The 57,671-nt window shown below is 58.5% G+C and carries 44 protein-coding genes and 1 tRNA gene (2 of these 45 running past the window's edge); 22 read left to right on the top strand and 23 right to left on the bottom strand.

Translation table 11 applies throughout. The annotated features are described in order from the left end of the window. Both pth and mfd read left to right on the top strand, forming a co-directional pair. Window positions 1-23 carry the 3' portion of an aminoacyl-tRNA hydrolase gene (gene pth, locus H8274_RS02555; RefSeq protein WP_074661640.1) on the top strand. Its footprint begins 562 nt before the window's first position, so the window shows 23 of its 585 coding nt (coding positions 563-585); its start codon lies off the left edge, out of view; it ends in the stop codon at window positions 21-23. A 250-nt stretch (window positions 24-273) separates the two neighbouring features. Beyond that, window positions 274-3,903: a transcription-repair coupling factor gene (gene mfd / locus H8274_RS02560; RefSeq protein WP_185933757.1), complete on the top strand. Its 3,630-nt coding sequence runs from the start codon at window positions 274-276 to the stop codon at window positions 3,901-3,903. Between the two features lie 30 nt (window positions 3,904-3,933). On the opposite strand, the gene H8274_RS02565 is transcribed toward mfd, so the two are convergent. The 5 genes from H8274_RS02565 to H8274_RS02585 all read right to left on the bottom strand — a co-directional run bounded on the left by H8274_RS02565 (window position 3,934) and on the right by H8274_RS02585 (window position 8,348). Further along, window positions 3,934-4,665, bottom strand: a complete 732-nt coding sequence (locus tag H8274_RS02565) for an amino acid ABC transporter ATP-binding protein (RefSeq protein ID WP_049618984.1) — start codon at window positions 4,663-4,665, stop codon at window positions 3,934-3,936. Next, complete coding sequence (locus tag H8274_RS02570; RefSeq protein ID WP_049618983.1) at window positions 4,658-5,332, bottom strand: amino acid ABC transporter permease; 675 nt, start codon at window positions 5,330-5,332, stop codon at window positions 4,658-4,660. Before H8274_RS02570 ends, H8274_RS02565 begins: the two co-directional genes overlap by 8 nt. 193 nt (window positions 5,333-5,525) lie before the next feature. Beyond that, window positions 5,526-6,347, bottom strand: coding sequence for a transporter substrate-binding domain-containing protein (locus tag H8274_RS02575; protein WP_185933758.1), 822 nt, complete (start codon window positions 6,345-6,347; stop codon window positions 5,526-5,528). An 80-nt stretch (window positions 6,348-6,427) separates the two neighbouring features. Continuing rightward, window positions 6,428-6,880: a transporter substrate-binding domain-containing protein gene (locus H8274_RS02580; protein ID WP_053093582.1), complete on the bottom strand. Its 453-nt coding sequence runs from the start codon at window positions 6,878-6,880 to the stop codon at window positions 6,428-6,430. Window positions 6,881-7,070: 190 nt separating this feature from the next. Further along, entirely contained in the window at window positions 7,071-8,348 is a 1,278-nt protein-coding gene (locus H8274_RS02585; RefSeq protein WP_185933759.1) for a trans-sulfuration enzyme family protein, read from the bottom strand. Window positions 8,349-9,486: 1,138 nt separating this feature from the next. Between H8274_RS02585 and eno the strand changes: the two genes are divergently transcribed. The 5 genes from eno to H8274_RS02610 all read left to right on the top strand — a co-directional run bounded on the left by eno (window position 9,487) and on the right by H8274_RS02610 (window position 15,576). Then, a complete protein-coding gene (gene eno, locus H8274_RS02590) occupies window positions 9,487-10,767 on the top strand; it encodes a phosphopyruvate hydratase (protein ID WP_049618981.1) in 1,281 nt (426 codons plus the stop codon). Window positions 10,768-11,111: 344 nt separating this feature from the next. After that, entirely contained in the window at window positions 11,112-12,515 is a 1,404-nt protein-coding gene (locus H8274_RS02595; protein ID WP_185933760.1) for an MFS transporter, read from the top strand. A gap of 257 nt (window positions 12,516-12,772) precedes the next feature. Continuing rightward, window positions 12,773-13,885 (top strand): FtsB family cell division protein, encoded by a 1,113-nt coding sequence (locus H8274_RS02600; protein ID WP_185933761.1) that lies wholly within the window; start codon window positions 12,773-12,775, stop codon window positions 13,883-13,885. Window positions 13,886-14,042: 157 nt separating this feature from the next. After that, window positions 14,043-14,597 (top strand): DUF501 domain-containing protein, encoded by a 555-nt coding sequence (locus tag H8274_RS02605; RefSeq protein ID WP_082159936.1) that lies wholly within the window; start codon window positions 14,043-14,045, stop codon window positions 14,595-14,597. 7 nt (window positions 14,598-14,604) lie between these two features. Then, window positions 14,605-15,576: a Ppx/GppA phosphatase family protein gene (locus tag H8274_RS02610; protein WP_338067689.1), complete on the top strand. Its 972-nt coding sequence runs from the start codon at window positions 14,605-14,607 to the stop codon at window positions 15,574-15,576. 540 nt (window positions 15,577-16,116) lie between these two features. Here H8274_RS02610 and nhaA read toward each other — a convergent pair. Beyond that, window positions 16,117-17,457: a Na+/H+ antiporter NhaA gene (nhaA, locus tag H8274_RS02615; protein WP_082159934.1), complete on the bottom strand. Its 1,341-nt coding sequence runs from the start codon at window positions 17,455-17,457 to the stop codon at window positions 16,117-16,119. Between the two features lie 332 nt (window positions 17,458-17,789). Between nhaA and H8274_RS02620 the strand changes: the two genes are divergently transcribed. Next, window positions 17,790-17,866 (top strand) — tRNA-Leu (locus H8274_RS02620). Between the two features lie 132 nt (window positions 17,867-17,998). On the opposite strand, the gene H8274_RS02625 is transcribed toward H8274_RS02620, so the two are convergent. After that, window positions 17,999-18,916, bottom strand: a complete 918-nt coding sequence (locus H8274_RS02625; protein ID WP_185933763.1) for an ABC transporter permease — start codon at window positions 18,914-18,916, stop codon at window positions 17,999-18,001. Beyond that, complete coding sequence (locus H8274_RS02630; RefSeq protein ID WP_185933764.1) at window positions 18,913-19,959, bottom strand: ABC transporter ATP-binding protein; 1,047 nt, start codon at window positions 19,957-19,959, stop codon at window positions 18,913-18,915. The genes H8274_RS02625 and H8274_RS02630 overlap by 4 nt, the downstream gene beginning before the upstream one ends. Before the next feature lie 323 nt (window positions 19,960-20,282). Here H8274_RS02630 and H8274_RS02635 point away from each other — a divergent pair, with 323 nt between their 5' ends. Then, a complete protein-coding gene (locus H8274_RS02635) occupies window positions 20,283-21,170 on the top strand; it encodes a Bax inhibitor-1/YccA family protein (protein ID WP_065415553.1) in 888 nt (295 codons plus the stop codon). 325 nt (window positions 21,171-21,495) lie between these two features. Here H8274_RS02635 and H8274_RS02640 read toward each other — a convergent pair whose 3' ends face one another. From H8274_RS02640 to H8274_RS02650, 3 genes are all read right to left on the bottom strand, one after another. Next, entirely contained in the window at window positions 21,496-21,903 is a 408-nt protein-coding gene (locus H8274_RS02640) for an FKBP-type peptidyl-prolyl cis-trans isomerase (RefSeq protein WP_065415552.1), read from the bottom strand. A gap of 142 nt (window positions 21,904-22,045) precedes the next feature. Continuing rightward, on the bottom strand, window positions 22,046-22,732 hold the full coding sequence (gene msrA, locus H8274_RS02645; protein ID WP_244924505.1) for a peptide-methionine (S)-S-oxide reductase MsrA: 687 nt from the start codon (window positions 22,730-22,732) through the stop codon (window positions 22,046-22,048). Between the two features lie 2 nt (window positions 22,733-22,734). Next, the gene (locus H8274_RS02650) at window positions 22,735-23,223 is read right to left on the bottom strand and encodes a GreA/GreB family elongation factor (RefSeq protein ID WP_065415550.1); all 489 of its coding nucleotides are present in this window, start codon (window positions 23,221-23,223) and stop codon (window positions 22,735-22,737) included. 480 nt (window positions 23,224-23,703) lie between these two features. Here H8274_RS02650 and mca point away from each other — a divergent pair, with 480 nt between their 5' ends. Then, window positions 23,704-24,591, top strand: a complete 888-nt coding sequence (gene mca, locus H8274_RS02655) for a mycothiol conjugate amidase Mca (protein WP_049618973.1) — start codon at window positions 23,704-23,706, stop codon at window positions 24,589-24,591. A gap of 216 nt (window positions 24,592-24,807) precedes the next feature. Here mca and trhA read toward each other — a convergent pair whose 3' ends face one another. Further along, on the bottom strand, window positions 24,808-25,512 hold the full coding sequence (gene trhA, locus H8274_RS02660; RefSeq protein WP_049618972.1) for a PAQR family membrane homeostasis protein TrhA: 705 nt from the start codon (window positions 25,510-25,512) through the stop codon (window positions 24,808-24,810). Between the two features lie 323 nt (window positions 25,513-25,835). Between trhA and uppS the strand changes: the two genes are divergently transcribed. Further along, a complete protein-coding gene (gene uppS / locus H8274_RS02665) occupies window positions 25,836-26,597 on the top strand; it encodes a polyprenyl diphosphate synthase (RefSeq protein ID WP_065415548.1) in 762 nt (253 codons plus the stop codon). A 35-nt stretch (window positions 26,598-26,632) separates the two neighbouring features. On the opposite strand, the gene H8274_RS02670 is transcribed toward uppS, so the two are convergent. From H8274_RS02670 to H8274_RS02690, 5 genes are all read right to left on the bottom strand, one after another. Next, window positions 26,633-27,817, bottom strand: coding sequence for a carbohydrate kinase family protein (locus H8274_RS02670; RefSeq protein WP_185933765.1), 1,185 nt, complete (start codon window positions 27,815-27,817; stop codon window positions 26,633-26,635). After that, window positions 27,814-28,548 carry an exodeoxyribonuclease VII small subunit gene (locus H8274_RS09865; protein WP_338067690.1) on the bottom strand — a complete coding sequence of 245 codons (735 nt, stop codon included), beginning with the start codon at window positions 28,546-28,548 and terminating at the stop codon, window positions 27,814-27,816. Before H8274_RS09865 ends, H8274_RS02670 begins: the two co-directional genes overlap by 4 nt. After that, window positions 28,548-29,792, bottom strand: a complete 1,245-nt coding sequence (gene xseA / locus H8274_RS02680; RefSeq protein WP_049618969.1) for an exodeoxyribonuclease VII large subunit — start codon at window positions 29,790-29,792, stop codon at window positions 28,548-28,550. Before xseA ends, H8274_RS09865 begins: the two co-directional genes overlap by 1 nt. Window positions 29,793-29,893: 101 nt before the next feature. Beyond that, window positions 29,894-31,126 carry a DNA recombination protein RmuC gene (locus tag H8274_RS02685; RefSeq protein WP_185933766.1) on the bottom strand — a complete coding sequence of 411 codons (1,233 nt, stop codon included), beginning with the start codon at window positions 31,124-31,126 and terminating at the stop codon, window positions 29,894-29,896. 130 nt (window positions 31,127-31,256) lie between these two features. Further along, a complete protein-coding gene (locus tag H8274_RS02690; protein WP_185933767.1) occupies window positions 31,257-32,435 on the bottom strand; it encodes a patatin-like phospholipase family protein in 1,179 nt (392 codons plus the stop codon). Between the two features lie 119 nt (window positions 32,436-32,554). Between H8274_RS02690 and ychF the strand changes: the two genes are divergently transcribed. From ychF to H8274_RS02705, 3 genes are all read left to right on the top strand, one after another. Then, on the top strand, window positions 32,555-33,652 hold the full coding sequence (gene ychF / locus H8274_RS02695; protein ID WP_065415543.1) for a redox-regulated ATPase YchF: 1,098 nt from the start codon (window positions 32,555-32,557) through the stop codon (window positions 33,650-33,652). A gap of 674 nt (window positions 33,653-34,326) precedes the next feature. Beyond that, a complete protein-coding gene (locus tag H8274_RS02700) occupies window positions 34,327-35,790 on the top strand; it encodes an alpha/beta hydrolase (RefSeq protein ID WP_185933768.1) in 1,464 nt (487 codons plus the stop codon). A gap of 495 nt (window positions 35,791-36,285) precedes the next feature. Further along, window positions 36,286-39,174 carry a cation-translocating P-type ATPase gene (locus H8274_RS02705; RefSeq protein WP_185933769.1) on the top strand — a complete coding sequence of 963 codons (2,889 nt, stop codon included), beginning with the start codon at window positions 36,286-36,288 and terminating at the stop codon, window positions 39,172-39,174. Between the two features lie 286 nt (window positions 39,175-39,460). Here the strand turns inward: H8274_RS02705 and H8274_RS02710 are convergent, their stop codons facing one another. The 3 genes from H8274_RS02710 to H8274_RS02720 are packed head-to-tail and all read right to left on the bottom strand — an operon-like array spanning window position 39,461 to window position 42,128. Next, complete coding sequence (locus H8274_RS02710; RefSeq protein WP_185933770.1) at window positions 39,461-40,333, bottom strand: MetQ/NlpA family ABC transporter substrate-binding protein; 873 nt, start codon at window positions 40,331-40,333, stop codon at window positions 39,461-39,463. A 36-nt stretch (window positions 40,334-40,369) separates the two neighbouring features. Next, complete coding sequence (locus H8274_RS02715; RefSeq protein ID WP_065415539.1) at window positions 40,370-41,053, bottom strand: methionine ABC transporter permease; 684 nt, start codon at window positions 41,051-41,053, stop codon at window positions 40,370-40,372. Beyond that, window positions 41,034-42,128: a methionine ABC transporter ATP-binding protein gene (locus tag H8274_RS02720; RefSeq protein ID WP_185933771.1), complete on the bottom strand. Its 1,095-nt coding sequence runs from the start codon at window positions 42,126-42,128 to the stop codon at window positions 41,034-41,036. The genes H8274_RS02715 and H8274_RS02720 overlap by 20 nt, the downstream gene beginning before the upstream one ends. A gap of 829 nt (window positions 42,129-42,957) precedes the next feature. On the opposite strand from H8274_RS02720, the gene H8274_RS02725 reads away from it, so the two are divergent. The 6 genes from H8274_RS02725 to H8274_RS02750 all read left to right on the top strand — a co-directional run bounded on the left by H8274_RS02725 (window position 42,958) and on the right by H8274_RS02750 (window position 52,215). Beyond that, complete coding sequence (locus tag H8274_RS02725) at window positions 42,958-44,652, top strand: CTP synthase (RefSeq protein ID WP_185934437.1); 1,695 nt, start codon at window positions 42,958-42,960, stop codon at window positions 44,650-44,652. A 106-nt stretch (window positions 44,653-44,758) separates the two neighbouring features. Continuing rightward, window positions 44,759-45,352, top strand: a complete 594-nt coding sequence (locus tag H8274_RS02730) for a thymidine kinase (RefSeq protein WP_185933772.1) — start codon at window positions 44,759-44,761, stop codon at window positions 45,350-45,352. Window positions 45,353-45,880: 528 nt separating this feature from the next. After that, the gene (locus H8274_RS02735; RefSeq protein WP_221884761.1) at window positions 45,881-47,611 is read left to right on the top strand and encodes an ABC transporter permease; all 1,731 of its coding nucleotides are present in this window, start codon (window positions 45,881-45,883) and stop codon (window positions 47,609-47,611) included. Window positions 47,612-47,778: 167 nt separating this feature from the next. Continuing rightward, complete coding sequence (locus tag H8274_RS02740; RefSeq protein ID WP_185933773.1) at window positions 47,779-48,981, top strand: ABC transporter ATP-binding protein; 1,203 nt, start codon at window positions 47,779-47,781, stop codon at window positions 48,979-48,981. Between the two features lie 237 nt (window positions 48,982-49,218). After that, complete coding sequence (locus H8274_RS02745) at window positions 49,219-50,394, top strand: ABC transporter substrate-binding protein (RefSeq protein WP_185933774.1); 1,176 nt, start codon at window positions 49,219-49,221, stop codon at window positions 50,392-50,394. A 93-nt stretch (window positions 50,395-50,487) separates the two neighbouring features. Then, window positions 50,488-52,215: an inositol monophosphatase family protein gene (locus H8274_RS02750; RefSeq protein ID WP_185933775.1), complete on the top strand. Its 1,728-nt coding sequence runs from the start codon at window positions 50,488-50,490 to the stop codon at window positions 52,213-52,215. A gap of 131 nt (window positions 52,216-52,346) precedes the next feature. Here the strand turns inward: H8274_RS02750 and H8274_RS02755 are convergent, their stop codons facing one another. Next, window positions 52,347-52,961, bottom strand: a complete 615-nt coding sequence (locus H8274_RS02755) for an HAD family hydrolase (RefSeq protein WP_049618960.1) — start codon at window positions 52,959-52,961, stop codon at window positions 52,347-52,349. A 261-nt stretch (window positions 52,962-53,222) separates the two neighbouring features. Between H8274_RS02755 and H8274_RS02760 the strand changes: the two genes are divergently transcribed. Beyond that, entirely contained in the window at window positions 53,223-54,470 is a 1,248-nt protein-coding gene (locus H8274_RS02760; RefSeq protein ID WP_185933776.1) for an amidohydrolase, read from the top strand. On the opposite strand, the gene H8274_RS02765 is transcribed toward H8274_RS02760, so the two are convergent. After that, entirely contained in the window at window positions 54,414-55,319 is a 906-nt protein-coding gene (locus tag H8274_RS02765; protein WP_074663223.1) for a DNA-methyltransferase, read from the bottom strand. The genes H8274_RS02760 and H8274_RS02765 overlap by 57 nt on opposite strands. A gap of 262 nt (window positions 55,320-55,581) precedes the next feature. Next, window positions 55,582-56,835 carry an alpha/beta fold hydrolase gene (locus H8274_RS02770; RefSeq protein ID WP_185933777.1) on the bottom strand — a complete coding sequence of 418 codons (1,254 nt, stop codon included), beginning with the start codon at window positions 56,833-56,835 and terminating at the stop codon, window positions 55,582-55,584. 39 nt (window positions 56,836-56,874) lie between these two features. Between H8274_RS02770 and H8274_RS02775 the strand changes: the two genes are divergently transcribed. Beyond that, window positions 56,875-57,671, top strand: partial view of a M18 family aminopeptidase gene (locus H8274_RS02775; protein ID WP_185933778.1) — the 5' end (the start) only. The gene runs 835 nt beyond the window's last position; 797 of the gene's 1,632 nt are visible here — the first part of the coding sequence; its start codon is at window positions 56,875-56,877; its stop codon lies beyond the right edge, outside the window.

Here is a 57,671-nt window from a genome sequence, read left to right on the forward strand (position 1 = left end):
ACTTGCATACTAAACACCGGTAGCACTAACCCGCCGCTAACGCGCCGGCTTTAGTAAGACGCCGATCGTGCCCGGAACTCGCAAACCCGGTAAGCCTTTAGAAACTCAGTAATCACTGAGGAACCTGGTAAACCTCAGAAAATCTGCAAGCCCCCAGGAACCCGGCACGGCTCAAGAAACTTAGTAATTCCTAAGGAACCTGGCACGGCTCAAGAAACTCGGTAAGCACTAGCAAGAAAAACTTAGCAAGCACCTGCTCAGCGAAGGAGAAAAATGGATCTGCGCCCACTGCTCGCGATCCTGGCACAGGATCCGGTGGTCAGCGAGGCAATCAGCTCGCGCGCCAAACAGAAAAATGTGCCCATGCCCCGCGGGGTGATTGCACCGCTGGTGGCTTTGCTTACCGAAACGCCAGATACTACAAAGCTGGGCGCGCGCAAACGGCGCGACGAGCAAAACCAGCACGCCGAGCGAACTCAAGGTGGCGGCGCGCAAGGGCCAGAAAACTCGCAGCTACAGGTCGTAGTCACGCCCACCGGGCGGGGAGCGGAAGAATTGGCGGGCGCGTTACGGGCTTATTTGCCCGAAGATGCGGTCGAAGTTTTCCCTTCTTGGGAAACCCTCCCGCATGAACGGCTCTCTCCGCGCGCAGATACGGTAGCGCGCCGGATCCTCGTGCAACGCCGCCTCGCCCGCCCGGAAGAATTTGCACCTTTGCGGGTATTGCTTATGCCGGTGCGGGCGCTGTTGCAACCGCTCACGGCGGGATTGGGTGAACTTGCTCCCGTGCGGGTGCGCCTGGGCGAACAGGCTCGCATGGAAGACATTGAGGCCGGGTTGGCTGCCGCGGCCTACACGCGGGTGGACATGGTGGAGCGGCGCGGCGAGTTCGCGGTGCGGGGCGGCATCCTGGATGTTTTCCCGCCTACCGAAGCCCACCCGTTGCGGGTGGAGTTTTTTGGGGACGACGTCGAAGAGATCCGCAGCTTTTCGGTTGCCGATCAGCGATCCATCGCGGAAAAAGGGAGCCTGTATGCCCCGCCCTGCCGGGAAATTTTGCTCACGGATGCAGTGCGCGAACGCGCTAAGCAGCTCCAGGCGGAGCTACCGGGAGCCGTGGATATGCTCGAGAAGATTAGCGAGGGTATCCCTGTAGAAGGTATGGAATCTTTGGCGCCGGCACTGGTAGAAAAAATGGTGCCGGTGGTAGAAACTTTGCCGCCCGATGCCCGCATAATCGTGGCCGAACCGGAAACGGCGGCGCAACGGGCCGAATCGCTACTGCAAACTACCGAAGAATTTATGGAGGCGGCATGGTCGGCCGCAGCGGCCGGCGGCCCGGTACCGGTAGCCGCCCAAGCCGCTAATTTTGCAACCCTGGAAGAAACCGAAGCACAAGCCCGAAAACGCGGCCAGGCCTGGTGGACGATAGCTGGTTTTACGGCGCCCGAAAATGGGGGAGTGCAGGCCCGCCAGCCACGCAAATTCCTTGGCAAAGTAGATGAGGCCATCGCCGAAATTCGCCGGCTGAGCAAAGCCGGGTGGCGTACCGTGCTGGTGACGCAAGGAGCGGGCCTGGGCCGGCGACTCACCGAACAGCTCGGAGAGGCCGGCGCCCCGGCAAGCTTTAGCGAAGATTTGCCAGCGCGCCTGGAAACCGGGGTGACGCATGTGACCACGGCGCCCATTGGCGAAGGCTTCATACTTACCGAGCAGCATTTCGCGCTCTTGGCGGCCGCCGATATTACTTCCCGCGGGGGTTCTTCCACGCGGGCCGTGCGCAAGCTGCCCAAACGCCGCAAAACTACCGTGGACCCGCTTTCCTTGCGGCCCGGCGATTTTGTGGTCCATGAACGCCACGGCGTCGGCAAATTTGTGCGCATGGAAAAACGCGCTATCGGAGCCGGGCGTGGCAACCAACGCGAATATTTAGTACTCGAATACGCGCCTTCAAAACGCGGCCAACCCGGCGACCAACTGTGGGTACCCACCGACCAGCTGGACCAGATTAGCCGCTACGCGGGCGGAGAATCGCCAAAACTCAACAAAATGGGAGGTGCGGACTGGGCAAAAACCAAGCAAAAAGCGCGGGCCGCCACCCGGCAGATTGCTTCGGAACTTACCCGTTTGTACGCCCAACGTTTAGCCACCCCCGGGCATGCTTTTTCGCCGGATACACCGTGGCAACGCGAACTGGAAGACGCATTCGAATACGTAGAAACGCCCGACCAGTTGCACACCATCGAAGAAGTGAAACGGGATATGGAACGGCCCGCGCCGATGGACCGGCTAATTTCCGGGGATGTGGGATACGGAAAAACCGAAATTGCGGTGCGCGCGGCCTTCAAAGCCGTTATGGATAATAAACAGGTCGCGGTTTTGGTGCCAACCACTTTGCTGGTCGATCAGCATCGGGAAACATTCGAAGAACGCTACTCGGGTTTCCCGGTGAAAGTGGCCGCGCTTTCGCGTTTCCAATCGGAGAAGGAATCCGCGCAGGTAATTGCGGGGTTGCGGGACGGCACGATCGACGTCGTAATTGGTACCCACCGCCTGCTTACCGGGAACGTGCGTTTCAAAGATTTGGGTTTGGTGGTTATTGATGAAGAACAACGTTTCGGGGTGGAGCATAAGGAAACCCTGAAACAAATGTATCCGAATGTGGATGTGCTTTCGATGTCTGCCACCCCAATTCCGCGTACGCTGGAAATGGCAGTAACAGGCGTGCGGGAAATGTCTACTTTGGCTACTCCGCCCGAAGAACGCCACCCGATTTTGACGTACGTGGGCGTTTTTGAAAACAAGCAGGTGAGCGCCGCGATTCGCCGCGAGTTGCTACGCGATGGCCAGGTTTTCTTTGTGCATAACCGGGTGCAGGATTTGCCGCGGGTGGCGGCGAAAATCCGCGATTTGGTGCCCGAGGCACGCATTGCGATCGCCCACGGGCAAATGGGTGAACGCCAGCTTGAGGAAGTAATCCAGCAGTTCTGGGAACACGAAATCGACGTGCTTTTGTGTACGACGATTGTGGAAACCGGGCTGGATATTGCCAATGCGAACACCCTGATTGTAGATAACGCCGATAAAATGGGGCTTTCGCAGTTGCATCAGTTGCGCGGGCGGGTGGGCCGCGGCCGGGAACGTGCCTATGCGTATTTCTTGTACGACCCGGACCATACGCTCACCGAAACCGCTTTGGAACGTTTGCGCACCATTGCGTCCAACACCGATTTGGGTGCGGGGATGCAGGTGGCGATGAAAGATCTGGAGATTCGCGGGGCTGGCAATATGCTCGGCGGGCAACAGTCGGGGCATATTGAAGGGGTCGGTTTTGATTTGTACGTGCGCATGGTTTCGGAAGCCGTGGCACGTATTCGCGGGGAAGCCGCACCGGAAGACGACGCCGCTGCCGAAGTGCGCATCGAGCTCCCGGTGGAAGCCTATCTGGCGGAAGACTATGTGCCTTCGGAACGCTTGCGCTTGGAAATTTACGGCAAGATTGCCAATGCTCGCGATGATGCTCAGCGGGCGGAAGTTCGCGAAGAAATGATCGACCGGTACGGGGAACTACCCGAAGCAGCCGAAAGACTATTTACCTTGGCACGTTTGCGCGAGTTGGCACGGCGGGCCGGGCTTACCGAAATTACGGTAGCGGGGCGAAACCTGCGGTTCGCTCCCGTGCAGTTACCGGATTCGAAGCAGGCGCGTTTGCGCCGGCTCCATCCGCGGGCCCTGCTCAAACCCGCAATTCGCACCCTCTTAGTGCCAATTCCGGATGCGGGTGGAAAGAAGCTCGGGCAAAGCCACCTTCTAGAAGGCGATGCTCTTATCGAATGGGTGGCAGATTTTATCCACAGCATCTTCCTCGCCAGCATCGGCAGTGCACCCGGGGTCAACGACTAGGCGCACTGCCAAGGCCTAGGGCGCTGGGTTTTAGCCGCCGTAGACGGCGAGGAATTGTTTGATCCGCGGATCGGCGGAATCGAAGAACCCGGCAGGATCGCCGTCGTAATAGATTTTCCCGTTGAGCAAGAACACGGCACGGTCTGCCACGCGGCGCGCGAAGTTCATATCGTGGGTGACGATAACCATGGACTGGTTTTGCTCCGCGATTTCGCGTAGCACCCGGGAAACTTCTGCCGCCAGTTCCGGATCGAGGGCAGAGGTAGGCTCATCGCACAGCAAATAATCCGGGTTGAGCGCTAAGGCCCGGGCAATAGCCACTCGTTGCTGCTGGCCACCCGAAAGTTGGGCCGGGTAGCGTTCCCCATAGCCGGCTAGCCCCACCCGGCCCAGGAGATCTTCCGCCACTTGGTTTGCTTCCGCTTCGGGAGTGCCATGCAAACGCGGGGAAATCGTCACGTTTTCCAAAACGGTTTTATGCGGGAACAGGTTGAACTGCTGGAACACCATCGTGGTTTTCGCCCGAATAGCCGCGATTTGCGCGCGACTCGCCTTTACCGGGAAGGTGAGCGCGGCGCCGTCGATATCGAGTTTTCCCGCATCCGGCCACTCTAAGAGGTTCACGCACCGCAACAGCGTGGATTTTCCGGAACCGGAAGGCCCCATAATCACCGTGGTTTCTCCGCTCCGGATCTCCAGGCTTACTCCGGCTAGAGCAGTGGTCTTCCCAAAAGTTTTCTGAATGTCTTGGAGATTAATCATTGGTCCTCACTACATAGCGCGATGTGGCCTTTTCAAGCCGGCCTTGGATCCACGTCAAAACCGTGGAAATGACGAGGTAAATGAAGGCTACCTCGACGTACATAATGAGCGGCTCATAGGTACGGGCAGTGATCTGCTGGGCTACCTGGGTTAGATCCGCCAAGGTGATAACCGAAACTAGGGAAGTGCCCTTTACCAGGTCAATGAACTGGTTCATCAAAGTGGGTAGAGCCACCCGCCATAGTTGCGGATAGATGATGTGCCGCAAAGTCTGCCACCGGCTCAGCCGCAAAGAACGAGCCGCTTCCCACTGGCCTTCCGGTACCGAAAGCTGGGCACCGCGAATTGCCTCACCCACATAAGCCCCGGTATTGAGGGACAAAGTAGCCACCCCGGCCGTCCACGGAGAAAGGTAGAGGCCGATGGAAGGCAAACCGAAGAACACGATGAACAGTTGCACCAAAAGCGGGGTGCCGCGGAATATCCACACATAAAACCAGCCGATGGCACGGAAGATCCGCAGCTTAGAGAGCCGCAGTTGGGCGGTGATAATACCGAGTACCAAAGCTATCGCGATTGAAATAAGCGAGAGCGGAATGGTGACGGTAACGGTTGCCGAGATGAGTGCGGGGAAAGATTCCACCCACAGCTCGATTGCGCGTTCCATTTTCTACCTTTCGCCGGGAACAAGTTTTGCGGGGCCGCAGTGCCGGGCCGCGGCGAGTACCGCAGTGCCAAACCGTTGGCCGGCACCACTAGTGCCAGGCCGTGGCCAGTACGGCAGTATCGCGCCACGGCCAGTACGGCAGTACCGCGCGCCACGGCCGCAGGTGCGGCCCGGGCCCAGCCGCCGTCGCTACTTAGTTGTTGGCCGCCGGAATATTTTGCGGCGTGTACTTGGCAATGATCTCGTCAAGCGTGCCGTCGTTCTTGATCTGGGTGAGCGCCTCGTTGATTTGGCCGAGCAGCTCTTCGTTACCCTTATTGAGCATGATGGCAGTATCATCTCCAGGTGCACTGGTGATTTCTATCAGACGCAGTTTCGAATCCGGGTGCTTTTCCAAATAGTAAGCCAGCGTGATATCTCCATTGGCAGTGCAATCTGCCCGTCCCTGCTCCACCAGCTGAATCGAATCTGCGAAACCGGAGGTCGGCGTAATCTCTGCCCCTACCGCTCGCACGTTATCGGCATAGTTTGAAGAAGCACTTTGCGCGCATTTCTTCCCAGCTAGGTCAGATTCGGTGTGAATATCAGAATCTTCGCGAACGGCTGCGAAGGCATGCGTAGTGTAATACGGCTGCGTGAAATCGTATTTCAGCTTACGTTCCTCGGTGGGGGCCAAATTATTGATCACGATCTCGTAGTTTTTATTATCCAGCCCCGCGATTAGTGACTCCCACGGTGACTCCACATATACCGGGGTACGGCCCAAGTGCGCGGCCACTGCGTCGGCAATCTCCTTTTCAAAACCAACGAGGTCCCCGCTCTCATCGTGATAGCCGTAAGGCGCGAAAGTACCTTCCAAACCAATACGCAAAGTATCACTACTGGCATCGCCGTTTTGATCACCGGAAGCTCCGGTGCCGGCCGTGCCCTGGCCTGAGTTGCCCGAGCAGGCCGTCAAAGCGAGGAGGGCGGTGCCGGCCGCGGCCAAAATCTGCGTTATCTTCCTAGTTTTCATGATGTTTCCTTTACTGATTCTTGTTTCCGGGCGCGAAGCTGCTGGCGAAGCTGAAGCCGTTGGCGAAGCTGAAGCCGCTACTAGCTTTCCGCGCCAATTTTCGTTTGCGGCAACGAGCCGGTTTTAGTTTGCGCTAGCAGCCGCGTTTTGTTCCTTTCCGCGGTGGGAACCAGGTTGTTTATAACGACGTCGTAATTATTGGTATCCAGGCCGGCAATGAGAGAATCCCACGGCGATTCGATAAATACGGCTTGCAACCCCAAATCTTGCGCAATTACATCGCCTATTTCTTTCTCGAAGCCCACCAATTCTCCATTTTCATCATGGAAACCGAAGGGCGCGAAGTTACCATCCAACCCGATTCGCAATTCTCCTTCCCGTACCGTCAAACCGGCCGGGGAGGCTTCGCTGCTGGTGGCATTAGTGCCACTATCACTGGCCCCTGCTCCGCTGCCCGCCTGCTGCGAACAGCCGGTTAAGGGGAAGAACGCGGCGGCGAGTGCGAGGCCGCCAGCCAAAAAATGTTTCCGCATGTTGTTTTACTCCTTTACGTGTGGAACCCGCGCTACGTGTGGAACCTGCGCTGCGTGTGGAACCTGCGCTACGTGTGGAACCTGCGCTACGTGTGGAACCTGCGCTGCGTGTGGAACCTGCGCTACGTGTGGAACCTGCGCTACGTGTGGAACCTGCGCTACGCCTGTTTCCGGCGGAGCCGCAGCCTGGCTATGCCTGCTTCCGGGCGGCTAGCGCGGTATCGAGGGCGTTGCGCAAGTCCGCCTGCAAATCTGCGATATCTTCAATGCCCACGGAAACCCGGATTAGCTGGTCGGAAATTCCGGCGGCTTCCCGTTCGGCAGGCGTGAGGTCTTCGTGGATTTGCGTGGCGGGATGAGCGATGAGGGTTTCCACCGAGCCGAGGGAAACCGCGTAAGCGATCAGTTCTAACCCGCGCGCAAAATCTTTGTGGCGCAGGCCGGGAGCCAATTCGAAACCGAATACCGAACCAGCACCGGCCGCTTGTGCAGCTTGGATTTCGGCTTCCTGCTTCGAATACCAGCCGGGCACCAATACTCGGCTCACGGCCGGGTGGGAGCTGAGTAGCTCCCGCAAAACCGCCGCATTTTCCTGTTGCTTATCCAGCCGCACGGCAAGAGTTTTCAGGCCGCGCAAAATCGAATAAGAATCGAAGGGGGAGAGCACATTCCCGAGCGCCTTGGTGGCCCGCTTGTACTTTTCGTAAGCGGCGGCGTCGTTGAGCACAATAAACCCGGCGAGTACATCGGAATGCCCACCGAGGAACTTGGTGGCCGAATAAACCACTACGTCTGCGCCCAGTTCGAGGGGCCGCTGCCACAGCGCGGTGCTAAACGTGTTATCTACTACTAGCTGCGCGCCGACCGCGTGCGCGAGTTTCGCGGCGTGGGCAATATCGGTGACGCGGAAAGTGGGATTGGTTGGTGTTTCAATAAAGACGAGCGTGGTGTTTTCCGGAAGCGCCTCGAGGTTATTGAGATCGCTTTCAAAACTGGCGGTAATGCCGCGGGCGGCGAAGAACTCTTGCACATACAAGAAAGTGCCGCCGTAAACCGCGGAGGTCAAAACCACGTGGTCGCCGGGTTTGAGCTGGGAGAACACTGTGGAAATTGCGCCCATACCGGTGGCCGTGCCGATCGCGTAGGCCGCCCCTTCCAGGCTTGCCACGGCTCGTTCCGCGCTTTCCCGGGTGGGATTATTGGATCGCTGGTAGGCATAGGGGGCCTCGCTGCCATCGGCCGGGAGCCGGTAGCTGGAGCTGAGGTAAATCGGTTCGGCGATTGCCCCGAACTCGTCTTTGTGTGCGGTATGTACCAGCCGGGTGGCGACGCCGCGGCGGGTAGCTGCACTGTTGTGGGTGGCGGCGCTGTTGTGGGTGGCGACGCCGTCGCTTGCTGGCCCGGATGCGGAGTTGCCGTTCGCGGTAACTCCGGTGGCAGCAGCAGAAGCAGCAGAATTGGCAGACATAGAGGTACTCCTTGTAGTTGTTCGTAGGATTTTGATCTAAAAGGAAATTACAGTGGGCCGAAAAATATGCTCAGAAATAGAAATTGACACCCAGAAATAATGAAACCAACCAAAATGACACCGAAATTAGTATCGCGAGGTTGCTCCAGAATGGGTTACGCAGAAAGTGGCGTGGCCCGGGCAAAATGCGGAGAGAAAATACCGGGGAAACTGCGTGGCCAGGAAAACCCAACTGTGGGTAACTGTGGGTGTCTGCTAAGCAGCGCCAGGTTTTTGTGCGCGGCCGGTTTGTTTCCGCTGCCGGTTTCGTGCCGCGGGCGTTCCCTCGGCAGAAAATGCGAACCGGTGCCTAAAAGTTTCTAGGTAAATCGTGCGCTAGGGAAACAGTGCGCGCGGAGAAAACTGAACCAGGCCGGTGTACCGGGTAGCACGCCGGGCTAGACCGCACGGGATCTCAAACGAAAATGCCAATGCAAATTGGTGTAGCGGGAACCGAAAATGCGTACACGGACTATCGGTCACGGACTTATCGGTCACGCACTACCAATCATCTGGTAACTCTGGATGCGGAGATCTGAGGCGTAAAAACTAGCCACGCATCATACACATACACATCGCGCAGAGGCGCATGGCGAACATGCGCGCGGAGCCAGAAGCAGGCTGGGCGGACATGATAAAGCGCGACGTGTTAAACATGAAAGAAACCATATAGTCTCAACGCGGCTTTCTGCAAATCTCTCAGAATGTGAGAAACACCGGGTAGCTATGTTTGCAAAAATACGCAAGCTGCGGAATGTGCCCGATTTGGCCCAAGTGCCTGATTTAGCTGGCGTAATAGGGTGAAGGCGCGTACCGGCAGTGTTTGTAGGTGGTGATGCAGGAAGGTGATGCAGGAAGGTGTTGCAGGAAGCCGTGCGGCTTTAAATGTGCCCAGCGTCTCGTGGGGGAATGTGCGCAGTTCCTCATAGGGGAGGGCACAGAAGTCCCGAAATATGGCTAGCTCTGGCCGAAATCACTAGTAGGAAACGATTTCAAAGGCAATAAACGGCCCGGTTGGGGCGCGAATGGGAGATAATAGCCAAAGCGGAATGATCCGCTAGCCCGAAGATATGGGCTCGCCAACACGTAAGGAGTACCTGTGGCATTCATTGAGGCGGTTAACGCTCGTGAAATTCTCGATTCGCGCGGCAACCCGACGGTTGAAGTTGAAGTAGTTCTGGACGATGGCACCTATAAGCGTGCCTCGGTTCCGTCGGGCGCATCCACCGGTGCCTTCGAGGCCGTAGAAAAGCGCGACGGCGATGATTCGCGCTACGGTGGGAAGGGCGTTGAGCAGGCGGTTGAGGCCGTGAATGAAACGCTCGCGCCGGAAGTTATTGGTATGGACGCTTCTGATCAGCGGGAGCTGGACGCTCTTATGCTCGATCTGGACGGCACGGAAAACAAGGGCAAGCTGGGCGCTAACGCGATCCTGGGTGTTTCCCTGGCTGCTGCACATGCGGCCGCGGAATCCGCAGGGCTGGCTCTCTACCAGTACCTGGGTGGCCCGAACGCTCACATCCTGCCGGTTCCCTGCATGAACATCCTCAACGGTGGTTCGCACGCCGATTCGAATGTGGATATTCAGGAATTCATGATCATGGCTATCGGTGCGCCCACCTTCAAGGAATCGGTGCGCTGGAGCGCCGAGGTTTACCACGCGCTCAAGTCCGTGCTCAAGGGGCGCGGTTTGGCCACCGGCCTGGGCGATGAAGGTGGCTTTGCGCCGAACCTGGATTCGAATGCGGAAGCTTTGGATCTGATTATTGAAGCCATCGAAAAGGCCGGTTACAAGCCGGGCGAAGATATTGCTCTGGGCCTGGATGTGGCCGCTACCGAGTTCTTCAAGGATGGCAAGTACCACTTCGAAGGTGAACAGCTCACCGGTGCGGAAATGGTTTCCTACTACGAAGACCTCATCCAGAAGTACCCGCTCGTTTCTATCGAAGATCCGCTCTCCGAAGACGAATGGGCCGACTGGACCCGGATGGAATCCGAAGTGGGGGACAAGGTGCAGATCGTGGGCGACGACCTCTTCGTCACCAACCCGAAGCGCCTGGCCCGCGGCATCGAGGAGAAGGCAGCTAATGCCCTGCTCGTGAAGGTAAACCAGATCGGTACTCTGACCGAAACCTTCGACGCCGTTGACCTTGCCCACCGCAATGGTTTCCGGACCATGGTTTCGCACCGCTCGGGTGAAACCGAAGACACCACGATTGCCGATCTTTCGGTGGCTGTCGGCTCTGGCCAGATCAAGTCTGGGGCGCCGGCTCGCGGTGAACGCGTCAACAAGTACAACCAGCTGATGCGCATTGAAGACGAACTGGGCGATGCCGCGGTTTACGCGGGCCGCTCCGCCTTCCCGCGCTTCCAGGCATAGGTAGTAGCAATATACGGGCACGGTAGTCCGAAAGGAGGGGCGGGTCGCCAGATAGGCGACCCGCCCCTCCTGCCTGCCCGAACATTTGTGTTGCGCATACCGAATATTTTGTTGCGTTACAAGGTCCAGCTGTACTGTTTGGCAGAGGCCACTAACTTAGCGTAGCTAAGTTGTGCTTAATGGCGATTAAGGGGTTTGGCCGCGTGATACACTCCCGGCCAACCCTGGCAATGTGCTAACCGGCAGGTTTTGGATATTGAGGTAGCGGCCGGGTGTGCTTTCTTAAGTTTGGGTGTGCTTTCTTAAGTTTGAAATGAAAATCTGGGGGAAACGGAGCGGTACGCATGGCCGGATACTCGGAATTATTTAGACGCGCCGATTATGCGTGGTGGGTTTTCGGTGATTCCACGCTCGCGCTGAGCTCCAGCTTGGCGATTGCCAACTCGATGCTTCTCGTTGACGTCTCGGGCGAGCCCGCGCTCGCCGGGTTGCTCGTGGGAGTTATTAACTCGTGCGGCCTGCTCGCGGCATTTTTGGGCGGTGGCCTGGCGGATCGGCGGAGCCGGCGCAAAATAATCGGCTGGTGCATGAGCTTTGCGGCCGTGGCCGAGTTGGTGCTGGCAGGGGTGCTCATCGGCATGGAGTTCCTGCACTTTGGTGCTAACGAAGGGCCGGCCCCGGTTGGGGCGCTCGTGGCGTTCGTAGTGCTACTGCTGTGCACCACCTTCGCGGTTGATTTTTCTAGCCCGGCGGAAGATGCCGCGCTGAAAAACATCGTGACTCCCGCGGAATTTCCCCGCGCCATGAGCCTGGCAACCGGGCGTTCGAATGTGCTAAGCATCGCGGGATCGCCGCTGGCCGGGGCGCTCTACGCGTTACATCCGGCCGCTGTGTATTTTGTGCGGTCCGGCGGATTCGCCGGCATGGTGCTAGCACTCCGGAATATCAAACGAAATCTGGGGCCGCGCGAAGTGCCACCCGCACGCGAAGATTTGCCCACACCACAAGAGCCATCCGCACGCGAAGATTCGACCGAGTTTGGCCCCGACGTTGCCGATGATCTGCCACCGGATTCGAAGAATGCGCGGGAATCGGCTCCGGGGCGCGGCACAAATCCGCGCGCGCCCCGGAGCCGGCACGGATTTGGCGGATTTGTGTTTTTAAGTTCAAACCCGGTGCTCCGCCGAATCGCGATTGCGGCGCCACTGATTAATCTGGCACTCTTCTTGGCCATGCAAACCACGGTTTTCGCAGGCCGGAGCGGCGGGCAATCCACGCTTACCATCGGCATAATTTATGCAGGTTTTGCCATCGGGGGATTAGCAGGCAGTTTCGTAGCGCCCAAGATTACGGATACGTTCCCGATAGGCCGGGTGGTGCTCTGGGGTTTGAGCGGCATGGCCCTGGCGCTCTTGGCATTTTCCTTTGCGGTTGGTGATCCGTGGGCAATGTTCGCCTTGGGCGCGGTATCGATGCTTCCTTCCGCCGCGGTGAATGGCGGGCTTTTCGGGTACGTTTTTGCGGTTACCCCGGAATCCTTGCAGGGCCGGGTACAGGCCGCTTTCCTAGTGATAGCTGGCCTGGGCAACGTGCTCGCAGCCCCGCTCGCGGGCGGGATCGTGGCCGTAGGATCTGCGTGGTTGCTCAGCGTGGCGGTGCTCCTTACCTCGCTTGCCGCCATAGCCCTCCTCGCTTCTTCCCCGGATTTGCGCGGCCTGGCACGCCTAGAAGACGTATACGAAAGCTGACCACACACTGAAGCTCGCCGCCCGTCCCGGTGCAGATCTTTTTCGCGTACGGCGCGAGCTGCGTTGATTCTTTTTCGCGCACGGCGCCAGCTGCGTAGATTCTCTTAGCGCACGGCGCCAGCTGCGCAGAGCCTTGTCGCGCATAGCGCCAGCTGCGTAGAACCTTGTCGCGCATAGCGCCAGCCGCGCACTTTCTCACGTGTGGCGCGCGGCGAGCACGGTGGGTAAGTATCGCGGCAGTGCTTAGACTGGAGTGTATGAGTTCACGGCGTCCTCCCATACCCCCAGCGCGGCGCGGCCGGCCCCGGGGTGAAAGCGGCGACGCCGAAAACCGGCGGAGCTTACGGGGGTTTTTCCGCGGCGGTAACAAGCGGACTGAAAAAACTTCGAATAGTCGTGAGCAGCGCCCCTTGGCCGCCCCGGTCGCACCTTCGCCTTTGGCAAGTGGCACCCCAAACCGGCTGGGTACTTCCCAAACCGCGCCTTCACCCACGGGTTCTTCACCGGCCGCTTCCGCACCGCCAGGCGCGGCACCACAGCGAGCCGGGCAGGGCCGGCGTCGGCGGACTGTGGCACGGCAAGTCCGCAACCGGAAAGCAGAAGCGCAAGCTACCCTGGGCGGAAGAACCCAAACCGGCAAGCGCGCAGAAAGGCGCTCCGAAACGCGTGGCGCACGCCCGGGTAAGGCACGGCGCGGGCAAAGTACCGCACGCACCGGCCGCGGTAGCCCCAAGAAACCGCAGGGGAAACGCGGGCTTACTTTCGAAAGTGGAAACGGGCCGCGCACAATCTCCCTCCGCCTGATCGCGGTATTCCTATTCGCCGTCCTAGCCCTCATTATTATTACGCCTACTTTTACGCGGTATTTGGGGCAACAGGAGCAATTACGCCAGGTTCGGGCTGAATATGAGGATCTGCAGCAGCGTTCTGCCGATTTGGAAGCACAGCTCGCGCAATGGCAAGATGACGATTACGTGCGCCAGCAAGCCCGGCTCCGGCTCGGCTATGTGGTTCCCGGCGAACGCCTTTACGTCACGCCCGGTTTTTCGGAAGCTACGGCTCAGGAACGGCAGGAAGAAAAGGTGGCGGAAGCTAATCGCACCCGGCGTTCCAAGACCCCATGGTATATCACCTGGTGGGAGTCCACGCAGATTGCTGGGTATGCGAGCGATGGCGAGGTAGATAACCCGAATGACACCCCGCTCCTCGAACCCGCCCCGGCCGCGGAAACTTCCGCTCCCGAAGGAGAAGGCGAAGCCGGAGCAGAGAACGGGGCCGAACCTGCCGGAGCGGGCGAAGCCGGAGCAGAAGGCGAGCCCGCACCCGCGGGTGAAGACGCGGCCGCGGAACCTCCCGCCCCGGAAGGATAAGACAATCAGGCGCCCAAACAACCCGGTACCGGGTTAGGCGCCCAAGCGATCCGGTACCGAGCTTGGCACTGAAACGACCCGGTACCGAGTTTGGCGCCAAAACTATCGGCACCGAGTTAGGTACCAAAACTACCTGCACCGAATAAGGAAAGAGAGAATGCAGTACACGCAAGACGGCGCGGAAATAACTCCGGCCCTGTTGACTTCCATTGCCGCTAATGCGAGCCCCGTGCGCGCGGGTGACCTGGAGGCGATCGCCACGCAACTGGGAAGGGAGCCGCGCGGCGTCGTCGGTATTGGGGCGCGGTGCGCCTGCGGAAAACCGGCGGTGACGATCACTTTGCCGCGCCTGGCTGACGGTTCGCCTTTCCCCACCCTGTTCTATTTGAGCTTGCCGTATGTGGTGCGGGAAATGTCCCGTCTGGAAGCCGATGGCCGGATGGCCGAAATGACCGCCGAACTTACCGAAGATACGGAGCTTGCTACCGCTTACCAGCGCGCCCACGAATCGTATATTGCGCGGCGCGAGGTTTTGGGGCAGGTTCCCGAAATTTCTAATGTTTCTGCCGGGGGAATGCCCACGCGCGTCAAATGTTTGCACGCGCTCGCGGGCTATGCCCTGGCGGTTGGGGAGGGAGTGTGCCCGATTGGGGATCGCGCCCTGGAAATGAGCGGGTGGCAGCCCGATGTGTGCCACTGTGAGGAGGACTAGCGTGCGGGTGGCGGGCATAGATTGCGGCACTAATTCGATTCGGCTCCTGATTGCGGAGGTTCCGGGTTCAGGTGGGGAAGCGTTGCACGACGTCGTCCGTACCATGGAAATCGTGTACCTGGGCCAAGGTGTTGATAAAAACGGGGTGTTTGCGGAGCCGGCATTGGAACGCACGTTGGCGGCCGTGGCAGACTATGCCCGGCAATGCGAAAAGCACGAGGTGGAATCGATTCGGTTTGCGGCAACTTCGGCTACCCGGGATGCGGCGAACCGCGATATTTTCTTGGACGGAGTGGAAAACCTACTCGGGGTACGCCCGCAGGTGCTTACCGGCGAACAGGAAGCCGAAACCTCTTTTAGCGGGGCGCTTTCCGCCCTGGAAACCACTGGGTCTTCCCCGATTTTGGCGATTGATCTTGGGGGTGGTTCCACGGAATTAGTGCTGGGCACCCGCGCCGGGAAAGTGCTGGCCGAATACTCCATGAACGTGGGTTCGGTGCGTATGCGCGAACGGCATTTGCATGAGGATCCGCCTACCCCCGCACAAGTAGCCGCCGCGCGGGCAGACGTGGAATGCGCCTTAGACGAAGCCGAAAAACATGTGGACCTGGGCGCAGCAGCCGAAGTAATCGGCCTGGCCGGCACGGTTACCTCGGTGGCAGCCAAATGGTTGGACTTGGAAACCTATGATTCGGAAAAGATTCACGGTTTGCGGATGCCAATAAGCGCCGTGCGGGACGTATGCGAATGGTATATTTATTCGCCCCGCGCCGAGCGGGAAGCTCTCGGTTTTATGGCGCCCGGGCGGGTGCCGATGATTCCGTCTGGTGCGCTGGTGTGGCAAACCGTGGTGAACCGGATTGCTCAGCGCGTAGCCGCACAGGGCCGCGAACTAGCCGCGGTGCGTATCTCCGAACACGATATTTTAGACGGCCTGGCCTTGTGGGCGGCACGCGAACCCCGAGCCCCGCACTACTAAGTGTGCTGTGGGTGCGGCACAGAATATGCCGGTGGCCCGGAATGCTTCCTGGAAGCTCCGGGCCACCGGCACTTTGCTAGCAAACCTTGCCAGCAATAACTAGATTGTGTCTATTTGTATCGGATTATTTTGTAACGCTACAGGAAGAAGGGAACAAAGCCGGTAACGCTACCGAGGCTTTCATCCGAGCCGCCTGCCAAGCAATCCGGATTATCTGCCTCGCGTATGTATGATTCTCCACGCACCTTCTTGGAAGGGCGTTGAAACTTCCTGGACTTTTCTTGGGATTTGAAAAATCCGGAAACTCGCCATTTCCCTCTGCGCAGCCGGCTACTCGGAGTGACCACGGCTTGAAACCCGCAGCCGGCTACCCGGCGTGATTCGCAGCTTGCGGCCCGCGGCTGGGAACCCGTGGCTTGGATCCCGCGGTTTGGATTCCGCAACTTGGAATCAGGCTTGTGGGCCGCGGCTTGTGGCCGCGGCTTGTGGCCGCGGGCTAGGCCCCGTTCCGCGTGGTATCGGGGCAGCGCGCCGCCGGTCCTAGCCGCGCTCCTGCGGGTGTACTTCGTGAGTATCGTCCACAATTCCCGGATCCGGATCTGCCAGGTGCAACATATCGTGCTTGCGCCGGTAGTTGACCCGGAGCCGCGTGAGAATCGCGCCGATAATCGCGGAAATGAGGCTGCCCATAAGCACGCCTACGCGAGCATGCGCTTCGTGCGGATCTGTGGCCGGGAAGGAAAGCGTGGCAATAAGGAGCGATACCGTGAACCCGATACCAGCGATCACTGAAATCGGGATGATATCCCCAAAGTGCAGGTCTTTATCGAGCTGGAGGCGGAAGAGTTTTACGAACAGCCAGGTGCCACCGGCAATCCCAATGAACTTGCCGAGCGGCAGGCCGAGGTAAATACCAATGGCTACCGGGTCGGTTACTAGAGCGCCCAGACCGCCCGAATCAACCACGCTCACGCCGGCCGCGAAGAAGGCGAAGACCGGTACGGCCACCCCGGAGGACCAAAAGTCCATTTTTTCGATGAAGCGGTGGGTGAGCGGCGTCGTCTCCCCCTTCTTCAAACTCGTGGGCACCAGCAAACCGAGCGCCACTGCCGCGATCGTGGCATGCACTCCGGATTGGAAAGTGCAATACCAGGCGAGGATGCCCAGGGGCCACAAATTCCACCAGCGGTTCCAACGTTTGGCGCAAAGGAAGCCGAAGGCGAGCACGGCAAGCACCGCGCCGCCGAGCCACAAGAAATTGATGCCGGAAGAGAAGAAGACGGCGATAACGATAATTCCGCCCAGGTCGTCTGCAACCGCGAGGGTCATGAGGAAGATCTTCGCGGCGGAAGGCATCCCCGTGCCACACAGGGAAAGAATGCCGAGCGCAAAGGCAATATCGGTGGCCACCGGAATTGCCCAACCTTGATAGATATGGGCGCCCGAAATGGCTTGTACCGCGCAGTAGACCAGGATCGGACCGGCCATACCGGTGATTGCGGCCAGCACCGGCAAACTCGCTTTGCGTAGCGAGTTTAGAGAACCGATAGTGAACTCTTCTTTAAGTTCGATGCCCACGGTGAAGAAGAAAATGGCGAGCACGGCGTCTGCCGCCCAGGTGGCGAGGCTGAGGTGAAGACCGAGTGCCTCCGGTCCTACCTCGGTGTTTGCGAGCGCAAAATAAGCTCCGCGCCACGGTGAGTTAGCCCAAATTAGTGCGATGAGTGCGGCAATTACCAATACCAGGCCAGCAAATGCATCATTTTCGAGAGCCTGCCGGTACCGCTTAAAAGGGTTGCGGGAGAGATGCGTGGGCTTAGTACCCGACGCGGGGGCCGCAACCTCGGCCGCGTTTTCTGACGCGTCACGATGTGAACTCATAATTCCCCTATTCGTGCGGCAAAGAGCCGCATAATCGTGCGATAAATCTGCATCCAGCCTAGCCGGAAGAAAACATTCGTGCTGCGGACAAACATCATGAGAAACACAGATAAGCGGTGAAGCATTTCGCTGCGCGCGGTGTGGCATGGCGCGCAGCGGTGTGCAGCGGGGTGTGGCGGGACATGCGGCTTGGTGTGGTGCGGCGCGGCGTACGACGCTGTGTAGCGTGGGCGTGGCGCGCGGCATATAGAATAAATGCGTGCTGAAAATCAAAGACACCCGCTCGGTATTCCTCGCGGTGAGTGGCGATTTGCGCATACAATGAGGTCTGCGCCCCCGTAGCCCAATCGGCAGAGGCACCCGACTTAAAATCGGCTCAGTGTGGGTTCGAGTCCCACCGGGGGTACCACGAGGAAGCAAAACTGTGGGGCCAGGAAATCTCCCGGCCCCACAGCTGTTATTTGTAATATTCGCCGCAGCCTGTGCGGCTTGCCAGCAGCCCTATGCTGGCAGCCAGCAACTCTGGTTTCTTACCGGCAAGCTACACATCCGACTTGCGGTACTTGGCAAAACCGATCGCACAGGCGCCGATGGTCCAGGCGAGGAACACCAGGAAGCCCGCCCACTGCGGCAGATACTGGTCGGTTACATCCATGACGATGTGCCGGGTCTCCTCCGGTGTGAGCGCCGCCGGGAAAGCGGCGTGCGGCAGGAACTGCACCAGCTGTTCTTGCACAAATTTGATCGGAATGAGCCGCACCAAATCACCCAGCAATATTACGGCAACCGTCAGTACGATCGCCCCGGCCGAAGAACGTAAGGCATAACCCACGCCCATGGCCAGCAACGAACTACAAGCCAGTACCGGCGCATACAGCAAATACACGGAAAGCATGGGGCCGGAGGTGCTAAAGCCTACGCCAAACAAGGCCAAGCAAAGCAGCGTAGCCAGCAGCACCACGATTCCGACGACCAGTGCATAAAGCCAAATCGCTAAACCGCGGCCCAAAAACTCACGAATCCGCGAAGCGTCCGCCAGTGCCGTGATACGCATCGTGCCCACCGAATATTCATTCGTCACGCTCAAAGCCCCGAAAGCCAGGAAGAAGAGCATCGCTAGGACCATCATGCCCACGAGGGCAACGTAATTAGCGGTGATCTGCAGTTTCGAAGGGGAAAGTATCGCCCCCATCTCGTCGAGCGTCGCAAAGCTAAAGGTAATAATGGCTGCGAACAGTACAGTTACGACGACGCCGCACACCGTGACCCAGCGAATCGAACCGGTATGTGTGATCTTGTACCAGGAAGAAAGGAAACTTCGCCAGAAAGTAACCCGATAGGCCGGATCGGCGAACCGGGAAAGCCGGTGCGATACGGGCGCCGGTTGTGATGCGGGCGCCGGTTGCGAAGCTGAAGAACTGAATGGTTGCGGCGCAGCTGCCGCGGAAGGCGTGTTCATCGGATACCTCCGGTGCCGGGGAACGAATCTGGATGCGGATAATTAGGGCCGGCCGGGCCGCCTTGTGCGGCCGGGTCGGCCGGTGTTGCCGGGCCCGGTTGCCACGGACCGTACGCGCCGGGCTTCACACCGGCCTGGTAATCTACGGCCTCGCCCGTGATCTCCATGAAGATGTCTTCCAAGGAACGATGCGTGGTGTTTAGCTCGTGTACTTCCACCCCGGCCGAACCAAGAAGATGACCCAATTGTTGGGCGTTCCCACCTCGAACTGCCACGCGGCCCGCACCAGAAACATCGCTCGCCACGCGTTCGTAGCTGATATCGGCGTCGTGCAAGGTTTTCTCAATCGCGGAAAGTACTGGCCCGCCAATAAACACAATGGTGTTGGCAGCGCTTTCCGTGAAGCTTTCGATAGAACCGGAAGCGATGAGGCGGCCGCGCCCGATAATAATAAGGTCGTCTGCGGTGAGAGCCATTTCGCTCATGAGGTGCGAGGAAACCAGAATTGTGCGGCCTTCACTCGCGAGTTGTTTCATCAGCTGGCGCACCCAGCGCACACCCTCCGGATCTAGCCCGTTAACCGGTTCGTCAAAAAGTAATACTTCCGGATCTCCCAGGAGCGCCGCCGCGATTCCCACGCGTTGGCCCATACCCAAAGAAAAACCGCGCAGCTTTCGCTTTGCCACCGCCGTAAGGCCGGTTAGTGCGAGCACTTCATCCACACGAGCCGCAGGAATACCGTGCGTGATGGCGATCGAACGCAGATGCTGCTGCGCGGTTCTTCCCGGATGGAAAGCCCGTCCGTCCAACAAAGCACCCACGGTGGTGAGCGGGGAAGTAAGTTGCCAATAGGGCACACCCCCGATGGTGGCACGGCCCGAAGTAGGCCGATCCAGGCCTAAGATGCAACGCATTGTGGTGGACTTGCCGGATCCGTTCGGCCCTAAAAAGCCCGTTACCCGGCCGGGTGTAAGAGTGAAACTGAGATTATCCACCGCGAGCGTTGGGCCATAACGCTTCGTCAACGATTCAACCTGAATCATCGCGCTCCTTTCTTGGCGCAGTGTGTGGTAAAGTGCGATGCCGCACCTCACGCTCATAGAGTACATAATTACGGGTGACCGAAAAAGTGCGATTTAGCATTCGGTGCTATTCGGCGTTTCATGGGTGTTTCTGGATATGGTGGTCACCCTGAACATCGTCATGCATCTCATCATGCGTCTCACAGTGAAATCCCAGACTTCCTCGTGAAAATGTGTGGGTGTAAATACCGGGGCTGGTGTGCCCGGGGGTGACAATCCCGCGGTGACCTGGCCGAGCTGAGGTAGTAGTCCTCATCCCGGGAGGTATCGATCAAGGAGTTCGAGTGTCTAATCCGGTTATGAGCAATAACCCGTATTTCAAGCCGGGTGCGTCAACGCCTAACCAGACGTATTACGGCGGGGGAACACGCACCGCTCAACAAAATCCCTATGTAGCAGCGGATCAATATCCGTACGCTGAAGCAAAACCGCAGGATTCGGCGCAGGCCACGGCCCAAGCTTGGGCTATGCCGGCCACCAGCCGTCCAGTTGCGGAAGCCATGACCTACGACGACGCTATGGTGAAGACCGCCATTCTCCTCGGTGTGGCAATCGTCTCCGGGGTGTCGACGGCGCTCTTCATTCCGCCGAATGTTGTTATCGGCGTAGCCGTGGTGGCGTCCATTGCCGCCTTTGTGGTGGGCATGATTACGGCTTTCCGGCCCATGGTTGGTCCGGCTATGGCAATCGCTTATTCCGCTTTGGAAGGTGTGGCCCTGGGCGGTATTACCGGTCTGATCGATCGGATCTACCCGGGCGTGGCATTCCAAGCGATCTTGGGCACGGCGATTGTTGTGGGAGTGGCCGTGTTCTTGCATATGTCCGGAAGGGTACGCACGTCTTCCAAGGGACGGCGCGTAGTTCTTACCGTGCTCGTTGCCTACATTATTTTTGGTCTGATCAACCTAGTTTTGATGCTCACGGGCCTTACCGGCTCTTTGCGGATGCTTTCCTTTGGCGGATTGAAGCTGGGACTGATCTTGGGCGTGGTAATGATCGCCATCGGCGGTTACATGCTCATTGGAGATCTGGAAACCGCGAAGTATGCGGTAGCTAATCGTGCGCCGAAGCAGTTTGCGTGGACGGTTGGCTTGGGCATCGTAATGACGATCCTGTGGATCTACCTGGAGGTTCTCCGCCTAGCCGCGATTTTTGCTTCAGATGAGAGCTAGCAGTAAGAGAACTAACAGTAATTGGTGGCGATAGGAGCCACCAGCGCAAGTAGCTACCCGCAGTAGCTACTTGCCTGCAATAGCGAAGTTTCCACACGGAGCTTCCATGCGGAGCAATGCGAATAGCACAGCCTCCATAGCTAGGCAATACGATAAGGGTGGGTGCGAACCACGAGGAAATCCTCGGTTCGCACCCACCCTTTAGCTTTGTGCATAACTACGCGAGCAAGCGTTGTTTATAGCGCGAGCAGGAGCCCTGTTTGTAATGCCAGTAAGCACTGTTTGTAACGCGGGCAAGCGCTGGCTAGATTGGCGCGCGCTCGCGCTAGAACTGCTTGCGAATATCGACCACGAAGACGAGCACGTCATCTCCACCAATCCCGGCCTGCGGGATGCCACGGCGGCCATAGCCGAGCGCGGGCGGGATGGCGAGCAGGAGCCGCGATCCTACGTTTTTCCCCACGATGCCCCGGTCCCAGCCGGCAATAACTTGGCCCACGCCAATCCCAAAGGTGGCGGGAGTGCCGCGATCATAAGAAGAATCGAAAAGCTTGCCGCCCCAGATCACACCGTGGTAGTCACATTCGATTTGCGAGCCGGCGCGAACCATCGGGCCGTCTCCTTCCACCAGGGTTTTCACTACCAAACCCTGCGGGGCTTCGCCTTCCGGCCATTCGAAATCCGGTCGGTCTCCGAAACCTCCAGAAACCTGCGGCATTGCGGATTCTGCCATGTTTTGTCCTTTCGTATATAGCGCGCCTAGCAAGAAAACTAGCCGGCCTGTGTTTAACACCCAGCAGGAGACTAGCCGGCGTGCGTATCGCGTGCAGAGCAAACGGCCGGCCTGCACAGATACTACCGCGCGCGGCCAGCAGCTAGTTACCGGCCGCCAGCGGGCCAGCTCCCGGGAGCGGGCAGGGTAGGCCCGTCCGGGCATGGCAACGGTACCCGTGCGGGACCTTAAAAAGATAGGCCTGGTGTTCTTCTTCAGCCAGATAGAACGGCCCGGCCTCGCTGGCTGACCGCAATTCGGTGGTGATTTCACCTTTGCCCGCGGCGGTGAGCACCTCTTGATACGCGTGCAACATAGAACTAGCCAGGGTGGCCTGCTCCGGCGTCGTCGTAAAAATTGCGGAACGGTACTGGGTTCCCACATCATTGCCCTGCCGGTTCGCGGTGGTCGGATCATGCGACTCGAAGAAAAGCTGCAACAGTTCGGCGAGCGGCAAAGAATCCTCGCTATAAACCACTCGCACGGTTTCCGCATGCCCGGTACGGCCGGTGCATACCTCCGCATAAGTGGGATTGGGCGTAAAACCGCCCATGAACCCCACCGCGGTGCTCACCGCGCCCGCTTTCCAATACAGTTCCTCAGCACCCCAGTAGCAACCCGAGGCCAAATAGATGAGGCCCTGCCCGGGCGCCGGCGCCGTGAGCGGGAGAGTGCCCAAAACCGGATGGGGCGCCGGATGCGGGTTCACCGGTTCTGCCCGGCCCGGTAAAGCCTCGGCGGCATTACCGGGCATAGCGGAGAGGGCATCGAGGCTCGGAAAGTCGAACATGTTTAGCCTTCGTAGGGTTGGATTTTCAGGATTTCTACCGTGACCGCACGCCCGCGCCGGTTGCGGAACGTGGCGCTTTGCCCTTCTTTGAGACCCAAAATCGCTTGTCCCAAGGGCGCGGTTTCCGGGTACACCTCAATATCTACCAGGTCGGAAGCTTCCCGCGAACCGAGGAGGAAGGTTTCTTCCACCCCACCAATCTTCGCGGTTACCACACACCCGGAGGCGACGACGTCGCCCGTGGGCGGTTCAGATACTTGGGCGGTATCCAGCAGCTGTTGGAGCTCTTGGATCCGGCCTTCCAGTTTGCCCTGCTCTTCGCGGGCTGCCTGGTAGGCGCCGTTTTCAGACAGATCACCCTCGGCGCGGGCCACTTCGATCTTCTTGGTAATATCCGCGCGCCGGGTAGTCATCATCTCTTCCAGTTCGGCCTTGAGATGATCGTATGTGGCAGGCGAAAGCCAAGTGCCATTTTGTTGTTCTTGTGCCATATTTTTCCTCTCGCGGCTCGCGCCGCAGTTTTCTGCCGCGGCTGAGGCCGCGGCAACGTCAGATTATATTGTGGGCGGAGCTGGTTACGCGCTTACGTTAGGCACGCCAGAAACGCACGGAATGTGCACGGTTTTGCAACCGGAGGGCGAACTAAGAGAGGGCCGCGGCGGTAGCTCGAAAGTGCAGATTCACAGTGCAGATTCACAGTGTAAGCCTGTGCGAAGTGGCAAGCCTGTGCGAAGTGCGAAAAAGGCGTCCCGGGAAACCCGCTGACGCCACAGAGCTCTTTCATGCGAAAGCCGGCAAACGACCCTCACATATAAAAATTCATGCCCGAACCGCGGGCATGAGCTCCCGTGCATTCTAACAGCGCCAGGAATCTTTAGCCAGGATTTGCAAAAATGTTGAGGTGCGGGAAGGGTAGTTGTCCTAGCAAGGAAAAGCCCTAAGATAGTCAACAGTTCAAATAGGGGAGGGGCATGGCGGAAGAAAAACGGCTCATGTGTGTACATGCACACCCGGATGATGAATCGTCGAAGGGTGCGGCAACGATGGCGAAATACGCGCAAACAGGGCGTGTACGAGTTGTAACCATGACCGGTGGCGAGCGGGGAAGCGTCCTCAATCCGCACTTTGACCGGTCGATTCTTTCCCGGAAAACTATGGCGGAGTTGCGCCGCGAAGAAATGGCGCAGGCCGCCCGAGCACTGGGCATCGAGCAGGTTTTCCTCGGATTCGTGGATTCGGGTTTGCCGGCCGGATACCCGCACGGGGATGTAGAACTGCCGGAAGGGTGTTTTGCAAATGCTAACGAGCGGGAAGTGCTGCGGGCTTTAGTAGCCCAGATTCGGGCTTTCCGCCCGCACGTGCTCACTACTTATGACGAAAACGGCGGGTACCCGCATCCCGATCACGAACGCACCCATGAGGCTTCGGTGAAAGCAGTGCGCGTAGCGGCCAGCCAAACCTGGCCGGATTTAGGAGAGCCGTGGGCGGTACAAAAGGTTTATTATGACGTCAGTTTTTCCGCGGAACGTATCCGGCGGATCCATAACGCTATGCTCGCGGCCGGTATGGAATCGCCTTTCGCGGAACGGCTTGCCGCGCTATCGCAACGCCAACCTTTGCATGAGCCCACTACGCGGATCAATGTGGCCGCTTACTTCCCGCAGCGCGACGCCGCTTTGCGTGCCCATGCTTCGCAAATCGATCCGGAAGGTTTCTTCTTCGCCGCGCCGCGCGATATCGAAGCCCGCGTGTGGCCCTATGAGGAGTTCTACCTGGCGTTTTCTCGGGTGGGGCAGCCAGCCGAAGGAAGCATCGAAACGGATCTATTTGCCAGAATCCCCGGATTAGCCGCCGAATAGGCGCCCCGCCGCCAGCGCCCTAGGTGGCTTCCGGGGTGCCGGGCGCGGGCCAGCCGCGGAAACCGGGCCGCGGTGGGCCGCGTTGAAAACCGGGCGCTGCTTGCCGGCGTCGGAAACCGGGCCGCGGTGGGTCGCGTTGAGAACCGGGCGTTGCTTGCCGGCGTCGGAAACCGGGCCGCACGCTGGCGCGCAGCCCTTACAGGACTACGAAAGCCCTTATAGGATTACGAAGAAGACGGCGATGGTGTGCAAGGTGTAACCGATAACGGTACCCAGGTGGAAGAACTCGTGGAATCCCCAATACCGGGGGCACGGGTTGGGCCAGCGGAAAGCGTAGGCCATAGCGCCAATGGTGTAGGCGATTCCGCCCAATAAAATGAGCCAAATTGTGGCCGTGCTCCCATTGCGCACCATTTCTGGGAAGAACCAGACGGCCACCCAGCCCAGTGCAATGTAAAGCGGTACATACACCCACCGCGGGGCGCTCGGCCAAAAGTGGGAGATGAGGATACCCAGAATTGCGCCAGCCCACACGATTGTCAAACAGAGGCGGGCATGGGCCGGGCTCATAAGCCCGATCGTTAGTGGCGTGTAGGTGCCGGCGATGAGCAAGAAAATATTGGAGTGGTCCATGCGGCGCAGTACGCGATGCACGCGAGGCGACCAATTCCCCAAATGATATAGGGCTGAATGCCCGAAGAGGATCACGGCGCAGGCCATAAAAATCGCGCAGGCTACTTTTTGGCCTGCTCCATCGGCGAGGCAGATCTGCACAATACCGACGGCAATCGCCGCCGGGGCCATAATCGCGTGTTGCCACCCGCGCAGCTTCGGTTTCGGGAGGTTAGCGAGCTGTTTCTTGCGTTCGCGATAACGGGTGAGCGGTGCGGTGTGTTGCGATGGCCGGGTGTTGGTGTTCATACCTTTCAGTCTAGAGCGCTCCGGCCTCCGGGCGGAAGAAAGGTGGGCATAGTTTCAAATCCAGCTCTTCGCCGTGTGCTTTGGGCGAGAGGCTGCTGCGCACTTGGGCGGGTGGGCCGCCGCGTGTTTCGTGGGTAGCCGCCGCGCACTTGGGCGGGTAAGCCGCCGCGCGGCAAAGTGTGGTGTTGGTGCACACGCCTGGTCCGTGGCCCCACCGGGTGGAAACCTGGCCGATAATAGGGGAGTACCGGGCGGTTGGAAAAAGAAGACTGGGTGGCCGGAACGAAAAGACCGGTGGTCGGAAAGAGAAGCGGGAGCTTAGCGTGGGGCTAAAAAATTTTGCATATCGCCTCTATGACTGGAATTTGCGCCGGGAGCTTGCTGGTAAGGAGCTGCCGCGGCACGTGGCGATCATGTTGGATGGCAACCGCCGGTGGGCGAAGCAGATTGGTAAAGGCCCGACCTTTGGGCATGCGCGCGGGGCATCGAAGATCGGGGATTTTCTGGGTTGGTGCGATGCGGTCAATATTGAAGTGGTGACCTTGTGGTTACTTTCCACCGACAATGTGCAACGCGACCCGGCCGAACTGGGCCCTTTGTTGAATATTATTGCGCGCACGGTAGAGGATTTGGCGGCGCAGCATCGCTGGTCTTTACAGATCGTGGGATCGGATAGTTTTATCCCGCAAGATATTGCTCAGCGTCTGCGCCGGGCGGAGGAGGCCAGTGAGAATAGCGGGCGTATGCGCGTGAATATCGCGGTTGGTTACGGTGGGCGGCAAGAAATTGTGGACGCCGTGCGCGCATATTTGCGGGGAGCGGCCCGTGCCGGGCACACGATTGAGCAGGCTGCCGCCGATTTCGAACTGTCCGATATTACGAATCACCTGTACACGGCCGGCCAGCCTGACCCGGATCTTGTTATCCGCACTTCCGGGGAGCAACGTATGAGCGGTTTCCTACTGTGGCAGTCTGTGCACACGGAACTGTATTTTTGCGAAGCCTACTGGCCAGATTTTCGCCGCACCGATTTTTTGCGGGCCTTGCGTGACTACACGGAACGAGATCGGCGCCGCGGTAAATAACTACGCCGTACGCCGCGCTAAGCCGTACATTCGTGTTAAATGTAGGCGTCGGTTACCGATTGGCTTACTTCTTCACGCGTGGGAAATACTCCGCGCGGTTTTTCGGTAGCCAGCTGGGCTGCCGTGGCCGCAAAAACTCCGACCGCATGAATATTCGAAAGAGAAACTTCGTCTAGGCGCTCGCGGACGCTTGCTCCCAGCAAAGACACTCGATCTAAAGCATCAATTAGGGCAGCTGTAAACTCCGCGTTGCCGCGAGTGCGGGAATCTTCCCAGTGAGAATCATCGGACTGCATCACTGTGGTAGGTGCGGGACCTGTAGAAGTGGCCGGGGCAGGCGCCGCCGTTGCGGTAGCTGCGGTGCCGTTGGCCACGGTGCCGTTGGCCACGGTGCGGTTGGCCACGGTGCGGTTGGCCATGGTGCGGTTGGCCACGGTGCCGTTGGTCAAGATTCCGTTAGTCGCGGTGTTATTGGTTGTGTTGTTGTTGGAGCGAGTTTTGTTTTGGGTGCGGGGTAGGGGCCGGATGATTACGCCGCCTTGCGCGCGCGAGTAAATAATGCATTCGCCGTTATCAAGGGGGATGGCGACGATTGCCGGGCCGAAGCTGAACCAGTATTGGGCGAGTTTGTTGTACGTACGGGTGGAGGCGGAGATTCCGTACAATTGGCGCAGGTCCGCGGCAGAAACGCACACTACGTCTGCGGCGCGGATGAGTTTTTCGGCTTGCCTGCGCGCTTTGTCAAAGTTTGTGCGTACGCCTTTACTGATTGCGGGTGAGTAGACGATTGTGGCAGATGAGCGGGCTATGTCTACCCATTCCAGGGCGCGAGTAGCGGTCTCTTCGGTGTGCATGGCAGAGCCGCCGAGCACGAGTACTTGTGGGTCAAAGAGGGAAAGGTCGAGCCGCCGGGCTCCTTCTTTTGGAGCTTCGGGCAAGGTGAGAGCGGGTAGGCCGGATTCGCGCGCTATTTCCGGGGTGAAGCGCGGCGTGGGCGCAGTGCGTTCCCGTTTGGGCCGCAAATACAGTTCCAGCCCGGCCGCATCTGCTTGGGCGCGTAGGAGTTTACCGGCCTCGTCATTGCCGAGGTCGGTTACGAAACGCACGCTCCGGCCAAAAGTGGCGAGCCCGAGGGATACCCCGAACATGGCGCCATGTGCTTGGGGCTGCTCGTTAGGAAGGCCGTCCACGTAGACGGCGCCGAGTACAAGACAACTCATTCGAAATCCTCGGGGTGGCGAACTAATGGCTGGGAATCAAATTCCGCCGGGTCATCACTAAACTCGTCGGGATCGAAATCGTCATCTTCGGTATCAGCCGTGTCCGAAGCAGAAAGCGTATCTGGCGCGGTTTGCGCAGCAAGCGTGGCCGAGGCTGCCGCGGTGGCCTGGCTGGCCCGAGCGGCTGCTAATTCTTCCGGGGTGAGCTGGACGGCAGGTACATCGGCGGCGCTAATACCATCCACCGCAGCCTGAATAGCGCTCACCCGCTCGGTACGAGAACCCGTAGTGGCACCAGGGATGGGCGTAACATCAGGATTTGCGGACTGCGCGGCACCGCCCGGCGCAACAGGAGCGTTGCCGGGTACAGGAGCGGCCGGCGTAGCCGGCCGGTTCGGCGCGGCAGAACTGCTACTTTGTGCAGGTGTAGCAGAACTGTTCGGCGCAGAAGCATTTCCGGGCACTGCATCGTTTGGCTTTGCGGTTTCGGTTTGTGGGGGCAGGCCTTGTTCGGCGCGGCGAATACGTTCGGTAGCGCCGTCGAGCCACTGCTGGCACCGTTCGGCCAGGGCTTCGCCCACTTCCCACAGGCGTAAGGATTCTTCCAAAGGAATGGATCCTTGTTCGAGCCGGGAAACGATCTCTACTAGTTTGCCGCGTGCTTCTTCGTAGCTCATACGCGAAATATCAGTAGCACTGATTCCGCGCGCGGGCATTTCGGAAGTAGCCACTACGCACCGCCTTTCACATTCAGGTTGAGGCGGCCGTGGGCAAGGACCGCCGAAAGCATATCGCCCGTACTCACCTGTTCAGTGGACTTCACAACCTCTCCTGAATCGCGCAAGAGAATTGCGTATCCCCGATCGAGTGTAGCCCGCGGAGAAAGCGCGCGCAGTTGAACTAGCAGATTAGAGACGTCGCTCGCGCCAGCAGCCAGATAGCGCTTGGTGTGAGAACGCAACCAGTCTCGCAAACCCGTAAGGTCAGTTTGCCGCATTTCCACCATGGTTTGCGGGCGGGCCAGTACCGGCCGTCCGCGCACCGCGTCAAGTTCTTGTTGGGCCCGGGAAAGCCGGTGCTGTACAGCGCGGCGGATCCGCGCCCGTGCCTCCGTGATTCCTGCTTGTTCTTCCCGCACATCCGGCACGATATGTTTGGCCGCATCGGTGGGGGTAGAAGCCCGGAAATCGGCCGCTAAATCAGAGAGCGGATTATCGCCCTCATGCCCGATTGCGGAAACGGTAGGGGTGTGCGTGGCCGCGATTTCGCGGACTAGGCGTTCATCGGAAAACGGTAGTAGGTCTTCTACCGAACCGCCCCCGCGGGCCAACACGATTACTTCCACTTGGGGTAGTGCATCTAGTTCTCGCAAGGCCGGGATCATGGCTTCTACCGCACCTTGGCCTTGCACTTGCACTTCCCGCACTTCGAAAGTCACGCCCGGCCACCGAATCGAAGCGTTGACCATCACGTCTTCTTTAGCTTTGGTATTGCGGCCCACAATCAGGCCGATAGCGCGCGGGAGGAAGGGGAGTGGTTTTTTGCGACGCGAATCGAAAAGTCCTTCCGCTGCTAAACGGTTTTTGAGTGCTTCAATGCGGGCGAGAATATCTCCCACCCCTACGGGACGGATTTCTTTAGCCCACAGGGCCAAAGAACCATTGACGGCGTAATAGTCCGGTTTTGCCCACACTACTACGCGCGATCCTGGCTGTACCCCGAGGGGAAGTAGATGGGTCATAATTTTGACCGTCATCGAATAGTTTTCTTCCAGATCGCGCAAAGTGAGGAATTGTACGCGGGCACCGGGGCGCCTTTGCAAGGTGATGACTTCGCCTTCTACCCACAACCCGGACATAGCGGCCACGTATTCGCGGATTTTGACCGCCAAGAGCCGCACTGGCCAAGGGTGTTCCGGGCTGGTCTGAGCCGCGCGTTGCGGTAAATGTGCCGGAACCGGGATTTTCGACGCCATTAACCTTCCTTCCGTACTGCTTCAGCATTCTAGCAACCGGCTTTTTGCATGCACAGGACGAGTATCCGGGTCTGTACCTCTAGTCAGCTGTTCCTGAGCCGCTACCAGTCCTTTTCGTCGTCATTATTGTGCTCAAAATGTGCCCGTAGTTCCGGGTTTGTGATGCGGCGGACTTGGGCGGCGTCGTCATTTATTGGAGAAGGTTGGGGAAGATCCGGATCTAGAGAAGCAAAGCGGCGGGCAGTTACCAGCACGCGCGATTCCAAAGAACCAATTGCCGAATTATAGGAATCCACCGAACGGCCCAAAGCGTTACCTAAACGATTTAGATGCTGTACCACGGTGGAAAGCCGGGTAGTTAGCTCCCGGCCGAGCGCGGCAATACTCTGCGCTTCTTCGGTCACCTGCGCCGAAGCCCAAACGGCTGCCACCGCCCGCAAAAGCGCGAGCAAAGAAGAAGGAGAAACCGGTGCCACCCCGCCCGCGTAAGCATCTTCTAAAAGCGTGGGGTCGCGTTGCACCGCTTCTGCTAGCAAAGATTCTGCCGGCAAAAACATTACGGTCAATTGGGGAGAGGAAGGGTATTGGGCGTGATAGCAGCGTTTGCTCAAAGCTCGCACATGGGAACGCACCGCCCGGGCATGGTCTTGCAAAAGTTCTTCCTGGCGGGCCGCTTCCTCCTGGGTTACCGGGTCAATCGCCTGGGCGCGCAAAAGGGAACTGAGCGGAACTTTGGCGTCTACCGCAATATGGGCACCACCGGGCAGATGGATCACCATATCGGGGCGTTGCAAAGTATCCGCCCCGGAAGACGAATTATGGAGCGTTACCTGTTCCTCAAAATGCACGTGTGGCAACATGCCCGCCGCTTCTACAATGCGCCGCAGTTCCGCCTCACCCCACATGCCGCGCGCCGAGGTAGAGCTCAATGCCGCCCGCAAAGATGAAGTTTCCCGCGCTAAATCATTTTGGGTGCGGGCTGCCTGCACCAATTGTTGGGAGAGTTTCGCCTGCTGCGCAGACTGATTAGTTTCCAGATTGCGCACCCCCTTATCCATGCGTTCCAGCTGTTCGGCGATCGGGGTGAGGGTACGTAACAGGGTGGAATCAGTTTGGGCGCGCTCAATGAGCCCATTGTTTTCCTGTTCGAGCCGTTCCGCGCGCGCCTCGGCGGCCGCCTGCATCGCCTGCACCTGCGCGAGCTCCTTGCGGGCCTGTTCCACCGCTTGGCGTTCCCCGGCCGGTTTGGAGAGCCGCCCGAGCACAATCCCCAAACCTAAACCGATAGCCAAGGCCACCAAAAGCGCGACCAATACCTGTGCTGAAATCTCCATGTGCCTATTCCAGCACGCCCCTCCGACACAATTAGTTCGCGCGCGGAAAATCCCTAGCTCGCGCGCGGAAAACCCTGCACTTCGCGCGCGGAAAACCCCTAGTTAGCACCCGAGTTAGGGCGCGGAAACCCTAGTTCGCGCGCGGAAAATCGTCGAGAGCGCGGGCAGCCTTTTCCCGCCCGTACGCAATCATTTCTTTCCCCATATGAAAATCGAGAGTATCCACAATGTCCGCCGGGATTTCAATTCGCACCGAGACGGGCATCGCCGCCGCCCGGTAGCGCCCAATCGCATTTTGCATCGCCGCGATCGCGAGCTCACCCACCTGGAATAAACTCATGCCTTTCGGCAAATCCGGCAAAATCTCCTCCGGCGCTTCCACGTGGCTTTCAATTGCCCGATTGTGCCCAAAAGTTGGCGCGTCAATATCCAGTTCCCGGGCCGCCGCGCTCGCGGTACTTTCGGTTTCCGGAGTGGGGTGCGCTTGCGGGTCCCTATGGTGTATCGCCTCGGAAATCGCCGCCCGGGTAGCCGCCGTGAATCCTTTACTGTGCTGGGCCATATTTTCCCGCAGACCTTCGAGGGCCGCGCCGGCGCGATGAAAAATGTGCGAATCTGCCACGGCTCGCAAGGGCGCGGTAAGGCCGGAAGTAGCGTTGCTGGAAGCACCATTGCCGGAAGTATCGTTGCCGGAAGTCGCTGCGGCGTCGTCATTTTTCTCCCCGGAAACTTTTGCTTCCAGGTACTGTTCGTGCGGATCGTGCAGTACCGGGCCGCGCAAATTAACCGCTACCACCGCATCAAAATCCGTGGGCAAAACCGGTTCCACGGGAAGCGGGTTGAGAACGCCGCCGTCTACGAGAATGCGGTCTCCCACACGCACCGGCCAAAAAATGCCGGGCAGGGAGAAAGAAGCGCGGATAGCCGGCTGGAGCGGACCTTTTTGGAACCAGACCTCGCGCCCGGTGAGCAGGTCTACGCATACCACGGTGAAGGGTGCGCGTAGGTCTTCGATGCGCGGGTTACCAACGACGCCGGCGATCGCGGCCGTGATTTTCTCGCCGCGCAAGAGCCCGGGCCCGCCCAGTGACCAGTCGTAATATTTACGCACTTCGCGTTTGGTCAGACCGGTGATCCATTCTTTGAGTTCGGGAAGTTTTCCTGCCGCCCAGGCCCCGCCGACGACGGCGCCGATGGAAGAGCCACTTACCGCCACGATTTCATGCCCGCGCGCTTCGAGCTCCTCAATCACCCCGATATGAGCCCAGCCGCGAGCTCCGCCCGAACCTAAAACCAAAGCTACTTTCATAATTCAGCACCTAACTCGTCCAAGTGATCCGTGTTTTACCAGCTGGTTCGCGTCTACTTGTGGCTTCCCTCAAAACTATAGCGAGCACGGGGCAGGGCGGGAACAGCTAGGATGGGCCTGTGGCTTTGACAATTGGTATTGCTGGACTGCCCAATGTGGGCAAATCGACTCTATTTAATGCTTTGACGCGGGCGGGCGTGCTCGCCGCGAACTATCCCTTCGCCACCATTGAACCGAATATTGGTGTGGTGCCGCTCCCCGATAACCGCCTGCAAGTGCTGGCGGATATGTTCGGGGCTAAGAAGATCATTCCCGCCACGGTTTCTTTCGTGGATATTGCGGGGATTGTGCGCGGGGCCTCGGAAGGGGAGGGCCTGGGCAACCAGTTCTTGGCTAATATCCGGGAAGCTGATGCGATTTGTTTGGTGACCCGCGTGTTCGCAGACCCAGACGTCACGCACGTGGAAGGCCGCGTGGATCCCAAGGACGATATTGAGATCATTACCACGGAGCTGATTCTCGCGGACTTGCAGACCCTGGAGCGCACTATTCCCCGGTTGCGGAAAGAAGTGACGGGGAAGAAGACGCCGCCGGAAACCCTGGCCGCGGCAGAAAAAGCTGAAGATTTGTTGCAGCGCGGTGAACTGCTTTCTAATCATGCTGCTGAATTTGATCCGGATGTGCTCAAGAGTTTCCAGCTCATGACGTCCAAGAAATTCATTTACGTGTTCAATGCGGATGATGCCAGTTTGGCTGATACCGAGTTGCGGGCAGAATTGGAAGAGTTTGTGGCACCCGCGCAAGCAATTTTCTTGGATGCTGAATTCGAATCCGAACTTATTGAGCTGGACGACGCCGAAGCAAAGGAAATGTTGGAAGCTACCGGGCAAACGGAATCAGGCTTGGACCAACTCGCCCGCGTGGGCTTTGACACGCTCGGCCTGCAAACTTTCCTCACCGTCGGGGAGAAAGAAGCCCGGGCGTGGACGATTCACAAGGGTGATACGGCTCCGCAAGCCGCCGGGGTAATCCACTCCGATTTCGAGAAGGGGTTCATTAAGGCCGATGTGATCAGCTTCGATGAGCTCGTGGCTGAAGGTTCGATCGCGCAGGCACGAGAACACGGCAAGCTTCGCCAAGAAGGCAAGGAGTACGTGATGCAAGACGGCGACGTCGTCGAATTCCGCACTGGTATTGCGGCGGGAAGCAAGCGGTAAAAGCGCGGGCAAGGTGGAAGAAGAAGCGCAAAACAAAACCTGCGGCCGCGCGGCCGGACCATTGGAAAGGCGCGCGGCCGTGCCGCTAAAACGCGGCGGGGCCATAGGAAAGTAGCGCGGCGGTACCGCTAAAGCAGTGCGGCGGTATTTCAGAAAGCCGCACGGTGAGACCGTGGAAATACGTCTGGGGTCGTAGTACTCGGGAATGAGAAAAACGTGCGCGGCGGGCCAGCGGGGCCAGATAAAGTAACGCCCGGTAGAAATGCCGGGTGGGATGGAAGCTCGGTAGAGGGAGTTCCTCGTCTACCCTCACCACTCATCTCAAAAATTTGCCCGCGGGAACACCAAGCCCGGGCGCGTGCCGCACGAGTGGTGGGGATAGTGCGGCTCGACTACAAGGAGATCCCTTCGTGACACACACATCGATCCCCTCCCGCGCGCATACATCGCGCGCGCGTACTTCCCGCATCCGTACCTTCCCCGGGCGTCACTTTCGGTTGGCAATGGGTGCGGCGCTGGCATTAGCTTGCGCTTTGGCCGGATGTAACGGCCCTGGTAAAACGCCGGACACAAGCGCTGCGGGTGCCAGTCAGAGTAGTGCAGCGGCTGCCGCGGCCGGGCAGCACCCGGCGAACAATAGCGGGACTGGCAGTAATACAAGCGCTCGGAGCCGGGTGGCGAGTACCGAGCTTTCTGCTTCCTGGCAGGAAAAGAATTTCGCGGATTTTTATACGCAAGATATTTCTTGGCGGCCGTGCACGGAAGCAGACGGCCTGAGCGAAGAACTTGCCGCACTGGCAACGCAAAGCGGCACAGACGTCAGCACATTCCAGTGCGGCACCGTGAAGGCGCCGTTGAACTGGGCCGATCCTGGCGATACGCGAACGGTTGAGCTAGCCGTCTCGAAGATTCCTACCCGCGGTGGACAGGAAAAGCCCAAGGTAATGTTCACCAACCCGGGTGGGCCAGGGATTGGCGGCGTGCAGCATTCCATGGTGATGGCTACCTCACCGGCCTTTGCGTCCGTGTTGGAAGACTATGAACTGTGGGGATTTGATCCGCGCGGGATCGGTAATTCGGCGGCCGTGCGATGCGAAAGTGATTCGAAGCTGGCAGCTGTGCAATTAGCTGAATGCGCCGAATCGAGCCCGCTGGCACATTTCATGGGGACTTCCTATGTGGCTCGCGATCTGGAAATGTTACGCGCGATTAGCGGCGCACCAGAACTAAACTATTTGGGCTATTCCTACGGGACGGTGCTGGGAGCCACCTACGCTACTTTGTTCCCCGAAAAAGCTGGGCGCATGGTTTTGGATTCGGCGCAAGCCTCCGCCTGGGCTGGTTTGCGGGCACTGTACGATCAAAAATTGGCCGTGGCGAGCGCGGTGGGCAAACTTGCAGATTCTTGTGGGCAACTAACCACCTTGGAAGGGGAAGCAGTGACTTGCCCCTTTACTTCCGAGCGGGAAATGTTGGACTTCAAGAAATCTTTGGAGGCGACCCCGCTCGTGGCCAGCGATGGAACTGCCATGCACGGTGCGGAACTGCAGTCATACCTGACCAGCGCCCTGTATGGAGATCGCGCCAGCGCTTTAGACCTATTGGGCAAGGCCCGGCAAGGCGATGTGGCGGCTCGCGATGAAGTGGTTGCCAAGGCGGCCGAGCCCGGATCAGAAATCGATACCGCGGGGCAACTGGTGGTGTGCCCTTCGGCGGAAAAGACGCCGGATGTAGCCGGTTTGCTGGCTTATATGGAAGAGAACGGGATTCCCGAGTTCTACGGTGGCAAGCCGGCGCGCGATAAGATCCTGGGCGAACTGACGGAATTCGAATGTGCGGTACTACCCGAAACCGGCACGGATATTACCGATACTTTCGACGCTTCCCAGGTTTCGAATCCCGTGCTGGTGATCGGTATTACCGGGGACCATGCCACCCCGTATAAATACGCGGAAGAATTACGTACCCAATTAGGCCAGGCCCGCTTGCTTACGGTGGCGGGTAGCGGGCATGGGGCCAGCTATTCCGATCTTTCGACGTGCGCGGATACTGTTGCTACGAATTATTTGCGCCGCGGTGAACTGCCAGCCGAAGGAACTGTGTGCCCGGCCGATCAGCCGAGCAGCGCGCAAGGATAGCGTTGAATCGCGTAAGCATAGTACTGAATAAGGTGCAGGATAATATTATCTATGTATTAAGAATATTCGCTCCGGCAGTGCGGCCTTGCTTGCAAGATCGCACCCTCGGATAGGAAACAGGAACGGGAGTTTCGAACGGTCTGTGCCGGGACCGTTCGAAACTCCCGTTCCTGTTTTACGGGTTGCGGTTCCGGTTTTAGGGATTTCCGTTCTGGTTATATCGATTGAGGTTCTGGTTTTAGGGATTCCCGTTCTGGTTATACGGACTGCGGCTGTGGGCGGCGGCAGATTTTCTGGGGCGGCGGCAGATTTGCTGTGGGCGGCGGCAGATTTTATGCAATAACCTGTGCGGAGCTTGGGACCAGTGTGGAACACAGCGGGACCGAAGGCGGATAGAGTGGGATAGCTGGCCGCATCGAAGGCCTTTAGGCGCGGTGCCTGCAGGGCCTTCGCGTGCTCCCGGCAAGCTATACCTATCCAAAGGAGCACCAAGAATTGCAAGATGTTTCGCTACTCTCGGCCCAGGAGGTAACCTCCCAGTTCGCTGTAGATCCGGGCACGGGACTGAGCACTACGGAAGCTCAGGCTCGCCTCACCCGCTACGGAAACAATGAATTGGTGGGAAAAGAACCCGAACCGGCCTGGAAGCGTTTTGTAAGGCAACTCAAAGATCCGCTGATTTATTTACTATTCGGCGCGATCGTAATTTCCCTTCTGGCCTGGGGGCTGGAAGGCGCCAGCGGCCTACCGATCGACACCCTGGTAATAGCGGTGATTATTATCGCCAACGCAGTTATCGGCTTTGTGGAAGAAAATAAGGCCGAAGATGCCGTGGCCGCGCTGGCCACGATGGCAGCCGCCCGGGCCACAGTTTTCCGCGACGGCAAACTACAAGAAATCTCTGCTTCGCAAATCGTGCCGGGGGATATTCTTTCCCTTTCCGAAGGCACCGCGGTGGGAGCAGATGGCCGCTTGCTGAGCGCCACCGCCTTGCATATCCAGGAGGCCTCCCTCACCGGGGAATCTATGGCCGTGCAGAAAAATCCCCAAACCTTGGAAGAAGAAACCGGTATTGGTGACCGTCTCAATATGGTTTACAAGGGGACTGCGGTTACTTCCGGCGTGGGCCGGGCCGTAGTAACGGCCACCGGGATGGATACCGAAGTGGGAAGAATCGCCACGCTTTTGGACGAAACCGAAAGCGCTCCCACCCCGCTCGAAAAAGAAATCGCCCGGATTTCGAAAACTTTGGGCCTGCTCGTGATTGTTATTGCGCTCGCGGTGATGGCCGCGCTGTGGATTATCAACGGCGTGAGCTCTTTACACGAAGCGGTTGATATTTTGCTGCTCGGAGTTTCTTTGGCAGTGGCGGCCGTACCGGAAGGGTTGCCGGCCATTTTGTCTTTGGTGTTGGCAATTGGCGTGCAAGCCATGGCCCGCCGCAAAGCCATTATGAAGGACTTGCATTCGGTAGAAACTCTGGGCTCTACCTCGGTGATTTGCTCCGATAAAACCGGCACGCTCACGCGCAATGAGATGACGATCCGGAAGATCGTTACCGCTTCTGGCACGGTGGAACTTACCGGTACCGGTTATGAACCGGTAGGGGAAGCAAAAATTACGCAAGGGGATCCGCTCCCCACACAGCAGGAAGCAAAACAGGTGATTATTGGCGGAATGGCTGCCAATAATGCCCAGCTCACCGAAAATGAACTGGGGGATTGGGAGATCTTGGGAGACCCCACCGAAGCTGCTTTCCTGGTAGCCGGCCCCAAATTGGGACTGAACCGGGAAATAGGGCCCGCCGCGGTGGAACGGATTGCGGAAGTACCCTTCAATTCGGCCCGCAAACTTATGTCTGTGCTTGTAAAAATCGACGAATCGCTACACGTTCCCGGAGCAATCCAAAAGCCAGATGAGGAGCCTACGAGCACGCCGGGCCCGCGCTACGTGTTGTATGCCAAGGGTGCGCCCGATGTTTTGCTGACGCATTGCACCGCCGAATATGTGGGTGGGGAAACGCAGAGCCGCCCGCTCACGCCCGCGGCGTCGAAAAAGATTTTGACCCGCGTGGAAGCGCTTTCCGCCCGCGGCTATCGCACCTTAGGGGTGGCTTTGCGGCCCGCGCAGGCAGCGGAAGCGGAAGACTTTGGGGAGGTTTCGGAAACGGAACTGACCTATATAGGCACGGTGGCAATTATTGATCCGCCGCGGCCGGAAGCTAAAGAAGCAATTCGGCAGGCACACGGGGCAGGAATCCGTACCGTGATGATTACCGGGGATCACCCCGTTACCGCGCAAACCATTGCCGAAGAGCTCGGGATGAGTATGCCGCGCGAAGAAGCCGAGAAGGTATCGGCGGTGCTTACCGGCCAGCAGATTAGCCGGATGAGCCAGGAAGAACTGGACCGGGAAGTGCTCCGCACTGATGTGTATGCGCGGGTGGCGCCGGAACATAAATTGCAGATCGTGGAGTCTTTGCAAAAGCAGGGGCAGATTGTGGCGATGACGGGCGACGGCGTGAATGATGCGCCGGCCCTAAAAACTGCCGATATTGGGATCGCCATGGGAATCACCGGTACGGAAGTTACCAAAGAAGCGGCGAAAATGATCCTCGCGGACGATAACTACGCCACGATTGTGGCGGCCGTGCGCCAAGGTCGCAATATTTTTGACAATATTCGCAAATTCATGCGCTACTTGCTCAGCTCGAATATGGGCGAAGTATTCACCGTCTTCTTGGGGGTGGTGTGCGGCGGGCTGATCGGCCTCCACGATCCGCAAAACCCGGCCGCCACCGTAGTACCGCTCCTCGCCACCCAGATTCTGTGGATCAATTTGGTTACAGATTCCGGGCCGGCACTTGCTATGGGGGTAGATCCCGAGGTCGACGACGTTATGAAACGCAAGCCGCGCCCGCTCGGGGCGCCGGTGATTGATCGGACCATGTGGGAACAGATTATTCTGATCGGCCTGGTAATGGGCCTGACTTCTTTGGCCGTCTACGACCTGTGCCTCCCCGGAGGATTTATTGGAGGCCTCGAACACTTAGCGGCCCCGGGCGAAGAATTCGCGGCGGCCCGCACTACCGTATTTACCGCCCTGGTGTTTATGCAGTTGACGAATGCGCTCAATTCGCGGTCTGCCACTATCACTGCTTTCAAGCACATGTTCTCTAACCACTGGCTGTGGGGAGCGATCGTGCTGGCCATCGTTTTGCAAATTGCCGTGGTGGAATGGGCTCCCTTACAGAGCGCCTTCGGCACGGTTTCCTTAGCTCCGCAACATTGGGGCTTAGCCATCGGAGCGGGCCTTGTGGTACTGGCCGTGGAAGAACTTTGCAAATTTGGCCGCCGTGCCTACGCCCGGCGCCAAGCCAAATAGCGGGCAGCGCCGCGATTCTGGCACGCTGCCGCAGCCGCGAGCCCGCGGCAAGCGTACAGCGCCCCGAATCGCCCGGCACAGGGACGCAAATAGGCCGGTTTCAAGGTGCTGCGTTAAACCTCGCATTCAAAATGCATAAACGGGCCTAGATGCAAAAGCGGGCCGCGGGGTGGGAGACAATTAGCCTCCCACCCCGCGGCCCGCTAGATTCAGCCAGCTCCGGCTGCCCGCCAGTTTTACTTGTCCGCGAGCAAATCTCTTCTACTTGTCCGCGAGCAAATCTCTTCTACTTGCCTGCGAGCAAGTCTTCGTCCCAGCCGGCCTTCACGAAGTGGCTATCGAATTCGGTCTGGAACAGCTCGTTGGTTTCATCCGTCTGGAAGGCCTTGATTACCTTGCGGTAGGTTTCCACCTTCGCCGGATCTTCCAGATCGGAAGTACTCGCGGCCACAATATTCCAGTAGCGCCGGTCGTCAAGCGTGGTGTCTTCGTAGATCACCTTGTCAGACCCCAACCCGAAATCGAGTGCGAAGGCATCATTTACGATCCCAGCCGTCACGTCCGGCAAAGAAGAAGCAATAATATTCGCCTTGAGTTCCTTGATCTCCACCTGCTTATTGAAGCTCGCAATGTCTGCAACGGTTGGCAAATCGCTAGCTTCCGGTTTGAGATTCAAAATCCCTGCCGATTGAAGCACGCGCAAGGCCCGGCCACCATTAGTCGGATCATCCGGAATCGCTACCGTATCGCCATCCTTGAGTTCATCTACAGACTTGATCTTCTCCGAATACAGATTCAACGGCACGATAAAGGTGTAACCGATGTTTGTAATCTTGTAGTTGTTCTGCTTGATGTCATTTTCGAAGAAGGTCTCATGCTGGAAACCATTGAGATCAATTTCGCCAGAGTTGAGCGCATTGTTCGGCGTCGTATAGTCAGCGAACTGCACGAATTTCACATCGATACCTTCGCTTTCCAGCTTCTGCGTAGCCGGCTTCCACAGATCCTCGTAGACGGTACCCACAACCCCTAGCTTGACCGTAGTGCGGGCGTCCTTTCCGGCGTCGGCCGAACTACTCGAGCTGCCACCCGAACCCCCGCACCCCGTCAAGGCGAGGGCAAAAGCGGTAGCGGCAACAAGTGCTTTCCTAATTCTCATGAGTTTCATTTTCCTTTCGTGTCCAATAAAAAGTTTTTAGTTCCAAGTGTTCTTGCGGGCTATCCGATTGCCGATTATCTGCACGATCGAAACCATCAGGATCAAAACCAGTACGGTTACCCAAGTTACGTCGAGCATGTTGCGGTCGTGCCCGTATTGAATGGCGAAATTACCGAGCCCGCCGGCGCCGACGGCTCCGGCCATGGCGGTTAGCCCAATGAGTGAAATCGTGGTGATCGTGGTAGCGCGGGCCAGAGGCGCGATGGATTCTTTGAGATAAACGTTCCAGATAATATCCGGCGCGCTTTTCCCCATGGCCTGTGCGGCTTCTACCAGCCCCGGATCAACCTGCGAAAGGGCGCTTTCTACCTGGCGGGTGAAGAACGGCGTGCAGCCGAATACCAGGGGCACAATCGCTCCTTCCACGCCGATAGCCGTACCCATAATCAGGCGCGAAAGTGGCATCACGGCCGTAAGCAAAACGATGAAGGGAATCGAGCGGAAAATATTCGTTACCTTATCGGTGAATTGGTAGAGGGGCGCATTTTGCAAAATACCGCCCGGCTTGGTTACCACGAGCACGATGCCAAAAACTAGCCCGAGCAGGAAAGAAATAACCCCCGACCATACCGTCATTACAATCGTGTCAATAATGGCCTGATAAAACTCGGGCAGGCGGGCCATCACATTCGGAATAATGCTAACGAGGAAGTCGTGCATCTTTAAGCACCTCCGTACCGATATTGTTTTCGCGCAAATAAGCCAAAGCCGTGCTGATGGAACGATCCGGGCCGGAAACTATGGCCACGATCCCGCCCACCGGGCTGCCCGCCACAATCTCCACATCCGCAAAAATAATGTTCAAATTGATTCCGAATCGCCGAGAAACCCCGGAAACAATAGGTTCGGAAACATTGCTAGTACGGTAACGCAGCCGCACAATCAGCTCGCCGTCGTTAATCTGCGTTACCGGCGAACCTTCCGCAATCAGCCGTTCTGCCTTCGTGAGCTGCGAAGTGGAACGAATGAAATTCTGGGTCACCTCTTCTTGCGGATCGGTGAAAACCTGCAGGATATCGCCCTGCTCAATCACCTTTCCGCTTTCCATTACGGCCACTTTGTTGCAGATCTGTTTCACCACGGCCATTTCGTGTGTGATCACCAGGATCGTAAGCCCAAGTTTTCTTTGCAAACTGGCCAGAAGTTCCAAAATCTGTTGCGTGGTTTGCGGGTCCAGCGCAGAGGTAGCCTCATCGCATAGCAAGACTTCCGGGTCGTTGGCCAGCGCCCGGGCGATCGCCACCCGTTGCTTTTGCCCGCCGGATAGTTCTCCGGGATGTGCGCCGGCTTTTTCCCCGATGCCTACCAGGTCTAAAAGGTGGGCTACCTTTTCCCGAATTTCTTGTTTGCGCAGGCCCGAGCCGCGTAGCGGATAGGCCACGTTTTCGGCCACGGTACGGGAAGGGAGCAGATTGAAATGCTGAAAAATCATGCCGATCTTGGTGCGTTCGTGGCGCAATTCGCGGGCACTAAGCTGCGTGAGATCTTTCCCGCCCACCAGCACTTTCCCGTGTTCTGGCCGTTCGAGCAGATTCACGCACCGCACCAGAGTCGATTTCCCCGCCCCGGAAAACCCGATAATGCCGAAAATATCGCCCCGATTAATACGCAAGCTCACATCGTTGACCGCGACCGTGCGCGAATCACCATCCACGAATGTTTTCGTAATGTTTTCCAGCTCGATGAGCGCCGGCTCGCTGGGGGCAGACCTTTCCGCTGCCTGGGGTGAACTCATTCCCGTTTTCCCTTCTTATAGAGGATTCTCATAGAGGATGATACGGCCCGGCGCATTTTCTGTGCCGGTTCCTGTTTAGCTAGTGCTACCTGCGGGTTTCTATTTATGTTCAGGTTTGACGCCGCTACGGGTTTCCTCGCCGCTACGGGCTACCTAGCCGCTGCGGGGGCTTACCGCTGCGGGTGTACCTTTTCATGTTCGACGCCGTCGCCGTGCTTGCCACCGCTAGCACCTTGCCGGTGCGGGAAATTTTCCAAAGCGGCGTGCTGCTGGCTGGTGCGTGACCGAAATGATGCTTTGCCCTGGCTGCATCGCCTTTTGGTAATACTTACGCACGTTTTGGTAATGCTTACTGCCCTGCCGGTAAGGCTTACTGCCGGCGAAATCCGCGATAGCTAAAACGAAAAGAGCGGGAAGCTTTTCGCATCCCGCTCACAAATTCTGCGTGAAGTCACATTCGGCTGTGTTTCACGGAAGCGGGATCAGCACACATGAGCATGCCCGGCATCATCATCGCAGAGGCGAGGGCCAGGGGCATTGCGAGAGGCAACGTGTGCTGCATAAGAGTTCCTTCGTGAAACAAATGAATCGTATTTGAAGACATTCTGACTGCTCGGCTAAAAATTTGCAAGTTCCATCCAAACCGGCGTGGAGATTCGGCTCTAAAATAAGGTCGAGGTGCGGCCCCAAAGCGCGGAAATTAGGCGCGAAAAGAGCGCGGAGAAGCGGTCCGTTTGGGCGGCGTCGTCGTACCTGTTTGCACAAGTCGTAGTACCCGCTTGCGCAAGCAGGTAGAGCGGGCTTAAGCTGGAGGTCCGTGAAGAAAACTTTGGGCGCGGCAGGCGCGAATCCACGGCAGCAGTCTCAGCACTCGCAGCAGACGAAACAGATCTTTATTACCGGCGGGGTTGTCTCTTCTTTGGGGAAGGGAATTACCGCGGCGAGCCTGGGCAATTTGTTGCGGGCCCGCGGTGTTAAGGTCGTAATGCAAAAACTTGACCCCTACATCAACGTGGATCCGGGAACCATGAATCCGTTCCAGCACGGTGAAGTTTTTGTCACTGAAGACGGCGCCGAAACGGACCTTGATATTGGGCACTACGAACGCTTTTTAGGCGTTAACCTCACCAAAGACGCTAATAGCACCACCGGTAAGGTCTACCAGGAAGTGCTACGGCGCGAACGCGCCGGCGAATATTTAGGCGAATGCGTGCAAGTAATCCCGCATATCACCAATGAGATTATTGCCCGTATGCGTGCCCAAGCGGGCGCGTCCGCGAGTAGTGCCCCAGACGTAATCATTACGGAAATTGGCGGTACCGTGGGCGATATTGAATCGCAGCCCTTCCTGGAAGCGGCCCGCCAAGTGCGCCATCTGATTGGCCGGGAAAACTGCATGTTTATTCATGTCTCCCTGGTGCCTTATCTGGCGGCCGCGGGCGAACAAAAAACCAAACCTACGCAGCATTCGGTGGCGGCCCTGCGCTCTTTGGGTATTCAGCCCGATGCCATCGTGCTCCGTTCGGCCACTGGCCTGGGCGCGGGCATTAAAAAGAAGATCGCGCTCATGTGCGATATTGACGAAGCGGCGGTTATTTCCTGCCCGAATGCCGATTCGATTTACGAGGTGCCGAGCGTATTGCGGGCCGAAGGCCTCGATTCTTATGCAGTGGAGCGGCTGGGTTTGCGCACGCAGGAATTCGTTTGGGAAAAGTGGGAGAAGTTGCTTGCCGCGATCGCGCAGGCCGAACATCGCGAACCGCTCGAAGTGGCGCTGGTGGGCAAATATACGGACTTGCACGATGCGTATCTTTCCGTGGTCGAAGCGCTACACGCGGCCGGTTTCGCCTACGGGCGGCGTGTGCGGGTGCGCTGGGTGGAGTCGGCTTCGTGTACGACGCCGGAAGGTGCCCGCCAGGCTCTAGCTGGGGTACAGGCCGCGGTGATTCCGGGCGGATTCGGGGACCGCGGTATCGAAGGAATTATTGGGGCGCTGCAATTCTTGCGGGAAAATCAAATCCCGGCCCTCGGGATTTGCCTCGGCCTGCAATGCATGGTGGTGGAAGCCGCCCGCAACTTGGCCGGGCTGGAAGGTGCTAATTCCACCGAATTTGCTCCTGCCACCCCACATCCGGTGGTTGCTACCATGGCGGAACAAGCCCGCTTTATTGGTGGGGAAGGAGACCTGGGCGGAACCATGCGGCTCGGTGCTTTCCCGGCCGTGCTTGCGGAAGGGAGCCTCGCGGCTGAACTTTATGGCACGCGGGAAGTTTCCGAACGGCACCGCCACCGCTACGAAGTGAACTCGGCCTACCGCGAAAAGTTAGAGGCGGCCGGGCTGCACATTTCGGGAACCTCGCCAGATAATTCTCTGGTCGAGTTCGTGGAACTGCCGCGGCAACTCCACCCGTATTATGTGGGCACCCAGGCGCATCCAGAATTTAAGAGCCGCCCGGATGCCCCGCACCCGCTTTTTACCGGCCTGATTGCGGCCGGTCTGGAACGGGCAGCAGCCGCGCGGTAAGCCGCGGCGCGCCGGTGGGTTTTATCCGTTTATAGTTAAGGCCCGCGGGGGAGCATATCCACCCGCGGGCCGAGGTTACCGCGGCACGTAGTGGAGGAGGAAAGCTGTGGCAAAACTGTATTTCCGATACGGAGCAATGAATTCCGGGAAGAGCACTGCCCTCTTACAAATCGCGCATAACTACGAAGAGCGCGGAATGCGGGTGCTGCTAATTAAGTCCGCGATAGACACTAAGGCCGATGACCGCATTTCCTCCCGCATCGGAACCGAACGCCAGGTGGATTACGTGGTAGCGCCTACCGAAAACCTGTACCGCATAGTCGTCGTCGAAAATGAAAAAGCGCCGCTGGCCTGCGTGCTTATTGATGAGGCACAATTCTTGGATCCGCGGCAAGTTGACGAACTCATGGGCGTAGTGCTCAAAGCAGATATACCAGTAATTTGTTACGGTTTGCGTTCCGATTTTCAAACGCACGGGTTCCCCGGCTCGGATAGGCTTTTGCAGGTCGCGCATTCGATCGAGGAATTGAAAACGATTTGCCGGTGCCAGCGTAAAGCGATTTTCAATGGTCGTACCGTGAATGGTGTTTTCGTTTCGGAAGGGGAACAGGTAGCGATCGACGGCGAGGTTGGCTACGAATCCCTGTGCGGAAAGTGCTATCTGGAAAAGGTGGGAGATTTTACCGGCACCTCGCGCTAACCCGGAAGAAAGTGGCTGCCCGGTAGGCGATCTGCATCTGCCCAGCAGGAGAATTACCTGGCCGCGCGTCTCGCAATAAAACATTACCGCCCGAAATGTGATCTGCGCCCGGAAACTTTTTATTCACAAAAGCTTTACCCTGAATTTATGTGGGCTTATTAGCGTAACTGTCCGTCAAGAACGAAGTAGGTAAGTACCTCAACGAGGTACAGCGCATACAGCAGCGTTACCGAGACAGACGCGAAGGGTGGGGCAGCCGTGGATTCAGCGCAAAACCTTCCACCGGAGAAACACCAGCCGCTAGGCAAGCAGCCGCTAGGCAAACGGTCACTAGACAACCAGCCACTAGACAAGCAGTCACGAGGAAACCAGCCGCTAGAGAAGCATCAGAAATCACCCCCGGAAACACGCCGGAACTCCCCGCCAAAAACAACCCAAGCCGGTGCACGCGAACACTCGCCGTCACGGCGTCGCCGCCGTTTTTCTTGGTATCACCTGCACCTCGCCCTCACCAATCCGGCCACAATCTTGGGAATCTTACTTCTCGCGCTTTTTGCTGTGCTGATTTTAGCGCCGGTTATTTCCCTCTTACTTTCCGCGGTGCAAGTAAACCCGGGCGATGCGCGGCGGGCGGGAAGCCTGGAAGGTAGCTTCACTGCGTACTATCTGGAACGCGCAGTTAGTTCCAAAGTTTCTCCCATAATTTTTTGGGAGCCGTTGCTCAACACGTTGGGCCTAGCCGCGGTTACTATTGTGGGCGCGCTTGCGTTGGGCGTGCCGGTAGCTTTCTTGCTTACGCGTACAGATCTGCCCGGGCGGAAATGGTTTTCCACGGCCCTGATCGTGCCCTACATGATCCCCGCGTGGACCTTTGCCCTCGCCTGGCGGATTATCTTCAAAAACCGGAAAACTGCCGGTTCGATTGGGTGGTTGGAACAGCTCGGCATTTCGCCACCAGACTGGCTCGCCTACGGGCCATTACCCATTGCGATTATCTTCATTTTGCATCTCACACCTTTCGTGATCCTGTTGGTGACCAATGCGATCGCCAATATTCCGGAAGAATTAGACGAAGCTGCGCGTATTTTCGGGGCCAAGCCGACCATTCGGGCCTGGCGCGTCTATCTGCCCTTGCTCAAACCCTCGATTATTTCTGCGGCTACCTTGATCGTGGCAAAAGTGATCGGCGAGTTTGGGGTTACCTATGTGCTGGGAACACCCGCCGGCTTTGACGTACTGGCCACTACCTTGTACCAGTCTCTCAATACGCGCCAAACCGGAGTGGCAGCCGTTATTTCCGTGGTCATGGTAATAATTGGGGCTTGCTCCCTGTGGGTGGATTTCACCTTCGTGCGCAATACGAAGAAATACACCACCGTTTCCGGGCGCGGGCTGGCCGTCAAGGTACAAAAACTGGGCCGCGCCAAACCGTGGGCAACCAGCGCGATCGTGCTCATGTTCCTAATTTCGGTAGTGATACCGCTCGGTGCACTGGTGCTTTCCACGGTCATGCGCACGCCCGGCGTGATGAGCACTGATAATTTCACGCTCGACTACTGGATCGGCACCGATCTTCCCTTCGCTAATTTCCGGGATGGCGTTCTCATTAACTCCGCTACCTGGCAGGCCGCCAAGAACACGCTGCTCTTCGTGGGCGTGGCGGCCATAGGATCAGGCGTGCTCGGCATGCTCGTTGGTTACGTAACCGTCCGTTCCCCGTGGCGGTGGATCGGCACGGCCCTACGGTCTTTGACCTTCACACCTTATTTGGTGCCGGGAATCGCTTTCGCTTCCGCCTATATTTCCATGTTCGCCCAATCACACGGCCCCATTCCCGCCCTGTACGGCACCGGATGGATTCTGATTTTCGCGATGATGATGGACGAAATGCCTTTCGCCTCCCGCTCCGGCGTTTCCGCCATGATGCAACTTGGAAAAGAACCGGAAGAAGCCGGGCAGATCCTGGGCGCGGGCTGGTGGAAACGCATGCGCACCATCGTCTTCCCGATTCAACGCAGCGCTCTGGCCTCCGCGATCCTCCTCCCGTTCGTTTCCGGAGTGCAAGGCCTTTCCCTGGTGATGGTGCTGGCCACTCCCGGCACACAGTTGCTGACCACGCTCTCCATGAACCTGGTGGATTCCGGATACGACCAAGCTGCCAATGCCATCACCACCCTGATTTGCGTGCTCGCCCTGGCCGGTACCTGGTTGGCCCGCAAGCTATTCAAAGCCGATCTTTCCACCGGAATGGGAGGTTAGAAAGTGGCCGTGTATTTTCGCCTATTCGCAGCCTTGCCGCGGCTATCCACAGCCTTGCCGCGGTTATTCGCCGCGCATATACGCCGCGCGGCCTCGCAGCTGTTTGCAGTGCCGATCCCTAACCCCTATCTCCAGTGCCAAACCAAAGTTTTTGAAAGGAACGTTCCATGAGCATCGTGTCTCTCCAAAACGTTACGAAGGTCTTCCCGGGTGCCGAAACGCCTTCGGTTGACGATGTGAGCCTAGAAATTAAAGAGGGGGAGTTCCTATGTTTGCTCGGACCTTCCGGGTGTGGTAAATCCACTACCTTGCGAATGATCGCCGGCCTGGAACCGCTTACCTCGGGTGCCATTTCGATCGGCGGCAAGGTGGTAGACGACGTCGTCGCCTCCCGCCGCGTGCCGGCCGAGCGGCGCAATCTGTCCCTCGTTTTCCAAAGCTATGCCCTCTGGCCGCATATGTCCGTGCGCGAGAACGTGGAGTTCGGCCCGCGCTGCCAAGGTCTATCGCGTACCGAGACAAAACAGATCGTGGATGAATCTTTGGAAAAACTTGCGATCACGCAGTACGCCCAGCGTTACCCGGCCGAGCTCTCCGGCGGCCAGCAACAGCGGGTGGCGATCGCGCGGACTCTGGCCTCACGCACCAATGTGATGTTGCTGGACGAACCGCTTTCCAATCTGGATGCCCGTTTGCGTTTGGAAATGCGATCCGAGTTCCAACGCATTCACCGGGAAACTGGTTCCACAATGGTTTTCGTAACTCACGACCAGTGGGAAGCGATGACTCTTGCCACCCGCATCGTGGTGATGAACGAAGGGAAAATCCAGCAAGAAGGTACCCCCATGGAAATCTACGGGCGGCCCGCCAATACCTTTGTGGCTCAGTTTATGGGCTCCCCGCCGATCAATATGATCGACGCCGAAACCGCGCACGGTGCCTTAGGTCGTTGGCTGCAAGCGCGCGGCTGGCAGGCCCATACGGCCGGCTTCCGCCCCGAAGATTTGCGGTTCGTACCAGTAGCCGCACCCGGCAGTGCGGGCACTACGGGAGCTACGGGCGGAAATGGGCAAATTCGTGGTACGGACGCCAGCACGCGTAGCCCCACGGCAGCAAACGCCAGTGCTGGTGCGGTAGGTGTGCCGGCAGATGCTTTGCGATTCGAAGTGGAGATTTCGGGCGTCCTTCCCACCGGTGGATCCTGGATTATCGAAGCTAAAGAAGGAGATACCACATTCTTCGGCACTGCTACGCGCCGGCCGGCCCTCGAATACGGGCAGCGGGCTATCGCCTGGGTAGAGCCGGAAGCCATCCACTTGTTTAACGCCGCGGGCAACCGCATCGAACCGGGGCAACGCACAGGGCGGTAGCCAAATAACACAGGGCGGTAGCCAAAATAAGCAGCGCTCGCGCCTGCCGCAACTGCCCGGCGCACCCGGCAAACCCGGCAGATCCGGCGCACCCGGCGCACCCGGCAAACCCGGCAGATCCGGCGCACCCGGCACACCCGCGCCGGCTGCCCAACAACTTAGTCAATGCACACCTAGGCAATGTAAATCTCCGGAACAACACGGAAACACATACAAAAAGGAAAACAAGGAAAAACTATGAAAACGAAGAAAACACTGCGGGCCGCGCTCGCGAGCATGGCCGGCATCTGCCTGGCCCTTACCGGATGTTCCAATACCGGTAGCTCCAACGGGGAAGCGGCCACGGAGAATAGCGGTGCGCCGTCGGCGGCTTCTACCGTGGATACGGATTTTGATTTGGAGGAGCTGATCGCGGCTGCCAAGAAGGAAGGCCCGATCACGATTTACGATAACGCTTCCGCAGTGGAAGACATGGCCGAGGCATTCACCGCAAAATACGGGATCGAGGCTACCGGGGTGAAAGTGAATGCGGCCGAGGCATTCGAGATGGTGACCCGGGAAGCGCAGGCTGGCAATGTGCAAGGCGATGTGGTCGCCATTCAAGACGTGCCGGCACTTACCAATGATCTATTGCCGAGCGGGCACGTTTATTCCTGGATTCCGGGGGACCTGGTAGACGATATTGAACCGGCCCAGCGCGATCCGCTGATTATGATCAATGACCCGAACTTCTGGACCTACAACACCGAGGTCTACGATTCTTGCCCGGTTTCGAATGTGTGGGAGCTGACGGAAGAGAATTGGAAGGGCAAGGTGGCCATGGAAGATCCGGAAGGCGCCAATAAGATGCTCGACTGGTTCTCGCAAATGTCCCAATTTGGTGAAACCGAAATGCGCGATGCCTATAAGGAACATTTCGGTAAGGAATTTGCGGGCGAATCTGCTACCGAAGAATGGGTGGGCAAGCTGGCCGCCAATTCTCCGATCTTGACCGATTCGAATGAAAACGTTTCGGCCGCGGTGGGAGCACCGGGCCAAAGCGAACCGCCCGTGGGCCTCATGGCTTCTTCCAAGTACCGGAACATTGAAGAAAAGGGCTACCACATGGGCACGTGCGATAACCTCAAGCCTTGGGCCGGCCTGGCCGCTCCGAAGGCCATCGTGATTGCTTCCGGTACCAAGAATCCGAATGCGGCGAAGCTCTTCGTGCATTTCGCGCTGACGGAAGAAGGTATCGATCCGCAAATCTCCGACGGTAAGTACTCCTCGAATACGGCCATTACGCAACCCGAAGATCCTTCCGGTGCAGCCGCGATGCGTAGCAAGATCTTCTTCTTCGATAACGCGGGCGCGACTGAAGACTGGGATTCCCGGGTGGAATGGACCGATCTGTGGCGGGTCAATAACAAGTAAAACGGCCCGGTGTGCGCTCGCAGGTAACTAACCGGTGTGCGCTCGCAGGTAACTAACCGGTGTGCGCTCGCAGGTAACTAATAGGGTGGGAGAATGGCTATGAATTCTATTGTGCAACGCCCGCGCGGGATACTCCTCGATTTTGGGGGCGTGATCGTCAGTACGCGGAAACGGGAAACGTGGGTGCAAGAAGTTGCAGCCGAGATTTCGCAGCTTATCGATGGCGCGCTACCGCTGGAACGCATAGAAGCGGATGTGCGAGCCGGGGAGACCGCGGCGAAACTCGTGCGGAATGCGCTCGCCCGGCCAGCCCGGGCACCCGAGTTCACCCATACCGGGTACATTCTCGATTTCGTGGCCGCGGAATGGCCAGAGCACCTGCGCCGGCAAATAGCCGAACATGCTTCCCATCTGTGTTACCTCACGGGATTGCGTAGCGAGGAACGGGAAATGCGGCGCGGCACGCGCGAACTCCTGGAATGGTGCCGGGCGGAAGGCATCGCAGTGGGGATAGCTTCCAATGCGCTTTCCGGCCGAGTGCATCGCGAATGGAACCGCGACCACGGGCTGAGCCGCTTTTTCCGGGCCGAGGTATATTCCGATGAAGCCGGGATCCGCAAACCCGATGCGCGGTTCTTGTGGCGCGCCGCGGAAGCGATCGGCGTACCAATTTCCCAATGCTGGTACGTGGGCGACCATCTTGATCGCGACGTATTGTGCGGCAAACGTGCCGGCGCCGCCAGCGCGGTGCTCATGCCCGCCCCGAACGCCGAAAAACGGCCCTTCGCAACCGAGGTGGAGCCGGACTTGACGGTTGCCGACCCGGCAGAGTTGCTTTCCGTTCTGCAGAGTTTGCCGGCGCGAGGGGCAAAAGCGGCGGCAACTTCCGCGGCGACGTCGAGCGCACCGGAAACCTCCGCACCGGAAACCGCCACGCAAGTTGCCGCGCCAACTTCCGCGGCAACTACTTCGGAGCCCCGTACTCCGGAAGCCGCGGAACGCGTGGCAGCGGCCCGGCAGTTACGCCGCCAAGCCGAAAACGCGGTGCTCCGCGTGGAGGAATATTTACGCGGCGCATTCCGCGGGAATATGCACGTGGAGTATAAGGAGGGCGTGCACGATCAAGTAACCGAACACGACCGGGCGAGCGAGAAAATCCTGATCGACGCCCTGCTCGCACAGTGCCCTACGGCGAGCATTATTGGCGAAGAATACGGGATGATTGAGGGGAGCGGGCCGGTCACTTTCTATTTGGATCCGATCGATGGCACCTCAAATTTCGTGCAGGGCATCGCGTTTTTCTGCGCTTCCGTAGGGGTAGCGTACGACGGCGAAATTTGTGCCGGAGCGATTCTGGACCCTATGGCTCGCAACCTGTTTTCAGCAGATAGCGAGGCCGCGTATCTCAATGACGCCGTGCTGCGCACCCCGCAGGCGCTACCAGCCGGAAGGGCCACGCTCATTACCGGCTACCCCACGGTGAAGGATCTGAAAATTGATGGGGAAACGGCCCTGCAACGGCAGGCCCAGCTGATCCAGAATTTCTCTTCGGTGCGCCGAGTAGGTTCAGGAGCGCTGTCTTTGTGCCATGTGGCGGCCGGGTGGACCGATAGCGCGCTTGGTGCTTCCGTAAATGCATGGGATATTGCGGCAGGAATGCAGATTGTGCGCATGGCCGGCGGTACCTACCAGCCGCTCTGGTATGGCGAACCAGAATCGGGCACGGCGGATCAAGATGCCCCCGGCTATTTGGCGTGGGGCCCGGGCGGGAACTATCCCGTGCTCGAACAAGTAGCCGCACAAATCCGCGCCGCACGCTAGCACAAGCTAGTACACGCCGGTAGCGGCGGCGGTGAAACCCACCCCGCTCCGCGGTAGGCAACGCTAGGTCGCACTAGGTAGAAGCAAGGCGAGGCTAGGCAGAGGCAATGCGGGGCGAGGCTAAGCACAGGCTAGGCAAAGAGCGGTAAGAGTTCGGTGAGCGTATCCACGGTGTAGTCGGCCTCGGAATCGAGGGGGATACCCGGCGTGAAAATCATGGCGGCCTCAATTCCGGCCCGGTGCGCGGCCACCGCGTCGATCGGGCGATCCCCAACCGCTAAACAGGTTGCCGGATCTAGGCCGTGCTTCGCCAAGATAACCTGAAACATTTCCGGATCTGGTTTGCGCGCATACCCGTCCGGCGCGCACACCATCGCATCCACCGTTACGCCCAAACCTTCCAGCAAGGCTGTGGCTGATTCCCGGTCCCGGTGCGTGACCACCAGGTTCAGCCCCGGCACGGCCGCCGCCAAGGCCTGCACTCCGGGCATAGCCGGGGCCGGAAAACGCTGCCAGCGCCGCTTCACACTCCGCTCCGCTTCCTTGAGTACCGCGGCCGGCATCCCATATTTTTCGGCCAGTTGCGCGATTGCCGCCCGAATCGAAACCCGGGTGAGCGGAGCAACATCCATCACGTCGATCTGGTGCCCGGCCGCCTGCACTGCCTGCTTGAGCGCCGCATCCACCTCCGGATATGTATTCACCATCGTGCCACCCATATCCCATATCAGATGTTGCTTCTTCATCCCCACAACTCCTTCGGTTCCGGCGGCCGCGTTCGCGGTGTTTCCCGGCGGGCCTATTTTCTTTTCTTCCGCCCTATTTTCCTTTGCTGACGTTCTGCCCGGGTGCCTACTCACAAAATTCTAGCCGCGGCGCGGTAAGTTGGCACTTTTTGTTTATAGGCAGAAACTCATTTTGGAAAAAATAGGCCTAGAATCGGAGGAACATTTATAGGCGCTCGTATCCATTCGAGACCTAAAGAGGAAAATAGTGGGGAAAGGAAAATGGGAGTTCTACCTGAAGAAATTCGGCTCACCCCGGCACAGGAACAGGAAGCAATTGCGGTACAAAAGCACTTGCACGCCAATCCGGAGCTTTCGCAGCAGGAACACGAAACGGCAAAGTATCTGCGCGAACAGTTCTTAGCGATTCCGCTTCCGGAGGGCGTGGAACGGCAGGTTACTACCGCGGCGAACACTGGTTTTGGGGTTTCTTTCCGCAACGGGGAGGGCCCGGTGGTAGGTTTCCGCGCGGATATGGATGGGCTTCCGGTGCGCGAACTTACCGGTTTGCCTTACGCTTCCCAGCGCACCCAAGTTTCTGCCGAAGACGGCGAAGAATCCCCAGTAATGCACGCGTGCGGGCATGATTCGCATATGGCGGCCGCGCTCGGTATTGCCCGGCAATTGCTTGCCCACCCGGATTTGTGGCAGGGCACGGTGGTATTTATTTTGCAGGAGGCCGAAGAGATCGGGCAGGGCGCTAAGGCCATGCTCGCGGATGGTTTTTGGGATCGCCTCCCGCATCCGGAAGTGCTTTATGGTGCGCACGTGATTCCGCGGCCGGCCGGCACGATCAGCATGTATCCGGGCGGGGTCACCACCGCCACGGACGGCTTTTCCATTACCGTGCGCGGTAAGAGCGGGCACGGTTCGGCCCCGCACACCAGTATCGACCCGATCGTGATCGGCGCTTCGATCGTGATGCGTTTGCAGACGATCGCCGCCCGGGAAACCGATCCGGACCGCATGGCTGTGGTCACGGTAGGGTCTTTCCGCGCGGGCAACCGCTGGAACGTGATCCCTGCCGAAGCTGAATTGAAAATCACCACGCGGAGCCGGGACGCAGAAACACGGCAGATTATTTTCGACGCCGTACACCGCATTGCGCGGGCGGAGGCCGCGGCGGCCGGCGCTCCCGAACCTGAAATCAAAGTGCTAACGCGCGTACCGGCCACGGAAAATGATCCGGGTGAAACCAACCGCTTGGCGCAGCTATTTGCGGCAGAGTTCGGGGAAGAGAACATGGTGCCCGAACCCTTCGGCTTTTCGGAAGACTTCTCCGAATTTGCCCGCTACCTGGATATTCCCTATGTGTTCTGGCTGTACGGCGGTTTTTCGGAAGCGCAAATGAACCGGCCGGGCGGGCCGGTAGCTAACCATTCGCCGTATTTCTATGCCGATCCGGAACTTTCCCTACCTACCGCCATTCACGCCGGGCTCGTGGCCATCCTCTCCCGGCTCGGGAAGTGAGTTTCCAGCCGGTAAAAAAGTAGCGCGATCGCCCAGGCGTTTGCGCATTACGTCAATTGCTTGCGGATTGGAATCGACCAGCACGAAGCGGCGGCCTAACTGTGCCGCCGCTTCGCCGGTAGTACCCGAGCCCGCAAAGAAATCCAATACCCAGTCTCCGGGAGCAGCAGAAGCCGTAACAATCCGGCGCAATACGCCCAAAGGTTTTTGGGTGGCATAGCCGGTCTTTTCTTTCCCGGTAGGGGAAACGATGGTATGCCACCAAACATCGGTGGGAAGTTTGCCGCGGCGTCGTTTTTCCGGGGTAACCAGACCGGGAGCCATATACGGTTCCCGGTCCACTTCCTCGGAATTGAAGTAGTAGCGGGCCGGATCTTTTACGTAAACGAGAATCGTATCGTGCTTGGCAGGCCACCGGCGTTTCGTTCGGCTCCCATAGTCATAGGCCCAGATGATTTCGTTGAGGAAACAATCCCGGCCAAAAAGCGCATCCAACATGACTTTCGCATAATGCGCTTCCCGGTAATCCAGATGCAGATAGAGAGTGCCGGTAGGGGTGAGGAGCCGCCACGCTTCGCGCAAACGCGGCTCCAAAAAATCCCAGTAGTTCTCGAAACTATCGTCGTAGCCGAGCACTTCTCCGCGTACCGTTTCATAGGTTCGCCCTCCAAAACCTACGCGTTCACCCGTTGCGGCCCGCCGCACTTGGATAGTTTGCCGTTCTTGGCGCCGCCCGGTATTAAAGGGCGGGTCAATATAGATCAACTGGAACGAAGCATCCGGAAAATCTCGAATAATTTCCAGATTATCGCCTTCAAATACCAGGTTGTCTCCGTCTGCATGCCACATACTCATAGATTCTCGCCGGCCAGATCACCGGCCTCGCTTCCTACCTCCCATACTGATTATTCCCGGCGGTCGCGCCAGCTACGCGTGCGGCCGGGCCCACCCGCGCCAACGCGCGCGAGCGCGGGCGGGCCGCACTGACACCCGCGCGCGAGCGCGCCGCACTCACGCGGGCACGCTATGCATCGCGCCCGCGTGGGCACGCTATGCATCGCGCCCGCGTGGGCACGCTGCACTCCGCCCGCGTAGGCGCGAAGGCGCACAGTTACCGTACCCGCGTGCCGTCGGCAAGTTCGAAAAGATGGCGCAATACTTCGCCCCTGCCGGTGCGCAGGCCATTGTGCTCGTTTTCGGAACTAATGAATAGCTTCACGTCGGGCAAGTGTGCCGCCGTTTCCAAGGAGTATTCCACGGGCACGTAGGCGTCGTGGAAATACACGGCGGCCGCGCCCTGCGCTGCGGAGTTCCGCAAAGCGGCGGCGTCGTACAGTTTTGGCCACTGCCAGGTGGCGAGCAACTGCGTTACTTCCTTCCACGGTTGGAAAGCGGGCACGGTGTCACTCCACTGCGAAAATACGTGCTCACCGGTAAGTAGCGTGGGATCTTCCCGGAACTGTTCCGGCAAGCACCGCTCCGCACTCCAATTGGTCACCACCCCATCCGCGTAAGAAGATTCGTGCATTACATAGTAAATCGGGTTGCGCCCACCGTAAGGCAACATAGCCGCCAAGTCATAGCGGAAAGCATTGGACTGCGGATCTTTTTCGAGCAGGTAGTACAAGGAGAGCCAGCCATCGTTCATGCCCAGCACGTGCCCGATGGAACGCAGCCGCGATTCAGAAACCACCTCGCCATCCGGGAGCACAATTTCGCCCTGCCCGGCCCGTGCTACCAAGTCGCGCACTTTCGCCCGGTGTTCGGGGAAACGGTGGTAGTAGTTCTCGGAGAGCCACCGCATCTTTTCGTAGGTGAGGGAGTACACGTCGTCGGCACTGTGGTCGATCGCGGAAAGCCCACCGGTGAAATATGCCTGGTCAATTGATTCGGGATGCACGGTCAAATAATGCAAAGTGGTGAAGCCACCGAAAGACTGCCCCAGCAGATTAATCTTTTCCGCGCCGAGTTCCGTGCGCAGGGCCTCGCAATCCCGCACGATCCCATCGGCTCGCAAATGGCTCATGTATTCAGCTACTTGCTCCGCGGTGCCGGTTTCCAAAATCGCGTCGTTTACCGGGGTGGAAAGCCCGGTACCGCGCTGATCCACCATTACCACGCGGTACTTAGTGAGTGCGGTTTCCAACCACGACGGCGTTAGCGGGCTACCTGCCGGGCGCGGCGCTTCACTGCCCGGGCCGCCCTGCAAGAAGAAAAGATAGGGCAGGTTTTCCCCGCCGGGCCGGGTAACTATCCGGGCAAAAATTTCAATTGTGCGCTTATCTGCGCTCTGGGTGGTGAGCGGTACGGTGAGCCGTATTTCTTCCAGGCTGAGGTTTCCCAGCTGCTTCGTAGTTCTAGTCATGAATACCAGCGTACAGCCCTGGCAGCTACACTATGGGCCATGGAGAATGCTAAAGCGGAAGCTTTCCGCGTGGCTGTGAAAGAAAACGCAACGTCTTTGGCCCGTTTTATTGCGGCTTCACCCACTTCGTATCATGCGGCGGCGGAGATCGCGCAAGCTTTGCGCGCGGCCGGGTTCCGGCAAGAAACCGAAACGGAAACTTGGAGCGGCGCGCCTGGCGGGCACTTTATTGTGCGCGGGGGCGGCGTGTTGGCCTGGTGGATTCCGGAACAAAAGGTGCGTGGCTACCGCATCGTCGGTTCGCACACGGATTCGCCCAGCCTCAAACTAAAGCCGAATGAGGCCTCGCAACATTTCGGTTTTACCCAGGTGGATATGGAAGTTTATGGCGGGCCCTTGCTCGGTTCGTGGCTAAACCGCGATCTCGGATTGGCCGGCCGGGTTACCGACTATGCGGGCCAAACACATCTCGTAGCTACCGGCCCGTGCATGGTGATCCCGCAGATCGCCCCGCACCTGGACCGCTCGGCTTCCACCAAACTTGATCTAGATCCGCAACGCCACCTGCATCCCATACTTACGGTGCCGCTCCCAGATAGCGCGGAGGCCACGGCGAGCACCTCCACGGCTACCGGCGGTGAAGGCGCGGCTACCGGTGGTGAAGGCGCGGCTACCGGCGCTGGCGCTGCCACCGGCGCTGGCGCGGCTACCGGAGGCGAAACTGGCCGGGCTGCGGCGCAGTATCCTTTGCGCCCGCTCTTGGCCGCGGCGAGCGGTGGGGCAGTGCGGGCCGGCGATATTGCTTGGCACGATATTTATGCTTACACGGTAGAACC

Source organism: Actinobaculum suis, from assembly GCF_900618115.1.
Classification (GTDB): domain Bacteria; phylum Actinomycetota; class Actinomycetes; order Actinomycetales; family Actinomycetaceae; genus Actinobaculum; species Actinobaculum suis.

Coding starts and splice junctions, on each gene's coding strand:
- H8274_RS02595 (WP_185933760.1), top strand. CDS start 11,112: ATGGCCGGATACTCGGAATTATTTAGACGCGCCGATTATGCGTGGTGG.
- H8274_RS02690 (WP_185933767.1), bottom strand. CDS start 32,435: ATGAAAGTAGCTTTGGTTTTAGGTTCGGGCGGAGCTCGCGGCTGGGCT.
- H8274_RS02740 (WP_185933773.1), top strand. CDS start 47,779: ATGAGCATCGTGTCTCTCCAAAACGTTACGAAGGTCTTCCCGGGTGCC.
- H8274_RS02570 (WP_049618983.1), bottom strand. CDS start 5,332: ATGGAACGCGCAATCGAGCTGTGGGTGGAATCTTTCCCCGCACTCATC.
- H8274_RS02605 (WP_082159936.1), top strand. CDS start 14,043: ATGCAGTACACGCAAGACGGCGCGGAAATAACTCCGGCCCTGTTGACT.
- H8274_RS02585 (WP_185933759.1), bottom strand. CDS start 8,348: ATGTCTGCCAATTCTGCTGCTTCTGCTGCTGCCACCGGAGTTACCGCG.
- nhaA (WP_082159934.1), bottom strand. CDS start 17,457: ATGAGTTCACATCGTGACGCGTCAGAAAACGCGGCCGAGGTTGCGGCC.
- H8274_RS02600 (WP_185933761.1), top strand. CDS start 12,773: ATGAGTTCACGGCGTCCTCCCATACCCCCAGCGCGGCGCGGCCGGCCC.
- H8274_RS02715 (WP_065415539.1), bottom strand. CDS start 41,053: ATGCACGACTTCCTCGTTAGCATTATTCCGAATGTGATGGCCCGCCTG.
- H8274_RS02650 (WP_065415550.1), bottom strand. CDS start 23,223: ATGGCACAAGAACAACAAAATGGCACTTGGCTTTCGCCTGCCACATAC.
- trhA (WP_049618972.1), bottom strand. CDS start 25,512: ATGAACACCAACACCCGGCCATCGCAACACACCGCACCGCTCACCCGT.
- H8274_RS02640 (WP_065415552.1), bottom strand. CDS start 21,903: ATGGCAGAATCCGCAATGCCGCAGGTTTCTGGAGGTTTCGGAGACCGA.
- H8274_RS02720 (WP_185933771.1), bottom strand. CDS start 42,128: ATGAGTTCACCCCAGGCAGCGGAAAGGTCTGCCCCCAGCGAGCCGGCG.
- H8274_RS02625 (WP_185933763.1), bottom strand. CDS start 18,916: ATGAACACGCCTTCCGCGGCAGCTGCGCCGCAACCATTCAGTTCTTCA.
- H8274_RS02710 (WP_185933770.1), bottom strand. CDS start 40,333: ATGAGAATTAGGAAAGCACTTGTTGCCGCTACCGCTTTTGCCCTCGCC.
- H8274_RS02765 (WP_074663223.1), bottom strand. CDS start 55,319: ATGTGGCATGCAGACGGAGACAACCTGGTATTTGAAGGCGATAATCTG.
- H8274_RS02745 (WP_185933774.1), top strand. CDS start 49,219: ATGAAAACGAAGAAAACACTGCGGGCCGCGCTCGCGAGCATGGCCGGC.
- xseA (WP_049618969.1), bottom strand. CDS start 29,792: ATGGCGTCGAAAATCCCGGTTCCGGCACATTTACCGCAACGCGCGGCT.
- H8274_RS02575 (WP_185933758.1), bottom strand. CDS start 6,347: ATGAAAACTAGGAAGATAACGCAGATTTTGGCCGCGGCCGGCACCGCC.
- H8274_RS02685 (WP_185933766.1), bottom strand. CDS start 31,126: ATGGAGATTTCAGCACAGGTATTGGTCGCGCTTTTGGTGGCCTTGGCT.
- H8274_RS02580 (WP_053093582.1), bottom strand. CDS start 6,880: ATGCGGAAACATTTTTTGGCTGGCGGCCTCGCACTCGCCGCCGCGTTC.
- mca (WP_049618973.1), top strand. CDS start 23,704: ATGGCGGAAGAAAAACGGCTCATGTGTGTACATGCACACCCGGATGAT.
- mfd (WP_185933757.1), top strand. CDS start 274: ATGGATCTGCGCCCACTGCTCGCGATCCTGGCACAGGATCCGGTGGTC.
- H8274_RS02750 (WP_185933775.1), top strand. CDS start 50,488: ATGGCTATGAATTCTATTGTGCAACGCCCGCGCGGGATACTCCTCGAT.
- H8274_RS02565 (WP_049618984.1), bottom strand. CDS start 4,665: ATGATTAATCTCCAAGACATTCAGAAAACTTTTGGGAAGACCACTGCT.
- H8274_RS02630 (WP_185933764.1), bottom strand. CDS start 19,959: ATGATTCAGGTTGAATCGTTGACGAAGCGTTATGGCCCAACGCTCGCG.
- H8274_RS02755 (WP_049618960.1), bottom strand. CDS start 52,961: ATGAAGAAGCAACATCTGATATGGGATATGGGTGGCACGATGGTGAAT.
- H8274_RS02770 (WP_185933777.1), bottom strand. CDS start 56,835: ATGACTAGAACTACGAAGCAGCTGGGAAACCTCAGCCTGGAAGAAATA.
- H8274_RS02670 (WP_185933765.1), bottom strand. CDS start 27,817: ATGAGTTGTCTTGTACTCGGCGCCGTCTACGTGGACGGCCTTCCTAAC.
- H8274_RS02760 (WP_185933776.1), top strand. CDS start 53,223: ATGGGAGTTCTACCTGAAGAAATTCGGCTCACCCCGGCACAGGAACAG.
- msrA (WP_244924505.1), bottom strand. CDS start 22,732: ATGTTCGACTTTCCGAGCCTCGATGCCCTCTCCGCTATGCCCGGTAAT.